Annotated in this window: 63 protein-coding genes (1 of these 63 running past the window's edge); 31 read left to right on the forward strand and 32 right to left on the reverse strand. The window is 67.7% G+C overall.

Annotated features, from left to right (window positions below; all coding sequences use genetic code 11):
* Window positions 1–37 precede the first annotated feature (37 nt).
* The gene (locus tag AX708_RS02545) at window positions 38–955 is read right to left on the reverse strand and encodes an L-threonylcarbamoyladenylate synthase (protein ID WP_066529404.1); all 918 of its coding nucleotides are present in this window, start codon (window positions 953–955) and stop codon (window positions 38–40) included.
* A gap of 70 nt (window positions 956–1,025) precedes the next feature.
* Here AX708_RS02545 and AX708_RS02550 point away from each other — a divergent pair, with 70 nt between their 5' ends.
* Together AX708_RS02550 and AX708_RS02555 are read left to right on the forward strand one after the other, a co-directional pair.
* A complete protein-coding gene (locus AX708_RS02550; protein ID WP_066529480.1) occupies window positions 1,026–2,768 on the forward strand; it encodes an acyl-CoA dehydrogenase family protein in 1,743 nt (580 codons plus the stop codon).
* Window position 2,769: 1 nt separating this feature from the next.
* Entirely contained in the window at window positions 2,770–3,582 is an 813-nt protein-coding gene (locus AX708_RS02555) for a DUF815 domain-containing protein (RefSeq protein WP_066529403.1), read from the forward strand.
* On the opposite strand, the gene AX708_RS02560 is transcribed toward AX708_RS02555, so the two are convergent.
* Entirely contained in the window at window positions 3,579–5,057 is a 1,479-nt protein-coding gene (locus tag AX708_RS02560; RefSeq protein WP_066529398.1) for a sorbosone dehydrogenase family protein, read from the reverse strand. The two genes, AX708_RS02555 and AX708_RS02560, sit on opposite strands and share 4 nt — an antisense overlap.
* 65 nt (window positions 5,058–5,122) lie before the next feature.
* On the opposite strand from AX708_RS02560, the gene AX708_RS02565 reads away from it, so the two are divergent.
* Together AX708_RS02565 and AX708_RS02570 are read left to right on the forward strand one after the other, a co-directional pair.
* Window positions 5,123–5,623, forward strand: a complete 501-nt coding sequence (locus tag AX708_RS02565; RefSeq protein WP_066529396.1) for a GAF domain-containing protein — start codon at window positions 5,123–5,125, stop codon at window positions 5,621–5,623.
* 108 nt (window positions 5,624–5,731) lie between these two features.
* On the forward strand, window positions 5,732–6,634 hold the full coding sequence (locus AX708_RS02570) for a hypothetical protein (RefSeq protein WP_066529392.1): 903 nt from the start codon (window positions 5,732–5,734) through the stop codon (window positions 6,632–6,634).
* A gap of 88 nt (window positions 6,635–6,722) precedes the next feature.
* On the opposite strand, the gene AX708_RS02575 is transcribed toward AX708_RS02570, so the two are convergent.
* The 6 genes from AX708_RS02575 to AX708_RS02600 form a co-directional block, all read right to left on the reverse strand.
* On the reverse strand, window positions 6,723–7,697 hold the full coding sequence (locus AX708_RS02575) for a ParB/RepB/Spo0J family partition protein (protein ID WP_066529390.1): 975 nt from the start codon (window positions 7,695–7,697) through the stop codon (window positions 6,723–6,725).
* Window positions 7,694–8,470 (reverse strand): ParA family protein, encoded by a 777-nt coding sequence (locus tag AX708_RS02580; protein ID WP_066529387.1) that lies wholly within the window; start codon window positions 8,468–8,470, stop codon window positions 7,694–7,696. The genes AX708_RS02575 and AX708_RS02580 overlap by 4 nt, the downstream gene beginning before the upstream one ends.
* A 46-nt stretch (window positions 8,471–8,516) precedes the next feature.
* Window positions 8,517–9,143 (reverse strand): 16S rRNA (guanine(527)-N(7))-methyltransferase RsmG, encoded by a 627-nt coding sequence (rsmG, locus tag AX708_RS02585; RefSeq protein WP_066529383.1) that lies wholly within the window; start codon window positions 9,141–9,143, stop codon window positions 8,517–8,519.
* A complete protein-coding gene (gene mnmG, locus AX708_RS02590) occupies window positions 9,140–10,990 on the reverse strand; it encodes a tRNA uridine-5-carboxymethylaminomethyl(34) synthesis enzyme MnmG (protein WP_066529380.1) in 1,851 nt (616 codons plus the stop codon). Before mnmG ends, rsmG begins: the two co-directional genes overlap by 4 nt.
* A 121-nt stretch (window positions 10,991–11,111) precedes the next feature.
* Window positions 11,112–12,392: a tRNA uridine-5-carboxymethylaminomethyl(34) synthesis GTPase MnmE gene (mnmE, locus tag AX708_RS02595; RefSeq protein WP_066529378.1), complete on the reverse strand. Its 1,281-nt coding sequence runs from the start codon at window positions 12,390–12,392 to the stop codon at window positions 11,112–11,114.
* Window positions 12,393–12,396: 4 nt separating this feature from the next.
* Window positions 12,397–12,660: a DUF6489 family protein gene (locus AX708_RS02600; RefSeq protein WP_196490013.1), complete on the reverse strand. Its 264-nt coding sequence runs from the start codon at window positions 12,658–12,660 to the stop codon at window positions 12,397–12,399.
* Window positions 12,661–12,759: 99 nt separating this feature from the next.
* On the opposite strand from AX708_RS02600, the gene AX708_RS02605 reads away from it, so the two are divergent.
* Genes AX708_RS02605 through AX708_RS02615 form a run of 3 tightly spaced genes read left to right on the forward strand, consistent with a single transcriptional unit; the run spans window position 12,760 to window position 14,500 of the window.
* Window positions 12,760–13,458 (forward strand): dienelactone hydrolase family protein, encoded by a 699-nt coding sequence (locus tag AX708_RS02605; RefSeq protein WP_066529376.1) that lies wholly within the window; start codon window positions 12,760–12,762, stop codon window positions 13,456–13,458.
* Window positions 13,458–14,087, forward strand: a complete 630-nt coding sequence (locus AX708_RS02610; protein ID WP_066529375.1) for a hypothetical protein — start codon at window positions 13,458–13,460, stop codon at window positions 14,085–14,087. Before AX708_RS02605 ends, AX708_RS02610 begins: the two co-directional genes overlap by 1 nt.
* An 8-nt stretch (window positions 14,088–14,095) precedes the next feature.
* Window positions 14,096–14,500: a nuclear transport factor 2 family protein gene (locus tag AX708_RS02615; protein ID WP_082745559.1), complete on the forward strand. Its 405-nt coding sequence runs from the start codon at window positions 14,096–14,098 to the stop codon at window positions 14,498–14,500.
* Here AX708_RS02615 and AX708_RS02620 read toward each other — a convergent pair.
* The 5 genes from AX708_RS02620 to hemE form a co-directional block, all read right to left on the reverse strand.
* Window positions 14,448–14,906: a BLUF domain-containing protein gene (locus tag AX708_RS02620; RefSeq protein ID WP_066529373.1), complete on the reverse strand. Its 459-nt coding sequence runs from the start codon at window positions 14,904–14,906 to the stop codon at window positions 14,448–14,450. The two genes, AX708_RS02615 and AX708_RS02620, sit on opposite strands and share 53 nt — an antisense overlap.
* A 139-nt stretch (window positions 14,907–15,045) precedes the next feature.
* Window positions 15,046–15,438 (reverse strand): BLUF domain-containing protein, encoded by a 393-nt coding sequence (locus tag AX708_RS02625; RefSeq protein ID WP_066529370.1) that lies wholly within the window; start codon window positions 15,436–15,438, stop codon window positions 15,046–15,048.
* 43 nt (window positions 15,439–15,481) lie between these two features.
* The gene (gene rho, locus AX708_RS02630; protein WP_066529365.1) at window positions 15,482–16,747 is read right to left on the reverse strand and encodes a transcription termination factor Rho; all 1,266 of its coding nucleotides are present in this window, start codon (window positions 16,745–16,747) and stop codon (window positions 15,482–15,484) included.
* Window positions 16,748–16,947: 200 nt separating this feature from the next.
* Window positions 16,948–17,391, reverse strand: coding sequence for a CopD family protein (locus AX708_RS02635; protein ID WP_066529363.1), 444 nt, complete (start codon window positions 17,389–17,391; stop codon window positions 16,948–16,950).
* 4 nt (window positions 17,392–17,395) lie between these two features.
* Entirely contained in the window at window positions 17,396–18,412 is a 1,017-nt protein-coding gene (gene hemE, locus AX708_RS02640) for a uroporphyrinogen decarboxylase (RefSeq protein ID WP_066529360.1), read from the reverse strand.
* A 314-nt stretch (window positions 18,413–18,726) separates the two neighbouring features.
* Between hemE and AX708_RS02645 the strand changes: the two genes are divergently transcribed.
* The 10 genes from AX708_RS02645 to AX708_RS02690 all read left to right on the forward strand — a co-directional run bounded on the left by AX708_RS02645 (window position 18,727) and on the right by AX708_RS02690 (window position 25,334).
* Window positions 18,727–19,572, forward strand: a complete 846-nt coding sequence (locus AX708_RS02645) for a pyruvate, water dikinase regulatory protein (RefSeq protein ID WP_066529357.1) — start codon at window positions 18,727–18,729, stop codon at window positions 19,570–19,572.
* Window positions 19,569–20,186 (forward strand): Maf family nucleotide pyrophosphatase, encoded by a 618-nt coding sequence (locus AX708_RS02650; RefSeq protein WP_066529355.1) that lies wholly within the window; start codon window positions 19,569–19,571, stop codon window positions 20,184–20,186. Before AX708_RS02645 ends, AX708_RS02650 begins: the two co-directional genes overlap by 4 nt.
* Window positions 20,183–21,040, forward strand: a complete 858-nt coding sequence (locus AX708_RS02655) for a shikimate dehydrogenase (RefSeq protein ID WP_066529353.1) — start codon at window positions 20,183–20,185, stop codon at window positions 21,038–21,040. The genes AX708_RS02650 and AX708_RS02655 overlap by 4 nt, the downstream gene beginning before the upstream one ends.
* Entirely contained in the window at window positions 21,037–21,621 is a 585-nt protein-coding gene (gene coaE, locus AX708_RS02660; protein ID WP_066529347.1) for a dephospho-CoA kinase, read from the forward strand. The genes AX708_RS02655 and coaE overlap by 4 nt, the downstream gene beginning before the upstream one ends.
* Before the next feature lie 49 nt (window positions 21,622–21,670).
* Window positions 21,671–22,375: a DNA polymerase III subunit epsilon gene (gene dnaQ / locus AX708_RS02665; RefSeq protein WP_066529344.1), complete on the forward strand. Its 705-nt coding sequence runs from the start codon at window positions 21,671–21,673 to the stop codon at window positions 22,373–22,375.
* A 60-nt stretch (window positions 22,376–22,435) separates the two neighbouring features.
* Window positions 22,436–23,008 (forward strand): ribosome hibernation-promoting factor, HPF/YfiA family, encoded by a 573-nt coding sequence (hpf, locus tag AX708_RS02670; RefSeq protein ID WP_066529342.1) that lies wholly within the window; start codon window positions 22,436–22,438, stop codon window positions 23,006–23,008.
* Window positions 23,009–23,176: 168 nt separating this feature from the next.
* Window positions 23,177–23,638, forward strand: coding sequence for a PTS sugar transporter subunit IIA (locus AX708_RS02675; protein ID WP_066529339.1), 462 nt, complete (start codon window positions 23,177–23,179; stop codon window positions 23,636–23,638).
* Window positions 23,639–23,655: 17 nt separating this feature from the next.
* Entirely contained in the window at window positions 23,656–24,144 is a 489-nt protein-coding gene (locus AX708_RS02680; RefSeq protein WP_066529337.1) for a PaaI family thioesterase, read from the forward strand.
* 4 nt (window positions 24,145–24,148) lie between these two features.
* Complete coding sequence (locus tag AX708_RS02685; RefSeq protein ID WP_156443381.1) at window positions 24,149–24,490, forward strand: DUF1491 family protein; 342 nt, start codon at window positions 24,149–24,151, stop codon at window positions 24,488–24,490.
* 193 nt (window positions 24,491–24,683) lie between these two features.
* Complete coding sequence (locus AX708_RS02690; RefSeq protein WP_066529332.1) at window positions 24,684–25,334, forward strand: cell wall hydrolase; 651 nt, start codon at window positions 24,684–24,686, stop codon at window positions 25,332–25,334.
* Window positions 25,335–25,471: 137 nt separating this feature from the next.
* Here the strand turns inward: AX708_RS02690 and xth are convergent, their stop codons facing one another.
* The 3 genes from xth to AX708_RS02705 are packed head-to-tail and all read right to left on the reverse strand — an operon-like array spanning window position 25,472 to window position 27,108.
* Complete coding sequence (gene xth / locus AX708_RS02695; RefSeq protein WP_066529329.1) at window positions 25,472–26,266, reverse strand: exodeoxyribonuclease III; 795 nt, start codon at window positions 26,264–26,266, stop codon at window positions 25,472–25,474.
* A 38-nt stretch (window positions 26,267–26,304) separates the two neighbouring features.
* The gene (locus tag AX708_RS02700) at window positions 26,305–26,637 is read right to left on the reverse strand and encodes an iron-sulfur cluster assembly accessory protein (protein WP_066529323.1); all 333 of its coding nucleotides are present in this window, start codon (window positions 26,635–26,637) and stop codon (window positions 26,305–26,307) included.
* Window positions 26,638–26,676: 39 nt separating this feature from the next.
* Entirely contained in the window at window positions 26,677–27,108 is a 432-nt protein-coding gene (locus AX708_RS02705) for a CBS domain-containing protein (RefSeq protein ID WP_066529319.1), read from the reverse strand.
* Between the two features lie 140 nt (window positions 27,109–27,248).
* Between AX708_RS02705 and AX708_RS02710 the strand changes: the two genes are divergently transcribed.
* Window positions 27,249–27,560 carry a hypothetical protein gene (locus AX708_RS02710; protein WP_066529317.1) on the forward strand — a complete coding sequence of 104 codons (312 nt, stop codon included), beginning with the start codon at window positions 27,249–27,251 and terminating at the stop codon, window positions 27,558–27,560.
* On the opposite strand, the gene AX708_RS02715 is transcribed toward AX708_RS02710, so the two are convergent.
* Genes AX708_RS02715 through AX708_RS02735 form a run of 5 tightly spaced genes read right to left on the reverse strand, consistent with a single transcriptional unit; the run spans window position 27,557 to window position 32,811 of the window.
* A complete protein-coding gene (locus AX708_RS02715; RefSeq protein WP_233999596.1) occupies window positions 27,557–27,967 on the reverse strand; it encodes a ferredoxin in 411 nt (136 codons plus the stop codon). The genes AX708_RS02710 and AX708_RS02715 overlap by 4 nt on opposite strands.
* Window positions 27,964–30,147 (reverse strand): S9 family peptidase, encoded by a 2,184-nt coding sequence (locus AX708_RS02720; RefSeq protein WP_066529313.1) that lies wholly within the window; start codon window positions 30,145–30,147, stop codon window positions 27,964–27,966. The genes AX708_RS02715 and AX708_RS02720 overlap by 4 nt, the downstream gene beginning before the upstream one ends.
* Before the next feature lie 52 nt (window positions 30,148–30,199).
* Window positions 30,200–30,697 (reverse strand): DUF2497 domain-containing protein, encoded by a 498-nt coding sequence (locus AX708_RS02725; protein ID WP_066529473.1) that lies wholly within the window; start codon window positions 30,695–30,697, stop codon window positions 30,200–30,202.
* Window positions 30,698–30,742: 45 nt separating this feature from the next.
* Window positions 30,743–32,212, reverse strand: coding sequence for a TolC family outer membrane protein (locus AX708_RS02730; protein ID WP_067489475.1), 1,470 nt, complete (start codon window positions 32,210–32,212; stop codon window positions 30,743–30,745).
* Window positions 32,209–32,811, reverse strand: a complete 603-nt coding sequence (locus AX708_RS02735) for a protein-L-isoaspartate O-methyltransferase (protein WP_066529306.1) — start codon at window positions 32,809–32,811, stop codon at window positions 32,209–32,211. The genes AX708_RS02730 and AX708_RS02735 overlap by 4 nt, the downstream gene beginning before the upstream one ends.
* A 214-nt stretch (window positions 32,812–33,025) precedes the next feature.
* Here AX708_RS02735 and fumC point away from each other — a divergent pair, with 214 nt between their 5' ends.
* From fumC to AX708_RS02750, 3 genes are all read left to right on the forward strand, one after another.
* Complete coding sequence (fumC, locus tag AX708_RS02740) at window positions 33,026–34,432, forward strand: class II fumarate hydratase (protein WP_066529303.1); 1,407 nt, start codon at window positions 33,026–33,028, stop codon at window positions 34,430–34,432.
* Window positions 34,433–34,551: 119 nt separating this feature from the next.
* On the forward strand, window positions 34,552–35,826 hold the full coding sequence (locus tag AX708_RS02745) for a sensor histidine kinase (protein WP_066529298.1): 1,275 nt from the start codon (window positions 34,552–34,554) through the stop codon (window positions 35,824–35,826).
* A complete protein-coding gene (locus tag AX708_RS02750; RefSeq protein ID WP_066529296.1) occupies window positions 35,819–36,574 on the forward strand; it encodes a LytTR family DNA-binding domain-containing protein in 756 nt (251 codons plus the stop codon). The genes AX708_RS02745 and AX708_RS02750 overlap by 8 nt, the downstream gene beginning before the upstream one ends.
* A gap of 138 nt (window positions 36,575–36,712) precedes the next feature.
* On the opposite strand, the gene AX708_RS02755 is transcribed toward AX708_RS02750, so the two are convergent.
* Window positions 36,713–37,039, reverse strand: a complete 327-nt coding sequence (locus AX708_RS02755) for a UrcA family protein (RefSeq protein WP_066529295.1) — start codon at window positions 37,037–37,039, stop codon at window positions 36,713–36,715.
* A 229-nt stretch (window positions 37,040–37,268) separates the two neighbouring features.
* On the opposite strand from AX708_RS02755, the gene AX708_RS02760 reads away from it, so the two are divergent.
* From AX708_RS02760 to AX708_RS02775, 4 genes are all read left to right on the forward strand, one after another.
* A complete protein-coding gene (locus AX708_RS02760; protein ID WP_066529292.1) occupies window positions 37,269–37,541 on the forward strand; it encodes a hypothetical protein in 273 nt (90 codons plus the stop codon).
* A gap of 27 nt (window positions 37,542–37,568) precedes the next feature.
* A complete protein-coding gene (locus AX708_RS02765; RefSeq protein ID WP_066529290.1) occupies window positions 37,569–38,429 on the forward strand; it encodes a diacylglycerol kinase family protein in 861 nt (286 codons plus the stop codon).
* Window positions 38,419–39,279 carry a metallophosphoesterase gene (locus AX708_RS02770; RefSeq protein WP_066529288.1) on the forward strand — a complete coding sequence of 287 codons (861 nt, stop codon included), beginning with the start codon at window positions 38,419–38,421 and terminating at the stop codon, window positions 39,277–39,279. The genes AX708_RS02765 and AX708_RS02770 overlap by 11 nt, the downstream gene beginning before the upstream one ends.
* A 192-nt stretch (window positions 39,280–39,471) precedes the next feature.
* Window positions 39,472–39,663 carry a hypothetical protein gene (locus AX708_RS02775; RefSeq protein WP_066529470.1) on the forward strand — a complete coding sequence of 64 codons (192 nt, stop codon included), beginning with the start codon at window positions 39,472–39,474 and terminating at the stop codon, window positions 39,661–39,663.
* 76 nt (window positions 39,664–39,739) lie between these two features.
* Here AX708_RS02775 and rpsI read toward each other — a convergent pair whose 3' ends face one another.
* From rpsI to AX708_RS02795, 4 genes are all read right to left on the reverse strand, one after another.
* Entirely contained in the window at window positions 39,740–40,255 is a 516-nt protein-coding gene (gene rpsI, locus AX708_RS02780; RefSeq protein ID WP_066529285.1) for a 30S ribosomal protein S9, read from the reverse strand.
* Complete coding sequence (gene rplM / locus AX708_RS02785) at window positions 40,255–40,734, reverse strand: 50S ribosomal protein L13 (protein WP_066529283.1); 480 nt, start codon at window positions 40,732–40,734, stop codon at window positions 40,255–40,257. The genes rpsI and rplM overlap by 1 nt, the downstream gene beginning before the upstream one ends.
* A 154-nt stretch (window positions 40,735–40,888) precedes the next feature.
* The gene (gene cutA / locus AX708_RS02790) at window positions 40,889–41,206 is read right to left on the reverse strand and encodes a divalent-cation tolerance protein CutA (RefSeq protein WP_066529281.1); all 318 of its coding nucleotides are present in this window, start codon (window positions 41,204–41,206) and stop codon (window positions 40,889–40,891) included.
* Window positions 41,203–42,282, reverse strand: coding sequence for a COX15/CtaA family protein (locus AX708_RS02795; RefSeq protein WP_082745557.1), 1,080 nt, complete (start codon window positions 42,280–42,282; stop codon window positions 41,203–41,205). The genes cutA and AX708_RS02795 overlap by 4 nt, the downstream gene beginning before the upstream one ends.
* A 122-nt stretch (window positions 42,283–42,404) precedes the next feature.
* On the opposite strand from AX708_RS02795, the gene AX708_RS02800 reads away from it, so the two are divergent.
* From AX708_RS02800 to AX708_RS02815, 4 genes are all read left to right on the forward strand, one after another.
* Window positions 42,405–42,794, forward strand: coding sequence for a MerC domain-containing protein (locus AX708_RS02800; RefSeq protein ID WP_066529277.1), 390 nt, complete (start codon window positions 42,405–42,407; stop codon window positions 42,792–42,794).
* A 49-nt stretch (window positions 42,795–42,843) separates the two neighbouring features.
* Entirely contained in the window at window positions 42,844–43,821 is a 978-nt protein-coding gene (gene thiS / locus AX708_RS02805; RefSeq protein WP_066529274.1) for a sulfur carrier protein ThiS, read from the forward strand.
* Window positions 43,822–44,010: 189 nt separating this feature from the next.
* Window positions 44,011–44,523 carry a hypothetical protein gene (locus AX708_RS02810; RefSeq protein ID WP_066529273.1) on the forward strand — a complete coding sequence of 171 codons (513 nt, stop codon included), beginning with the start codon at window positions 44,011–44,013 and terminating at the stop codon, window positions 44,521–44,523.
* A gap of 16 nt (window positions 44,524–44,539) precedes the next feature.
* Window positions 44,540–44,770: a ribbon-helix-helix domain-containing protein gene (locus AX708_RS02815; protein ID WP_066529268.1), complete on the forward strand. Its 231-nt coding sequence runs from the start codon at window positions 44,540–44,542 to the stop codon at window positions 44,768–44,770.
* A gap of 133 nt (window positions 44,771–44,903) precedes the next feature.
* Here AX708_RS02815 and murA read toward each other — a convergent pair whose 3' ends face one another.
* Window positions 44,904–46,184 (reverse strand): UDP-N-acetylglucosamine 1-carboxyvinyltransferase, encoded by a 1,281-nt coding sequence (gene murA, locus AX708_RS02820; protein ID WP_066529266.1) that lies wholly within the window; start codon window positions 46,182–46,184, stop codon window positions 44,904–44,906.
* 150 nt (window positions 46,185–46,334) lie between these two features.
* On the opposite strand from murA, the gene AX708_RS02825 reads away from it, so the two are divergent.
* Complete coding sequence (locus AX708_RS02825; RefSeq protein WP_066529264.1) at window positions 46,335–47,225, forward strand: UTP--glucose-1-phosphate uridylyltransferase; 891 nt, start codon at window positions 46,335–46,337, stop codon at window positions 47,223–47,225.
* A gap of 41 nt (window positions 47,226–47,266) precedes the next feature.
* Here the strand turns inward: AX708_RS02825 and AX708_RS02830 are convergent, their stop codons facing one another.
* Window positions 47,267–48,211, reverse strand: coding sequence for an AraC family transcriptional regulator (locus AX708_RS02830; protein ID WP_066529261.1), 945 nt, complete (start codon window positions 48,209–48,211; stop codon window positions 47,267–47,269).
* 30 nt (window positions 48,212–48,241) lie between these two features.
* On the reverse strand, window positions 48,242–48,796 hold the full coding sequence (locus tag AX708_RS02835; RefSeq protein ID WP_066529258.1) for a hypothetical protein: 555 nt from the start codon (window positions 48,794–48,796) through the stop codon (window positions 48,242–48,244).
* Between AX708_RS02835 and AX708_RS02840 the strand changes: the two genes are divergently transcribed.
* Window positions 48,795–49,244, forward strand: a complete 450-nt coding sequence (locus AX708_RS02840; RefSeq protein WP_066529255.1) for a helix-turn-helix domain-containing protein — start codon at window positions 48,795–48,797, stop codon at window positions 49,242–49,244. The two genes, AX708_RS02835 and AX708_RS02840, sit on opposite strands and share 2 nt — an antisense overlap.
* On the opposite strand, the gene AX708_RS02845 is transcribed toward AX708_RS02840, so the two are convergent.
* From AX708_RS02845 to AX708_RS02855, 3 genes are all read right to left on the reverse strand, one after another.
* Window positions 49,241–50,533, reverse strand: coding sequence for a cytochrome P450 (locus tag AX708_RS02845; RefSeq protein ID WP_066529252.1), 1,293 nt, complete (start codon window positions 50,531–50,533; stop codon window positions 49,241–49,243). The two genes, AX708_RS02840 and AX708_RS02845, sit on opposite strands and share 4 nt — an antisense overlap.
* A complete protein-coding gene (locus tag AX708_RS02850; RefSeq protein WP_197426066.1) occupies window positions 50,530–52,071 on the reverse strand; it encodes an acyl-CoA synthetase in 1,542 nt (513 codons plus the stop codon). Before AX708_RS02850 ends, AX708_RS02845 begins: the two co-directional genes overlap by 4 nt.
* A 272-nt stretch (window positions 52,072–52,343) precedes the next feature.
* Window positions 52,344–52,436 carry the end of a M23 family metallopeptidase gene (locus AX708_RS02855; RefSeq protein WP_066529246.1) on the reverse strand. 651 nt of this gene lie beyond the right edge of the window, so only the last 93 of its 744 coding nucleotides appear in the window; the start codon falls outside the window, past its right edge; the stop codon is at window positions 52,344–52,346.

The following is a 52,436-nucleotide window of genomic DNA, read 5'->3' on the forward strand; positions in this document are numbered from 1 at the left end:
TCCCGCCTTCGGGAGGGGCTGGGGGTGGGCACGAAACCTAAGCCGCCGCCCGCCGCAACCGATCATTGATCGCCCGCCCCACGCCCACCTCGGGCACCGGGGCCACCGCGATGCGCGGCGCAGCCGCGCGAGCGCCCTCGTGCAGAGCGGCGTAGAGGCGCGCGGCAGCCTCGTCGAGATTGCCGCTCACCGACAATGTGATGTCGCCCTCCACCGCACCGAAACCGATCAGGAATTCATCCGGCTCGGCCCACTCGGCATTCAGGCGCACGGGCTTGCCGGGAGCATAGTGGCTGGCGAGCTGGCCCGGCGCTTCGATTCCCCCGCCCCTGCCCTGCGTGCCCAGCGCAATCGGCCCCGGCCGCAATTCCTCGACGCTCCCGTCGGCGCGCACCGCGACGATGGTCGATTCCACCCCCGCGCTTGTTGCCCCTCCATCGAGCACCATGTCGATCCGCGCGTCGAGCGAGGCGAGGACATGCGCGGGCGTCGTCGGGCTGATGAAGCCGCTGCGGTTGGCCGAGGGCGCGGCAAGCGGGAAGCCGCAGCGCTCCAGCAGCGCCTGCATCACCGGATGCGCGGGCGCGCGCAGGGCGATGGTGGGGAGCCCGGCGGTCACCGCCCCGGCCAGCCCCGCATCGGCGCGGCGCGGCAGCACCAGCGTCAGCGGGCCGGGCCAATGGGCGGCGGCCAGCGCGCGGGCCTCGGGCGAGAACTCGGCATAGCGCTCGGCCTGCTCCACCCCCCGCACATGCACGATCAGCGGATTGAAGTCCGGCCGCCCCTTCGCGGCATAGATCCGGGCCACCGCCTCGGCAGAATCCGCCCGCGCCGCCAGCCCGTAGACCGTCTCGGTCGGCACCGCGACCAGCCCGCCCGATTCGAGGATTCGCGCCGCCCGCGCGATCCCCGCAGCGTCCGCCAGCACCACTTCCGTAACGTTCTTGCCGCTCATGCCCCGGCGCTATATTCGTTTGCCCGCCCTGCCAAGAGCGCAGCCCCCCAAGACCCGCAAGGATGCCCCAGTGACCCCCTTCACCCCGCCGACCGCCGACCAGCTGCTCGCCATCCGCGTCAATGCCGGGATCGACGAATTGGCGCAGTCTGAACGCTTCGCCCATGCCGAGCCCGATTTGGTCGAAGCAATCGTGGAAGGCGTCGGCCAGTTCGCAGCCGGAGAATTCGCGCCGCTCAACCGCAAGGGCGATCTGGAGGGCGCGAAGCTCGAAAACGGCGTCGTGCGCCTGCCCGAAGGCTTCGAGCCCGCCTATCACGCCTATGTCGAGCAGGGCTGGAACGCCATCGCCTCGCCCGCTGCCCACGGCGGGCAGGGCCTGCCCTTCACGCTGGCCTGCAACGTGCTCGAAAACCTCGGCGCGGCCAACATGGCCTTCACCCTGCTCCCGATGCTGAGCGTCGGCGCGATCGAGGCGCTGGAGCACCATGGCTCCCCCGCCCAGCAGGCGATGTATCTGCCTAAACTCGTCAGCGGCGAATGGTCGGGCACCATGAACCTCACCGAACCTGCAGCAGGGAGCGATGTCGGCGCGCTGCGCTCCACCGCCGAGCCGATCGAGAACGGCGAACACGCGGGGAAGTACAAGATCACCGGCCAGAAGATCTACATCACCTGGGGCGAGCACGACCTTGCCGAGAACATCATCCACCTGGTGCTGGCCCGCCTCCCCGGCGCGCCCGAAGGCTCGCGCGGGATCAGCCTGTTCGTGGTGCCCAAGTATCATGTGAACGCGGACGGCAGCCTCGGCCCGAGGAACGACCTCAGGTGCGTCAGCCTCGAACACAAGCTTGGCATCAACGCTTCGCCCACCTGCGTCATGTCCTACGGCGACAACGGCGAATGCATCGGCGAGCTGGTCGGCGCGCCCAACAAGGGGCTCGCTGCGATGTTCACGATGATGAACAACGCGCGCATCAATGTCGGCAACCAGGGCGCGCAGATCGCCGAGCGGGCAACCCAGCAGGCGCTCGCCTATGCCCGCGACCGGGTGCAGTCGGCGCGCGCCGGTTCGCCCGACAAGACCCCGGTGGCGATTATCGAGCACCCCGACGTGCGCCGCATGATCCTGCGCATGAAGGCGCTGACCGAAGGGGTGCGCGCGCTGCTCTATTACTGCGCGGGGCAGGTCGACCGCGGCAATCTGGGCGATGAAGCCGCAAAAACCCGTTCGGAAATCCTCGTGCCGCTGCTCAAGGCGTGGGGCACGGATGTGGGCGTGGAAGTCTCCGGCCTCGGCATCCAGATCCACGGGGGCATGGGCTTCGTCGAGGAGACCGGGGCCGCCCAGCACTGGCGCGATTCGCGGATTGCGCCGATCTACGAAGGCACCAACGGCATCCAGGCCGCCGACCTCGTCACCCGCAAGCTGGGGCTCGACGGGGGCGAGGCGCTGGTGGCGCTGTTCGAGGACATCGCGCGCGAGGCGGCCGAGGAATATGCCCTCGCGGCGCTCGCCCGCGACTGCGCCAATGTCGCGCAGTGGATGCGCGACGATGCGAGCCTCGATGACAGGCTGGCGGGCAGCGTCCCCTTCTGCACCATGGCCGCGGTCTGCGTCTCCGGGTGGCAGCTGACGAAGCAGGCGCAGGCCGTCGCGGCAGGGGCCGCTCCGGAGCTGGCCGCGACCAAGCCGGTGACGGTGCGCTTCTTCCTCGACCGGATCGTGCCGGAAGCGGCAGGGCTGAAGGCGGGCGCAGTGGCCGGGGCAGACCTGCTTTACGCGCTCTCTGCCGAAGCGCTGGTCGCCTGACATGGATGAAAGCGCGCTGGAGCGGATCGCCGCCGCTTTGGAGCGCCTCGCGCCTGCGCCGGTGCCGCCGACCGACTGGCTCGCCCACCCCGCCTATGTGTGGGAGGGCGTGGCCGCGCGGCCCGTGCCGGTGCTCGATGCCCTGCCGCTCGATAGCCTCCACGGGATCGACGCCCAAAAGCAAGCGCTGCGCAACAACTGCGCCCGTCTGGCGAGCGGCGCGGCAGCGCATGACGCGCTGCTGTGGGGCGCGCGGGGGATGGGCAAATCGGCGCTGGTGCGCGCCTGCGTCGCCGATGTGCAGCGCGAGACGCAGAACCTCGCGCTCGTCCAGCTTGCCCTCGGCACGCTCCCGACCTTCCCCGCGCTGATCGCGGCGCTGGCGGGAGTGAAGCGCGCCTTCCTCCTTTTCATCGACGACCTCGGCTTCGGTGCAGAGGCGCGGGCGGAGATGCTGGCGCTGCGCAGCCTGCTCGAAGGCGGCATCGCCCCGCGTCCGGCGCATATCCGGCTTGTGGTCACCGCCAACCGTCGCGGAATCGTCGAGCGGCAGGATACCTCGGGGGCGATCCACGAGCGGGACGAGCGCGACGATGCGCTGGCGCTCGCCGACCGCTTCGGGCTGTCGCTGGGCTTCCACCCGGCGGACAAGGACACCTATCTCGCCATTCTGGAGGGCTACACCGCCCCGCTCGGCCTCGCCTTCGATCCCGAGGAGGCGATGGCCTTCGCCATCCAGCGCGGCAACCGCTCGGGCCGCACCGCGCTGCAATTCGCGACCGAGCTGGCGGGGCGGGCGGGACTAAGCCTTTAGTTGATCTTCTGCCCCGCCTGCTGGCGCAGGTAATCCGCCTCGAACTTGGCGCGCGGGTCGGTCAACTCCTGGGGCGGGAGCGGCTTGCCGACCAGCCGGGCGATCGCCGGCGCGGGCGCGGCGGAGGGCGAGCGCACCCGCCAGATGATCCCGGCGGTATCGTCCGACACCAGCAGCGAGCCATCGCCGCCCCACGTCACCCAGGTCGGCCGACCGTGGGTCTTGCCGTCGGCGGTGAGGAAGCCGGTCAGCACCGGCTTGGGCTTGCCGACCGGATTGCCGCGATCGTCGAAGTCGACGAACACCACGTCATAGCCCGAGGCGGGCTTGCGGTTCCACGATCCGTGCCGCGCGATGAAGGCCCCGCCCGAGAACGCCGTCCCCATCCGGTCGCCCTCCTTCGAGAACACCATGCCCAACGCCGCCACGTGGGGCCCGAGCGCATATTCGGGTTTCCGCACATATTCCATCATGAAGCGCGGCATCGGCGCATCGACCCGGCGGTCACGGTTGGTCTTGTAGTAGACCCAGGGCCAGCCGTATTGCGCGCCGATCGGCACATTGGTGAGGTAATCGGGCACCAGGTCGCTGCCGAGCATGTCGCGCTCGTTCACTGTGGTCCACAGCTCCCCGCTCCAGGGCGAGAAATCGAGCCCGTTGGGGTTGCGCAAACCGGCCGCGAACTGGCGCTGGCGCTTGGTCGCGAAATCATACTCCCAGATCAGCGCGCGGCCCTCTTCGAGTTTCATGCCGCTCTCGCCGATATTGCTGACCGAGCCGACCGCGACATAGAGCTGCTTGCCGTCGGGCGAGAGCTTCAAGTTGCGCATCCAGTGCCCGCCGCCGGGGGCGAGGTCCATGATCTTGGTGCCCTTCCCGCTCACCGCATCGGCCCCCAGCGCATAGGGGAAGGCGAGCACGGCATTGTGGTTGGCGATGTAGAGCGTCCCGTCCGCCCAGGCGAGGCCCGAGGGCGAATCGAGGCCGTCCTGCGCGATCACCTTGCGCGTTTCGGCGGTGCCGTTGCCGTCGGCATCGCGCAGCAGCACGATCTGATTTGGCGAAGCGCCGCTCGCCCCGGCCTTGGTCAGCAGGCTGTCGGCGATCCAGTTCTTGATCGAGTCCATGATCCCTTCGCTGGGCGCCTCGACCGCGGGCGCGCGGGTCAGGCTGACCAGCACGTCGCCGTTGGGCAGGGTGTAGAGCGTACGCGGATGTTCAAGCCCCTCGGCAAAGCGCGCGACCTCGAGCCCCTCGGCCGGGGTAGGCGCCTCGCCCGCGGCCCAGCCCACCGGCTCGGCGATCTGGACCGTGGGGAAGGTCTGGGGATCGGCCTTCTGGAGCACCGGATCGGTGCCCGCGACCTCCTCGACACTGAGATCGGCGGTGTCGCCGCGGCTCACGAACCAGAACCCGGCCCCGGCCACCACGATGAAGACGACGAGAGCGATTGCGATTTTGCGGAAGAATGCCATGTGGCACGGGATAAGGCCGCGCGAGGCGCGCGGCAACCGACAAGCGATGAAAGACACGTCCACCGATGTATGATTTCAAGCCCGCCGCGCGGCTCCCCGCCGAAGAGCTCTACCGCGACCTCCTCGCCGCTGCGGGCGCGTTGACCGAGGGCGAGCCGGACGGCGTCGCCAACATGGCCAATGTCGCGGCGCTCCTGTGGGAATTCCTGCCCGATTTGAACTGGGCAGGCTTCTACCGTGTCGCCCCGGCCAAGGCGGGCGGGGGCGAGGAGCTGGTGCTCGGGCCTTTCGTGGGCCGCCCGGCCTGCATCCGCATCCCCTTCGGCAACGGCGTGTGCGGCGCGGCAGCGCAAAGTCGCGCCACGCAACTTGTCGCCGACGTCCACGCCTTCCCCGGCCACATCGCCTGCGACGCCGCCAGCGCGAGCGAGCTGGTGGTGCCGGTGCTGCGTGACGGGACGGTGATCGCGGTGATCGACCTTGACAGCCCCACCCCCGCCCGCTTCACCGAGGACGATGCCCGGGGGATCGAGACGCTCGCCGCGCTGCTCGCGAGCCGCATCTGATTCTTCCCGAAACGGGACAGAACGCACGCCCCGCTTGGGTGCGGGCCCCTGACGGTGTTAGTCTTTCGCTAACCATCAGCTAGTCTGCTGAATCAGGGGGATTCGCCCATGCTCAAGACCATTTCGACCCTTCCTCTCGCCGCGCTGGCGATGGCTGCAGTGCCCGCCGCGGCGCAGGCGCAGGACTACAGCGATGTCCCGCCGCTCGCCCCGATGGGCCAGAACGAACTGCGCGAGCTGCCCGCCGACATGCGCAGCGCTCCCACGCCGGCTCCGGTCACGGCAATCCGCCCGACCGAGACGGTCACGATCGAGAACGGGGTCGAGACGGTCACCCGCACCCGCTACATCAATGCGCCCGGTGCGATGCCTCCGGCCCCGCACGGCTATCAGGGCCAGGGTTATGCGACCCAGTATTACGGCGGTCAGGGCTATGGCTATGCGGCCGCACCCGCCGTGTTCGAGCGCCAGCAGTGGATCGACGAATGCCGCCGCCGCACCCGCGGGCAGAACCGCGACAACACCGGCCTGATCATCGGTGGGCTGCTCGGCGCGATCGGCGGGGGGATTGCCGGTTACGAGATCGCCGGCGCGGGTGACCGCGTGCTCGGCACGGTGCTCGGCGTGGGCGGCGGCGGGCTGCTCGGCGGACTTCTCGGCAGCCTGTTCGATGGCGACAAGAAGAAGAACCTCTACGATTGCGAAGCCGCGCTCGACAGCTACCTGTCGGCCTACGGCGCACCCGCCCCGCGCATTGCCAGCCGCACGATTCCCTATCCGGCCTACGACTATGGCTACGGCTATGGCTACCCACAGGGCTACGCCTACGGCTACACCTATGCCCCACCCCCGCAGGTGGTGCTGGTGCCGGTGCGCACCGAGGTGCAGCAGCAGGTGGTGGTGCGCGAAACCGTCCGCGAGGAGACCTACACCGTCCCCGGCGCGACCCGGATCATCACCGACCCCGCTCCGCGCCCGCGCCCGACCAAGAAGATGCTCCGCCAGCGCTGAATTTCCGTCCCCCGAGGGACCGACACGAGAAAGCCCCGCAAGCTCAGGCGAACTTGCGGGGCTTTTTCATGCCCGCCGGGCGCGTTTCCTAGAATTCCCCGCCAGTCAACCGCTGGCACAGCAGATCGAGCTGGTCGAGCGTCGTGTAGCGGATCGTCATCGTGCCCTTGCGCGGATCGCTCTCGGGCTTGATCTTCACGCTGAGGCCGAGGAACTCCTCGAGATGCTGCTGCACCGCGACGATATCGGCATTGTCAGGGGTGAGGTAAGGCGGCTCGGCCAGGGCCTCGGCGCGCTTGGCCGGCTTTTTGGTGAGCGTTTCGACATCGCGCACCGAAAGCCCCTCGGCCACCGCGATGGCGGCAAGCTCGCGGGCATCCTCACGCCCGATCAACGCGCGCGCGTGACCCGTCGTCAGCTTGCCCTGCTGGATCAGGTCGAGCACATCGTCGGGCAGTGCCATCAGCCGCATCATGTTGGCGACATGGCTGCGCGACTTTTCGACCATCCGGGCGATGTCGGCCTGGATCATCCCCTCCTCCTCGGCGAGGCGGTGATAGGCGCGTGCTTCCTCGACCGGGTTCAAGTCCTCGCGCTGGAGGTTCTCGATCAGCGCAAGCGCCATGACCTCGCGGTCCGAAAGCGCGCGGACCAGCGCCGGGATCTCGTGCAGCCGGGCCTTCTGCGCCGCGCGCCAGCGGCGCTCGCCCGCCACCAGCTGGTAGCCGTCCCCTTCGGGATGGGGGCGGACAATGATCGGCTGGATCACGCCGCGGGTGGCGATCGAGGCGGCGAGTTCCTCGAGCGCGGCCTCGTCGAAAAATTTGCGCGGATTGCCCGGCAGCGGCTTGATGCTGGCGAGCGGCAGCATGCGTAACGGCGATGCGCCCGGCTGCGGGGCCTCGGGAGCAGCAGCGGCGATCTCCTCGCGGCGCACCAGCGGCTCCTCGCGCCGGGTTTCCCCGAGCAGCGCGCCCAGTCCCTTGCCCAAGCGGCGCGGCTTGTCCGCCGCAGCCCGCGAAAGCGCAGCAATTTCAGAAGTTTGATCAATATTCTCGGTCATGCCGCCTGTCTTTCTGCGGGAAATCGCCCGATCAGCTCGCGCGCCAATGCCATATAGGCGCGGCTGCCAGTGCAATGCTGGTCATAGATCAGCGCGGGGAGCCCATGACTCGGCGCTTCGGACAGGCGGACGTTGCGCGGGATCACCGTCTCGAACACCAGCTTGCCGAGACAATCGCGCACGTCGTCCGACACCTGATCGGTCAGCCGGTTGCGCCGGTCATACATGGTCAGCGCGACGCCGATGATGCCGAGCTCGGGATTGAAGCGCTGCTGCACCTGGTCGACGGTCTGGAGCAGCTGCGAAAGCCCCTCGAGCGCGAAGAACTCGCATTGCAGCGGCACCAGCAGCGTATTGGCGGCGCACAGCGCGTTCAGCGTCAGCAGGCCGAGCGAGGGCGGGCAGTCGATGAAGCAGATGTCGTGCCCGGTATAGCCGTTCAAGCCGCGGTGGAGCCGGTGGGTGCGCCCCTCGACCGCGACAAGTTCAACCTCGGCGCCCGACAGATCGACCGTCGCCGGGATGATATCGAGACGCGGGATGGCGGTCGGCACGATCGCCGAGGCCAGCGCAACTTCGTCGACCAACAGGTCATAGCTCGAAATTGCGCGCGCCGCCGCATCGACGCCGAGTCCGGTCGAGGCATTGCCCTGCGGATCGAGGTCGATCAGCAGCGTCCTCCACCCGGTCGCAGCCATGGCGGTGGCGATGTTGATCGCGGTGGTGGTCTTGCCCACTCCGCCCTTCTGGTTGGCAATCGCGATGGTCAGCATGGGAGAATCCTGTCCTGTTCGCGCCGTTTTCGCGCAAGAAGTCGCGTCAGGCCTTTACGATGATCCCCGCCTCGGGATCGGTCAAGGAATGTTTCACGTGAAACATTGTCCGAATCGAAGGTCTCAGTGCCTCCAATTCCTGCGCCGCAGAGCGGCCCTTGGGCAACACGTAAACCGTGGCCCTTGTGGAGAAGGGTGCGGATAGTTCGAGAAGTTTGGGGAGAGGCGCAAAGGCGCGTGCCGAAATGGCGCGGGCCGGGAAAGGCGTGACCCGTTCGAGGCGCTGGCCCTCGACCCGGCATTTGGGGAGAGCGAGCACTTCGATGCAGTGGTTGAGGAACTCGACCCGGCGCGCGCGCGATTCGACAAGCACAACGGGCATGTTGGGATGGAGCGCGGCGATCACCAGGCCCGGGAAGCCGGGACCGCTTCCCAGATCGAGCCAGGGGCCGACCGCGTTCGCTCCGAATGTTTCACGTGAAACATTCTGCGTAAGCTGCGCCGAATCGGCGATATGGCGCTGCCACAGGTGCGCCTCAGTCGCCTTGGCGATCAGGTTCTGGCGCTGGTTCTCTTCCAGCACCAGCGCAGCAAAGGTCTTGAGCCGCGCCATCCCCGCATCGTCGGTCAGTCCGGCGACATAGGCCCGGGCTTCCTCCTCGGTCACGATCATGCCGCTGCCTTGCGCCGCGCATGAACCAGCAGGGCGGAGAGCGCGGCGGGCGTCACCCCCGGCACCCGCCCCGCCGCCGCAAGCGTCCCTGGCGCGGCCTTGGTCAGCCGCTCGACCATCTCGTTGGAGAGCCCCGGCACCTCGGCATAGGGAAAGTCCGAGGGGAGCGGCAAGGCCTCACTGGCGCGCAGGTCGCGAAGCTCGGCATCCTGCCGGGCGAGGTAGGGCGCATAGGCCGCATCCTCGGCCATCTCCTCGGCGAGCAGCGGGTCGAGCGCGGTGATCTCCCCGAGCCAGGGCGCCAGTGCCGCGGGGCTGACCCCATCGTAGCGCAACCATTCGGTAATCGTCTTCTCGCCATGATCGCGCCGGACCGGAAGGCCGAGATCGGCGAGCTCTCGTGCGTGCACCTTCTTGGAATGTTTCACGTGAAACATTTGCCGCACCTCCTCGCGCCGCTCCCACCACGCGCGGCGCTCCTCGCCGATGCATCCGACTTCGATGCCGAGGCCCGTCAGGCGCGTCGCGGCATTGTTGGCGCGCAACCGCAGGCGGTATTCGGCGCGGGCGGTGAGCATGCGATAGGGCTCGGAGACACCCTGCAAGGTGAGGTCGTCGACCATCACCGCTATGTAGCTGTTCGCCCGATCGAGCGCCGGAGCCTGCTTGCCCAGAGCGGCAGCGGCCGCCTCGAGCCCCGCGACCAGCCCCTGCGCAGCCGCCTCCTCATAGCCGGTCGTCCCGTTGATCTGCCCCGCGCAATAGAGGCCCGGGATCGCGCGCACCTGCAAATCGGGGGTCAGCGCACGCGGGTCGATATGGTCGTATTCGACCGCATAGCCCGGCTGCACGATCACCGCGCGCCCGCACCCGGGCATGGTGCGCACCACCTCCTCCTGCACGTCGACAGGAAGCGAGGTGCTTATGCCGTTGGGGTAGACGAGGTGACTGTCCAGCCCCTCGGGCTCGAGGAAAACCTGATGCCCCTCGCGGTCGCCGAAGCGGTGGATCTTGTCCTCGATCGAGGGGCAGTAGCGCGGCCCTGCCGCCGCGATCGCACCGGAGAACAGCGGCGAGCGGTGGAGGTTGGCGCGGATCGCGTCGTGCCCCGCCTGCGTGGTGCGGGTGATGGCGCAGAACACCTGCGGGTTGATCCGGCGCGGCGTCAGCGGCGACATGGTCCACGCCTCGCCATCCGAGGGCTGCTCCTCAAGCACCGCCCAGTCGATGGTGCGTCCGTCGAGCCGCGGCGGCGTGCCGGTCTTGAGGCGGGCTATCGGCAAGTCTGCCCCGCGCAGCTGCTGGGCGAGGCGGTGCGCGGCGTTCTCGCCGATGCGCCCGCCCTCGAAGCGCTCCTCGCCCCGGAACAGGATGCCGCCGAGGAAGGTGCCGGTGCACAGCACGATATGTTTCACGTGAAACATTGTGCCGTCGGCCAACTCGAGGCCAGCGACCGCTCCGCCCTTCAGCACCAGCGCGGCGGCCTCGCCCTGCACCAGCGTGAGATTGGGCTGCGCGCGGACCGCCGCTTGGACCGCCGCCTTGAAGCGCACCCGGTCGGCCTGCACCCGCGGACCCCAGACGGCACTGCCCTTGGAGCGGTTGAGCATCCGGTAGTGGATCGCCCCCGCATCCGCCGCGCGCCCAAGCACTCCGTCGAGCGCATCGACCTCGCGCACCAGATGCCCCTTGCCGAGGCCACCGATTGCGGGATTGCAGCTCATCGCGCCGATCGCGGCGAGATCGAAGCTCACCAGCGCCGTGCGCGCGCCCATGCGGGCCGCCGCGCAGGCAGCCTCCACCCCGGCGTGACCGCCGCCGATGACGAGGACATCGAAGCTTTGCATGATGGGCGGCAGATAGGGTCTGGGGGGCGAATCGTCAAAGCGGATTCGCTGGCCGGCTCGTCAGGAATGTTTCACGTGGAAGCGAAGCTGTGCCGCAGGCACAAACATTGCAGCGAAGCGCTCACTTCCCGATGCAAAACCGCCCGAACAGCGTGTCGAGCATGTCCTCCGTGGTCGCGCGCCCGATCAGCCGATCAAAGGCGAGGCGCGCGCGGCGGAGTTCCTCGGCAATGAGCAGGGGATCGGCGAGGCCCTTGGCGGCGCGCAAGGCCTCCTCTGCATCGGTGAGCCGCGCGTGTTGGCGGGCATTCAATGCCGCTTCTCCCGGCTTGGGCAGAGCGTTGCGCGCGGCTTCGACCAACGCGGTCTTGAGCGCCGCCACACCCTCGCCCGTCACCGCCGAGAGCGTGAAACGGGCGTTCGGCTTCGTGCCGAAGCCTTCGCGGTCGGCCTGGGCGGCGATCTCCCAGGCACCATCCGGCCCCTTGCCTTCCGGCCCCAGCCACAGCACGAGATCAGCGCGCACCAGCTCCGCCTCGGCGCGGGCGATGCCGATGGCCTCGATGGCGTCCGAGGACTCCTCGCGCAAACCCGCCGTGTCGACGAAGGTGAACGGCACGCCGCCGATGGCCACGCTTCGCTCGATAACATCGCGCGTCGTCCCTGCGATGGGCGAGGTGATCGCCGCCTCGCTCTCGACCAGCGCATTGAACAGGGTGGACTTCCCCGCATTGGGCGGCCCCGCGAGCACCACGCGGAACCCCTCCCCCAACCGCTCGGAGCGCGGGCGGGCGAGCCATTCGGCCAGCTCCGCCGCCAGCGCCGCAATGTTCCACGTGAAACATTCGGGGAGATCGGCGCTGTCCTCCTCGTCCGAGAAGTCGAGCACACCCTCCACTTCGGCGGACAAAACCAGCACCCGCTCGCGCCACCCCTCGACCTGCCGCGACAGCGCACCGCCCGCATTCGCCAGTGCGGCAGCGCGCTGCAATTCAGTCTCGGCGGAGAGGAGATCGGCGAGTCCCTCGGCCTCGGCCAGATCGATCCGGCCATTGGCGAAGGCCCGGCGCGTGAATTCCCCCGGATCGGCGCGACGCACCCCGCGAAGCGAAGCGAGCGCCCCCTCGACCGCCGCAATCACCGCGCGGCCCCCGTGACAGTGAAATTCGGCGAGGTCCTCGCCGGTGGCCGTGCGCGGCCCTGGGAACCACAGCACCAGCGCCTCGTCGAGCAGCGCGCCCTCCGCATCGCGCAGCCGCGCCAGCGACGCCCGCCGCGGCTCGGGCACCCGCCCCGCCAAGGCCAGCAAGGCCTCGCGCGCCGCCGGGCCGGAGACGCGGATCACACCCACGCCCGCCGGCGGCGCGCCGCTCGAGAGCGCGAAGATCGTGTCGCTGCTCACGCGATCAATCAGAGGACTTTTTGGACCCCGTGGCGCCGGCAGCCGCCTTCATCGAACCTTCGACGAAATTCTGGAACAACTTCATCCCCATCTGCCCCATCGGCGCGAGCGCGCTCGCATATTGCTGGAGCTGGTCGGGGCTGGAGACGCCCTGCATCGCCTTGGTGAGGTTCTCGACATAGACATTATTGGCCGCGCTCACATCGGGCAGGCCCATGAAGCTGCGCGCCTCCTCCGGGGTGCAGTCGATTTCGATGGTGATCTTCATGGGGCTCGCCCTCCTCCTCCTCGTCATCCGCCTTTCATTTGGGCTTGGCAGGCTGACAAGGCAAGAGATAGACCTGACCGACGAGAAGGAGAGACCCCCATGATCTTCAACGAAACCATCCCCACCCTCGAAGGTGATGCCAGCTTCGGCGCCTATGTCGCCCGGCCCGAGGGCGCCCCGCGCGGGGCGATCATCGTCATCCAGGAAATCTTCGGCGTGAACCCGGGCATCCGCCAGAAGTGCGACAAGCTCGCGGCCGAGGGCTACCTCGCGGTGGCGCCCGATCTGTTCTGGCGGATCGAGCCCGGCATCGAGCTCGATCCCGATGTCGAGCCGGAATTCCAGCGCGCGCTCGGCCTGTTCGGGGAGTTCGACCAGGATGCCGGGATCCGCGATATCGAGGCGACCATCCACCACATCCGCCGCACCCTCGGCGTGGCGAAGGTTGGCTGCGTCGGCTACTGCCTCGGCGGGCGGCTCGCGTTCATGACTGCGGCGCGCACCGATATCGATGCGAGCGTCGGCTATTACGGCGTCGGCATTGATGGACTGCTGGGCGAGAAGCACGCGATCGCCCATCCGCTGATGCTCCACATCCCCACCGAGGACGGCTTTGTTTCACGTGAAACACAGGCCGCCATGCACGAGGGCCTGGACAATCACCCCAAGGTGACGCTCCACGATTACGAGGGCCTCGACCACGGCTTCGCCACCGAACACGGCAAGCGCCGTCAGGAGGAGGCCGCGAACCTCGCCGACGGGCGCACCGCCGCTTTCTTCGCCGAGCATCTCGGGTGATGCGCCCTGCCCTCCTCGCGCTGGCGCTGCTTGCCGCGCCCGCCCCCATGCAGGCAGGCGCGCAGGTCGGCCCGCAGCCGATGTTCGACGCGGGCGAGGAACTCGAGGTCGAACTTCACGCCGACTTCAATGGCGATGGCCATGCGGACGTCGCCTATATCGTGCGCGGCGAGGACAAGCGGGAATTGCGGGTCGCGACGACCTTCGTCACCGAGGTCGAGATCGGCGAAAACCCGCCGCAGGTGCTGGCGCTCGATCCCTACCCGCTCGGGACGGCGCAGCTCTCGGAGAAGGACAGCGCCAGGGGCAAGGTGCTGGTGCTGGAGGACCTGACCGGCGGGACCACCGCGGTTGCCTCCACCCACCGCTTCCGCTGGGACGCCAAGCTGCAAGCGATGCGGCTGATCGGGCTCGATGCCACGCTCTACAGCCGCACCTATGCGCATGATGGCGAGGAAGCGAGCTGGAACCTGCTGACGGGCGATCTCGTCACCCGGAAGTTGAAGCTCAACAAGGAGCGCGGCTACGACAAGGTCGGCGAGACGACGGGCAAGAAGCCCAGCCCGCCGCTCAAGCTGGAGAACGCGCCGAGCGGCGACGATCTGCTCGGGTGGCCGGGCGCCAAGTGAGGGAGGGAATGATGGGACACGCACACGCAGGGCTCGCCAAGTGGCACGCCTATATGGAGCACGGCAGCGACCCTGCGTTGCTCTCCGATCTGCTGGCCGATGATGCGGTGTTCCACTCGCCGGTGGTGCACACCCCGCAGGTCGGCAAACCCATCGTCATGGCCTATCTCATCGCCGCCAGCCACACACTCGGGAACGACAGCTTCCACTATGTCCGCGAGCTTGTGGACGGGGACGAGATGATGCTCGAATTCGTCACCGTGATGGATGGAATCACCGTCAACGGGGTTGATATCATACGCTTCAACGCGGAAGGAAAGATCAGCGATTTCAAGGTTATGGTGCGGCCCCTGAAGGCGATCAACAAGGTCTGGGAAATGATGGCCGCGCAGCTTGAGGCAGCGAAGGCCTGATCGTTTCGTGCGCGGCAAAGCCCGCGACGAAGAAATCGCGCACCGCATCCTCGATCGCAGGGCACATCCGCTCTCCCGCCTCCTCGTGCATCTGCGCAAGCGCCTTGCCGATGTGGTGGTCGTCGAAATAGCGCATCGGCCAGTGCGGGAAAGTGGCCGCGGGGATCGAGCGTTCGGACAGCACCTCAACCGCAGTGTGGCGGATATCGCTGCGGATCAGCTCGAAAGTCGCGAACAGCTTCCAGGTTTCGCCTTCGAGGATCTGAAGGAGGTGCTCGTCGCTCTGGAGCAGCACGCCCGACAGCCCCTTCGCCTCGTTCGCGACGCGCGCATGGTAGACCAAACGGAACATCTCCGCCCGATCGAGCCCGGGGGCGGCGGTGCTGCGGTAGATGATGCGGCGCATGATGCTTCCCCTGTGGTCCGGGGGAAATCATGCCATGTCGAGGTCTGCCAGCGGGTTGCCGCCGGCTAGGGATTGGCCCCTAAAGCATGACGACGTTTCGCTGAAACGCCCTCATGCTGCGGGCCTTTGTCATCGCGCTTTAGTTCAGCACCGCGAAGTTGACGATCATCTTGCGCACCTCGGGGTCGAGGCCGCGCGGCAGATCGCGCTCGAGCATGTCGCGGCGCGCCTCGATGCTCTCGGCGATCATCACCCGCTTCATCGCCCAGTCGGGGCAGGTACGCCCCTCGATCGCGCGGCGGTCGAGCACCGAAACGCCCGAATGGCGCGGGTCGGCGGTGATGGTGTCCATCAGCGCGGCGACCTCGCCCTCCTCCCCCTCGAGCAGCTGGAGGAAGTTGCGGCCGTTGAACAGCAAGAGCCCGGTGATTCCGCGCGCCGGATTGTTGCGCGCGCTGGCGGCGAGGATGGCGTCCACCTCCTCGCGCGGCAGGGTCGGCGCGGTGCTGATGTAGAGATACTGGCTGAGCACTGTTCCCGTCCGTCTGCGGCCCGACCCCCAGGCCTTTCTTCCCTTACTGGTTCATCGTCGCGAAGAAATCTTCGTTGGTCTTGGAATCCTTCATCTTGTCGAGCAGGAATTCCATCGCGTCTACGGTGCCCATCTGCATCAGGATGCGGCGCAGGACCCACATCTTGGAGAGATTGTCCTTGGCGACCAGCAGCTCTTCCTTGCGGGTGCCGGACTTGCCGACATCGAGGGCGGGGAAGATGCGCTTGTCGGAGACCTTGCGGTCGAGCACGATTTCCGAGTTGCCGGTGCCCTTGAACTCTTCGAAGATGACTTCGTCCATGCGACTGCCGGTATCGATCAGCGCAGTGGCGATGATCGAGAGGCTGCCGCCTTCCTCGATGTTACGCGCGGCGCCGAAGAAGCGCTTGGGACGCTGGAGCGCGTTGGCATCGACACCGCCGGTCAGCACCTTGCCCGAGGAGGGCACCACGGTGTTGTAGGCGCGGCCCAGGCGCGTGATCGAGTCGAGCAGGATGACGACGTCATGCTTGTGCTCGACCAGGCGCTTGGCCTTTTCGATCACCATTTCAGCAACTTGCACGTGGCGGCCCGCGGGCTCGTCGAAGGTCGAGGAGATGACCTCGCCCTTCACAGAGCGCTGCATGTCGGTGACTTCCTCGGGGCGCTCGTCGACCAGCAGGACGATCAGGAACACCTCGGGGTGGTTGTCGGTGATCGCCTTGGCGATGTTCTGGAGGAGAACCGTCTTACCCGTGCGCGGCGGGGCGACGATCAGCGCGCGCTGGCCCTTGCCCTGGGGCGCGATGATGTCGATCACCCGCGCGCTCTTGTCCTTCACCGTCGGATCGAGCGTGTCGAGCGTCAGCTTCTGGTCCGGGTAGAGCGGCGTCAGGTTGTCGAAATTGGTGCGCAGGCGGACCGCGTCGGGATCGTCGAAATTGACCTTGGCGAGGCTGGTCAGCGCGAAATAGCGCTCGCCATCGCGGGGCGCGCGGATCTCGCCTTCCACGGTGTCGCCGGTGCGCAGGCCCCAGCGGCGGACCTGATTGGGCGAGACGTAGATGTCGTCCGGCCCGGCGAGGTAATTCGCCTCGGGGCTGCGCAGGAAGCCGAAGCCGTCCTGCAGCACCTCGATGGTGCCGATCCCCATGATCTTCTCTTCATATTCCTCGTCCTCGGCAAGCTCGCGCAGGATCGAGAAGAGCAGATCCTGCCGGCGCATGGTCGAGGCGCCCTCGACGCCCAGTTCCTCCGCCATCGCGACCAGTTCGGCCGGGGTCTTTCGCTTGAGGTCTTTCAAATGCATTTTCGTAGGTTCCGAAAGTCTTGGAGTGGCCGGTGGGTCAGTGCCGCCTGTGGCAGGCGGTGCCCCTTGGTTGGAGGGGGCTGGGCTTGGAGAAAGCAGACCTTGCGGGAGCGGGTTTGCGCTCCGGTACCGGATAGGTGGGTTGGAAATAGGACCCCGCGCCCGCGAGGTCAATCGGCGATTGCGCGGGCGCCCCAGCCTCAGAAGGGCTTGAGGTAGACCAGCAGGACGATGAGGATCAGCAGCACGCCCGGCACCTCGCCGATCATGCGCAGGGTCTTTTCGCTCAGAGGCCGCTCGCCGCGCGCCATCTTCTTCGTCTGGCCGACCAGCCAGCCGTGATAGCCGGTCATCGCCACCACCAGCGTCAGCTTGGCGTGGAGCCAACCCGAGGTGAGCCAGCCGCCGCCATAGGCCATCGACAGGCCGAGCACCCAGACGATGATCAGCGAGGGCGTGAGGATGATCTTGCGGAGCTTCCCCATCCGCTCGGCCCACTTGGCCTCCCCCTCCGAACCGGGCGCGTGGTCGAGCATGTAGATGCACTGGCGCGGCAGCATGAACAGGCCGGCCATCCAGAACACCATGAAGATCACGTGCCCCGACTTGAGGAACAGATAGATCGAGGAAATCGCTTCCTGCATTCGGTCAGCCTCTCAGAGCGTCGAGAAGTTCCTCGACGTGCGAAATCGGGGTGAACTGCCCGATTCCGTGGCCGAGGTTGAAGATGTGGGGACGATCCTCGAAGGCGGCGATGATGGTCTTCACCCGGGCCGCCAAAGCCGGGCCGCCCGCCTCGAGCAACAGCGGATCGAAATTGCCCTGCACCGGCATGCCTTCGGGGAGGCTCTGGTGCGCCCAGACCGGATCGAGCGTCTCGTCGAGGCCCACCGCGTCCACCCCCGTCTCACGCGCATAGGCAGGCAGCTTCGCGCCCGCGCCCTTGGGAAAGCCGATCACCGGGGTATCGGGGTGCGATTCCTTCAGCTTCGCGGTGATCGCGGCGTTGGGAGCAATCACCCATTTCTCGAACTGGTCGGGGGCGAGGCTGCCCGCCCACGAATCGAACAGCTGCACCGCTTCCGCGCCCGCATCGATCTGGCCGCGCAGGTAAGTCACCGAAACCTCGACGATAGCATCGATAATCGCCTGCATCCGGCCTGCATCGCGATAGGCGAGCAGCCGGGCCGGGCCGTGATCCTTGGAGCCTTCGCCCGCGATCATGTAGGTCGCGACTGTCCAGGGGCTCCCCGCAAAGCCGAGCATGGTCACCGCGGGGCCGATTTGCTGGCGGGTGAGGCGCACGGTCTCGTACACCGGTTCGAACCGCTCGAAGGCGGGGGTGAAGCTGTCGAGCTCCACCTCAAGCAGCGTCGGTGACAGGTGCGGGCCCTCGCCGGCGGCGAAGGTTAGCCCCTGCCCCATCGCATGCGGCACGATCAGGATGTCGGAGAACAGGATCGCCCCGTCGAACCCGAAGCGCCGGATCGGCTGCACCGTGATCTCGGCTGCGGCCGCGCTGTCATAGACCAGTTCGAGGAAGCCACCCTTCTCCGCACGCAACTCCCTGTATTCCGGCAGATAACGCCCCGCCTGACGCATGAGCCAGACGGGGGCGACCGGCTGGCGGTGACCTTTGAGCGTTTCGAGAAGCGGACCGGGCATAGGGTTCCTTAGAGCAAATCAATTCAATTTTAAAAAGGATGGATGGAGTCGGTTGGCCCTGTGGAAAGCGGGAATTACCGGTTCCTGCCCGGTTACCCCCGTCTGGCCCCTTAGCCCCTGCCCCCATCGAATCCGCACGGATTGGACGTCAAGCCAGCTTTATCCTCACTCTTCACAGCCTGTCGACAAAACTTGTCCCGTGTGCGCAAATCGCCAGAGGAAAGGGCTGCGAGCGGGCATGAAATTCCCTCCCCAGCTTGTCCGCCCGCGCCTCCCGTGGTTTATGCGGCGTTCTGTCCACAGGGCCCTGGCTGATGAACCGACTCAATCTCCACCTCGTCTCGGATTCGACCGGCGAGACCCTGGAAATGATCGCCAAGGCGGCCCTCGCCCAGTTCGACAACCCGAGCGTGAACCGCCATTTCTGGCCAATGGTCCGCTCATTGCAGCACATGGACCGCATCGTCCCCGATCTCGCCGCGCATCCCGGCCTTGTGCTCTACACGCTGGTGAACCCCGAGACGAGGAAGCGGCTCGAGGAGCATTGCCGCCATCTCGGCCTCCCTGCGGTGCCGGTGCTCGATCAAGTGACGGCAGCGCTGGAATCGCAGCTCGGCCAGGAAGCGCATGGCCGCCCGGGCCGCCAGCACATGATGGACGAGAACTACTTCAAGCGCGTCGAGGCGATCCAGTACACCATCGCCCATGACGACGGGATCGGCCACGAGGAGTGGGAGCAAGCCGATATCGTGCTGGTGGGCGTGTCGCGTTCCTCCAAGACCCCGACCAGCATCTACCTCGCCAATCGCGGCTACAAGGTCGCCAATATTCCGCTGGTGGTCGAGAGCCCCCCGCCGCAGACGCTCTACCGCCTGCGCCACCCGCTGGTGGTGGGGCTGACGACCTCGCCGGAGCGCCTGATCCAGATCCGCCGCAATCGGCTGCTCTCGCTGAACGAGGCGACCGAGACGGCCTATGTCGACAACGACCGCGTCAAGGCCGAGCTGCAATTCGCCCGCCGGATGTTCGGCGACAATGGCTGGCCGGTGATCGACGTCACCCGCCGCTCGATCGAGGAGACCGCCGCGGCGATCATCCGGCTGGTGCAGGAGCGTGATCGCAAGCCCGCGAGCGAGGGCGGGGTGGGCAAGCCGATATGATTTTGTCGGATGCGGTTGGCGCGCCCCCGCGACTGATATTGGCGAGCAAGAGCGCCTCGCGCCAGGCGATGCTCGATGCGGCGGGCGTCGCTTACGAGAGCATCCCCGCCGATATCGACGAGCGCGCTGTCGAGGCGGGGCTCGCAGGCGCGGCGCCCGCCGAGGTGGCCGAAGCGCTGGCGGTGGCGAAGGCCGCGGCGGTGGCGGCGCTGCACCCGGGAGCGCTGGTGCTGGGGAGCGACTCGCTGGTGGTCTGCAAGGGCCGCCGCTTCGACAAGCCCCGCTCGCGCGACGAGGCCGCCGAGCATCTGCGGTTCTTCTCGGGCGCGGTGATGGAGCTGCACTCCGCCGCGGCTTTGGTGCGGGACGGCGGGTGCGAATGGAGCCACGCCAGCCTTGCCCGCCTGCATGTGCGCGATCTCTCGGACGAGTTTATCGATCATTATCTCGGCCTCGAATGGCCCGCGATCGGCCACACGGTCGGCGCTTTCCGGATCGAGGGGCCGGGGGTGCAGCTGTTCGAGGAAATCGAGGGCGACCAGTTCACCGTCCTCGGAATGCCGCTGCTGCCCCTGCTGGCTGCGCTGCGCGAGGAAGGGGTGCTGATCGCATGACCCGGCCTTATGCCGAGGTGATCGGCGATCCCATCGGGCAGTCCAAGTCCCCCGCGATCCACGGCTTCTGGCTCGGCAAGCTCGGGATCAAAGCCGAGTATCGCGCCTGCCACGTGACGCCCGATGCCCTGCCCGGCTATCTGGCGGCCCGGCGCGAAGACCCCCTGTGGCGCGGGTGCAATGTCACCATGCCGCACAAGCAGGCGGTGATGCCTCTGCTGGGCCGCATCGATTCCCCCGCCGATGCCATCGGAGCGGTCAATACGATCCTGCCGCTGGGCGAGGGCGCGCTGGCTGGCACCAACACCGATGCGGCCGGCTTCCTCGAACCGCTGGCGAAGGACCTTGCCGAGACCCACTACTTCCGCATGGCCCGCATCATTGGCACCGGCGGCGCGGCACGGGCGATCATTGCGGCGCTGGCTGGGCACGGTTTCACGCTGGTCGTCGCCGGGCGCGATCCGGGCAAGGCGCGCGCGCTGCTCGACGAGCTGGCGCCGGGGGGCGAGCATCACGCCATCGACCTCGCGCACTTCTCGGACCCCACCGATTTCGCCTTCGACGACCGCGAGGGGTGCCTCGACCTCGTCGTCAACGCCTCCAGCCTCGGGATGCAGGGCCAGCCCCCCCTCCCCTTCGACTGGAGCCACGCCCCGCCGCGCAGCATCGCCTACGATATCGTAACGGCGCCGCGCGACACCCCCTTGCTCCAGACCGCGCGGGCCAGCGGCCACCGCACCATCGATGGCCTGTCGATGCTGATCGGCCAGGCGGCGGTCGCCTTCGAGAAGTTTTTCGGCGCGAAACCGCCGCGCGAATACGATGCCGAATTGCGAGCGATCCTCACCGCATGATCAGGCAAAAGATCATCGGCCTCACCGGCTCCATCGGCATGGGCAAGTCGACCGTCGCGGCGATGTTCGCCGAGGCCGGCATCCCGGTGTTCGACGCCGATGCCGAGGTGCGCGCGATGCAGGGGCCGGGGGGCGAACTCCTCGCCCCCATCGAGGCCGCCTTCCCCGGCTCGACCGGCCCCGCGGGCGTCGACCGCGACCGGCTGGGCCATCAGGTTTTTGCGGACAAGGCCGCCCTCGCCCGGCTCGAAGCCATCGTCCACCCCGCCGTCGCCGCCAGGCGCGCCGCCTTCCTCGAAGCCCACAAGGACAAGCCCGCCGTCGTCTTCGACATCCCGCTGCTGTTCGAACGCGGCGGGCACGAGAGCGTCGACCTCGTGGTGGTCGTCTCCGCACCCGAGGCCGTCCAGCGCGCCCGCGTGCTCGCCCGGCCGGGGATGACGCCCGAGAAATTCGACCACATCTTCGGCCTGCAACTCCACGACAGCGAGAAGCGCGCCCGCGCCGATCATGTGATCGACACCGGCACCAGCCTCGAAGAAACCCGCGCGCAGGTGACAAGCCTGATTGCTTCACTTTGACGACAAAGCGCGCTTGCAAGACTCGGATTGAGGGAGGATAGTCCCGCAAATGCGCGAAATCATTTTCGACACCGAAACCACCGGGCTCGATCCCAAGACCGGGGACCGCATGGTGGAAATCGGCTGCGTCGAAATGGTCGGCCGGGTCGAAACCGGGCGCACCTTCCACGCCTATTTCAACCCCGAACGCGACATGCCGGCCGAAGCCGAGCGGGTCCATGGCCTCAGCGCCGCCTTCCTCAGCGCCAAGCCGCGGTTCGCCGAAAGCGTGGACGAACTCCTCGAATTTCTCGGCGACTCCAATCTCGTTGCGCACAATGCCGGGTTCGATTTCGGCTTCCTCAACAACGAGCTGGAACTGGCGGGGCGCGAGCCCATCAGCCTCGACCGGATGGTCGACACCGTTGCCATCGCCCGCAAGAAGCACCCCGGCGCCAAGCTCAGCCTCGATGCGCTGTGCACCCGCTACGGGATCGACCGCTCACACCGCGTCAAGCACGGCGCGCTGCTCGATGCCGAGCTGCTCGCGCAGGTCTATGTCGAGCTCACCGGCGGGCGGCAGATCGTGCTCGGGCTTGCGGACAGCGCGCCCGAAACCCCCGCTCACACCGAACTCACCCCCAATGCGCCCTGGCACCGCCCCCCCGCGGACAAGCCCCGGCGCGAACCCCGGCCCCATGTTGCCAGCCCGGAGGAGCTGGAGCGGCACGCCGCGTTCATCGCGGAGATCAAGGGCGCGATCTGGGTTAGTTAAGCCCTGACGCGTTCCGGCTACCTACTGGGATCCTCACTCTTGGACGGAGGACTACACTTCATGGACATTCGGATTTCCGGCCACCAGATGGACACCGGCAGCGCGTTGCAGACGCATGCCTCGGACCGGCTCGGCGCGATCGTCGACAAGTATTTCGACCGCGCGATCTCGAGCCAGGTGACCTTCGGCAAGGCCCCTGCGGGCGCCTTTACCTGCGACATCGTCACACATGTGATGCAGGGTCTGATCCTCAAGGCGCAAGGCAGCGCGCATGACGTCCACGTCGCCTTCGACGATGCGGTCGGCAAGATCGAGAAGCAGCTCAGACGCTACAAGCGCCGCCTCACCGACCGACACGAGCAGGCCGATCACGCCCGCGGCGAGGAAGAGGCCGCCTACACCATCTTCATGGTCGAGGAGGTCGAGGAGGAGGACGAGGTCGTCGTCGCCGATGCTCCGCTGGTGATCGCCGAGACCCGCGTCGACATCCCCACCGCCAGCGTCGCGGATGCGGTGATGATGCTCGATCTCAGGAACACCGGGGCGCTGTTCTTCAAAAACGCTGGCACCGGCGCGCATAATATGGTCTACAGGCGCGCCGATGGCTCGATTGGATGGGTCGAGCCGAGATAGGGCCATAGCCCGCCTTGCCGCTACGGAATCGTGATGGCGGGGCCCGCTTTTCGAAGGTCCAGGCGGTCGCAGGAGGGGGCACCGCCCCGGCCCGTCAATCCCCCCGCGGGGCTGGACGGACCGGACCTTCGCCAGTGAAGGCGCACAGTTTTCGGGATCATTCGTATCATGGACGTCAACCTCGCACTCTCCCCCCAGGCCATTGCTTTTGCCCGGCTCGACACCAAGCCCAAGATCCTCGCCCGCGCCGCGCAGCTGCTGAGCGCGGCCTATGGTCTGGAAGAAAGCGAAGTGCTGGAAAACCTCGAGGCGCGCGAGGCGCTGGGGAGCACCGGCTTCGGGCGCGGCGTGGCGATCCCGCATTGCCGCTCCAAGGACATCCGCCGGCCCAGCCTCGCGCTGATCCGGCTCGAGGCGCCGGTCGATTTCGGCGCGGTCGACGCCCGGCCTGTCACGCTGGTGTGCGGCCTGGTCTCGCCCGAGAATGCCGGAGCGACCCACCTCCACGCCCTCGCCGCGATCTCGCGCCTCACCCGCGACGAAATGACGCTGCAGATGCTCGCCGACGCCCCCGATACCGAAGCGGTCTATGCGCTGCTGACCAACCAGTTCTTGCGCGACGCGGCCTGATCCGCTCCCGATTGCCGATGCCGCCCGGTGACGAACCCCTGCCCGCGAGCGGTGCCGATCAGCACTACCGCGCGCTGGAGCGGCTCTATGGTTCCGCGCCGGTCAACGCCAAGTTCGCCTCGAAGCTGCATATCCCGGGCGAGGGCCGCTCGCAGCTGACCTTCACCGTCAGCCCTGAGGATTACCACGCGGCCGGCGCAGCGCACGGGACGATCTACTTCAAGATGCTCGACGATGCGGCCTTCTACGCCTGCAATTCGCTGGTGACCGACCGCTTCCTGCTCACCACCAGCTTCAACCTGTTCTTCTCCAAGCCCGTGCGCGCCGGGCAGGTCACCGCCGAGGGCCACTGGGTCAGCGGCCGCCGGCGCGTGTTCGTGGCCGAGGCGCGGCTGGTCGATGAAGAGGGCGAGGAGATCGGCCGCGGTACCGGCACCTTCATGAAGAGCCGCATCCCGCTTTCCAGCCTGCCGGGCTATGCCGCGGGCGGCCCCTCGGGGCTCTGAACGGGTGTCCGACCGCCTGCCTGCGCACCTCGAAGCGGGTGCGATCCTGCGGCTTGCCGAGACCGAGGGGGGATTCGGCACGGTGCTCGCCCGCGGCGAGCGGGACGCCGGGACCATCCTGCTGGTAACCCTGTGTCGCGGCAGGGACGGTGTGCTTTACGAAAGGATGCCCCAGCTCGACGGATCGCGCAAATTTCTTGCGGTGAAACGGGAAGACCCTGAAAATCAGCAAGAATTTTCCGATTATCTGGCGCGCAGACGGCGGCAGGACTGCGATATGTGGCTGATCGAGGTGGATATCGCGGATCGGGAACGGTTCGTCGCCCGTATCGACGAATTGAGTTGACGTTAACGGGAAGCGGGCTAGTGGCGCCCGACTTCCTGAGCGCAGGCTGGCACGCCGCGGCAATTCGGCCGCACCGCCAGCACGCAGACGGGGAGCGGCCGGCAGGCTTCTTCGAACTCTCCACATCGGCAACGATCTGGATCACGGTTCCCGTCTGCGCCAGAGCGCGCTCACCGCCGAATTAGTAGAGTACATGAGTCGCAAGACTGCCGCGATTGCTGCGGTTGCGGGTATCGCGATCGCAACCACGATGTTCCCCGGCGGCCGGAATGCCGCCGCTCTGGCGCAAGCCGCCAGCGAACAGCTCGCCGCTCCCGCCCCGGTCGAAGCGCCCGAGCTGGTTCCCGAACCCATCGAATTTGTCGCCGAGCCGGTGGTGCAGCCCCTTCCGGCGCCTGCGGAGGCCGCCCCTGTTGAAACCGAGGCCGGTTCGCTTCACGAGCTGGTCGGCATGATCGACACCGCGGCCCCGATGTCGCAGCAGATGCGCTGCCTGGTCGGCGCGGTCTATTTCGAGGCGCGCGGCGAGCAATTGGCAGGTCAGCTCGCGGTCGCGCAGGTGATCGTCAACCGCACCGAGGACGGTCGCTTCCCGCGCTCCTATTGCGGCGTCGTCGCCCAGCCCGGGCAATTCTCCTTCATGCGCGGTAGCCGCATGCCGGCGGTGCGCGAAGGCTCGGCTGCATGGGAGCGCGCCGTGGCGATCGCCCACATCGCCGACAAGGGCCTGTGGGAGAGCGAGGCCGAGGGCGCGGTGTTCTTCCACGCGCGCTACGTGAAGCCCGGCTGGACCCGTAGCAAGACGCGCCTCGCGCAGATCGACACGCATATTTTTTATCGCTGATCGCTGATCCTCGCCGCTGTTTCGCCCTTCGGGCGAGCGGCGGCGGGCGGCCTTGCAGGTGTGCTTCGCACGTCTGCGCCTTTGGCTTCGACTCCGCCCTTGCGGCGCTGCGCGCCGATCACCGCCTTCTGTCTGGCTCAGGACGTGAGCTTGACCCAGACTGGCGTGTGGTCGCTTGCCTTCTCGCGGCCGCGGTATTCCTTGTCGACGCCGCAGCTCTCCATCCGGTCGGCGCATTCGGGCGAGAGCAGGATGTGGTCGATCCGGAAGCCGTGGTCGCGTTGCCAGGCGCCCGCCTGATAGTCCCAGTATGTCCACACCCCGCCGCGCGGGTTGTGGGTGCGGATCGCGTCGGTCCAGCCATCGGCGAGGAGGCGCGCATAGGCGGCGCGGCTCTCGGGCTGCATCAGTGCGTCGTCCTGCATCGCTTTCACCGACCAGACGTCGTCGTCATGCGGAATGACGTTGAAATCGCCGAGCACCACCGCGGGGACTTCCTCGGCCCAGATCTGCGCCATGCGTTCGCGCAGCCGCGCCATCCACGCGAGCTTGTAGGTGAATTTGGGCCCCGGATGGGGGTTGCCGTTGGGGAGGTAGAGGCAGGCGATGCGCACGCCGTTCACATCCGCCTCGAGATAGCGCGCCTGCTCCGCGTCGCCCTCGTTCGGCCCGGGAATGCCGAGGCCGCGCTGGACCTCGGTCAGGGTGTAGCCCGCGCGGGTGTCGGCGAGGATCGCCACACCATTGAAACTCTTCTGTCCGTGCCAGATCGCGCTGTAGCCGATCGCTTCGAAATCGGCGGCCGGGAAGCCATCGTCCTGCGTCTTGATCTCCTGCAGACAGGCGACCGCGGGGCGGGTTTCCTCGAGCCATTCGATGAGACGCGGGCCCCGCGCCTTGATGCCGTTGATGTTGAAGGTGGCGATTTTCATGCGCGCGCTTGTGCCGCAAACCGCCGCGCTGGTCTAACCTAAATCCCGAAGCTCGCCCCGCAGCCGCAGCCGGCGGCGGCCTGGGGATTTTCGACCTTGAAGGCCGCGCCGCCCAGCGATTCGACGAAATCCACGGTGCTCCCCGCGATCAGATCGAGGCTGACGGGATCGACCACCAGCTTGACGCCATCGGTCTCCGACACGGAATCCTCGGCATCGGGCGCGTCCGCAAGATCGAACTTGTACTGGAAGCCCGAACACCCCCCACCCTCGACCGCGAGGCGCAGGATCGCCGGGCGCGATTGCTTGCTGGCAATCAGCGAAACCCGCTTGGCAGCGGAAGGGGTGAGGATCAGGGGCGCGGCGGTCATGCTGCCAATCTAGGGCGCGCGCCCGCGACTCTCAAGGCGTCAGACGGCCTGAATGTAGTTGCGCAGCGCATCGGCCTCGCCCTGCACCGCGTCCATCTTGTGCTTCACGAGATCGCCGATCGAGATGAAGGCGACCAGTTCGCCGTTCTCGACCACCGGGAAGTGGCGGAAGCGGCGGCGGGTCATCATGCCCAGCGCCTCGTCAACAGTGGTGCCGGGTTCGACCGTGACCGCAGGCGAGGTCATGATCTCCTCGACCGCGACATCGAGGCAGTCCTTCCCCTTGTCGGCGAGGCGGTAGATCACGTCGCGCTCGGACACGATGCCGACGACACGCCCCTCACGCAGCACCGGCAGCGCGCCGATGCGTTTGCTGGCGAGGGTCTGAACCACTTCGGCAACCGGGGTGGTGCAATCGCAGGCGATGATGTCGGATGAGCCCCGATTGGCGATGATGCGGGCAATGGTCATGGCGAGTCTCCCTCTCTACCGGGCAAGGAAAGTGCCATGCATCGGGTGAAAAAGCGAATCCTGCCGATTGCACCCCGCGCGAAAGGCCTTGCAGCTTTCGCGCGTTGCAATGCGGCAGGGGGCGGGCCATGTCGGGAGACATGAACCGCAAGTCCCCGCTCGACGATCCCGTGAACGCTGCCCACGCCTGGGCGCGCTACCGGCAGATCATGAAATGGCTGCTCGCCGCGACGGTGCTGGTGGTGGCGACCGCGATGGGCTTGCTGTTTGCCTATAATGGCATGATTTCGGTGCATTTCTATATCGCAGTGGCGCTCGGGATCAGCCTCACCATGCTGCTCGGCGGGGGGCTGATGGGGCTGGTGTTCCTGTCCAACGGCACCGGCCACGACGAATCGGTCGACAACCAGATGCCGAGCAAGGACGAATTCTGGAGTCCGAGGGAGGACTAGTCCGCAGTGAGCCGGAAGTCTTCGACCGGAACGCCGCCGATCAGGTGCTCCTGGATGATCCGCTCGAGCACCTTGGGGCTGCATGAGTGATACCACACCCCGTCCGGCCACACGACCGCGACGGGCCCCGCGGCGCAGATCTGGAGGCAATCGGCCTTGGTGCGCTGCACCCCGCCGCCCGCGCCGCGTTTGCTCTCGTCTTTGCGCACCGGCCCGACCAGCCCCAGCTCCTTCAGCCGCGACTTGAGGAAGCCCCACGCCTCCTCCCCCGCCTCGCGCGAGCAGCATTTCTGCTTTTCGGACAGCGCGCACAGCATGATGTGGCGCGTGATCGCGGTGCCCTGCGCCGGATCGCCGAAATGCTTGGCGAGCGAATGGCGCGCGGATTCGAGTTCCTTGCGACTCACTTGCTCCCGCCTTCCTGGGCCTTGCCCTGCCCGAGCCAGCGATGGAGCCATGCGAACACCGTCCGGTGCCATTGCAGCGAGTTCTTCGCGCCCAGCACCCAGTGGTTCTCGTCGGGGAAGACCAGCAGCTGCGCGGGGATGCCGCGTTCCTGCAGGGCGGTGAAGCTCATCAGGCCCTGGCTGTAGGGCACGCGATAATCCTTCTGGCCGGTGACGACCAGCATCGGCGTCTTCCACTTGTCGACGTGATTGGCCGGGTTCCACTTCTCGTAGACCTCGCGCGCGGCCTCGTAGCTGCCGCCGTTGTCCCAGCGGGGAAACCAGATCTCCTCGGTCGAATAATACATCGAGCGGTTGTCGAAGATGCCGTCGTGCTGGACGATGCAATCGAAGCGGTCGGGCCACTGCCCTGCGATCCAGTTGACCATGTAGCCGCCGTAGCTCGCGCCCATCGCGCAGGCGCGCTCCCCGTCGATTTGCGGGTCGAGCGCGATGCCGGCGGCAAAACCCTTCTGCAGGTCCTCGAGCGGCCATCCGCCCCAGTTCTTGTTGATCGCGTCGGTGAAGGCCTGCCCGTAACCGGTGCTCCCGTGGAAATCGACCGAGATGACGGCGTAGCCCTGGCTGGCGAGGAGGCGGGGGTTCCAGCGGTTCGACCACGAGTCGTTGAAGCTCCCCTGCGGCCCGCCGTGGATGTAGAGGATCGCCGGGATCGGCCCGGTCTGGTCGGCAAGGCGGGTGAGCTGGCCCCACACGGTGTCGCCATTCGCGCCCACAAAGCTGAAGCGGCGGGTGACGATGCTCGCCATGGTGCCCATGCGGGTGGTGGCGACATCGGTGAGCGGGCGGGCCTGCCCCATGTCGCCCGAAAGGTAGAGCTCTGCCGGCTGACCGATCGAATCGCGGGTAAACAGCGCGCGTCCGCCCGGCAGCGGCACGATGTTCGCGATATGCGCCTCGCTCCCCGCCATCAGGTTGAGTTCGGTCACCTTGCCGGTGGCGATGTCGATGCGGAAGGCGGGGGTATCGAGCACCTTCTGCGCGGTGGCGATCAGGCTCTTGCTGCCTGCTTCCCATGCGAGGCTGCCGAAGGAGAGGTCGACCGCCTCGGTCAGGTTGCGCACCTGCCCGGTCTTCAGATCCATCAGCCGCACCGAAAGCCGGTCGGCCTCGTAGGTCGGGCGGTCCATCGCGAGCCAGGCGAGGTATTTCCCGTCGGGCGAAACCGTCGGCGTGGTGTCGGTGGCTTTGTTGCCGCCGGTCAGCAGCTCGGGCGCCGCGCCGTCGGGCTTGGCGCGGTAGATGTCGAGATTGGTCGAATAGGGCTCCTCGGCATTGGAAAGCCGCGCAGTGAAATAGAGAGCGCTGCCATCGGGCGAGAAGGCGATCTCCTCGCCGCCGCCGAAGGGCATCGTCGGCGTGTCGGCGGTGATGCCGGTCGCGGGGTCCTTGCCGTCGGCGGGCGCGCCCTCGCCCTGTGCCACGCCGCCCGCCAGCGGGTAGACGAAGATGCGGTTGTGGAAGCCCGGGGTCGCCCACCGGTCCCAGTGGCGTACGAAGCCGTCCCTGGCGTCATAGAGGCGGCCGGTGCCGGGGCCGGGGGTGTAGGGCGTTGCCGCGTCGGCGCAGCCGAAACTCGGGCAGTCGCGCGGGACTTCGCCCCAGACGGCAATCGCCGCGCCATTGGGGGCGAGCTTGAAGCCGGCAATATCGCGCATCGTCGTGGGGGTGACGAGTTGGGGCGCGCCTGCCGTTCCGTCCTTCGCCAGAGTCACCCGCCACACGCGCGACAGCGTGGGCGCGGCGGAATCGGTGTTCTCGGCGCTGAGGAAATAGAGCGCCCCGTCCGGTCCGAAAGCGAGGTCCGAGGCCTTGAGCGGCAGGGCCAGCGCGACCGGCGCCGCGCCCGGCTTCGTCAGGTCGATCAGGTAATGCGCAGGCGCGCGCTTGAGGCTCGCCGGGTCGGTTACGGTAACGCTGTAGACCGCCAGCGTGCCCTCGCGGTTGACGGCAGGAGCCCCGAGGCGCGGGAGGGTGACAAGATCCTCGGCGCGCATCGGCGGGGCGGTGACGCCGGGGCCGATCGGGGCGGCCTCGGCGCGGGGCATATCTTCGGCCGCAAGCGGAGCCGAAAGGGCGGAAGCGGCGACCAGCGCGCCGAAAGCTGTGAGATGACGCATGACCGGAGGCGTTAGACCTCCCGCGCGCCCTAAGCTAGTCCCGCGCTTGCCCTCAGCGGCGCTTGCCGACGATCCGGGCGATTTCCGCCTGCACCAGGCTTTCGACCATCGCGGGCAGGTTCGCCTCGAGCCATTCGGCGAGCATCGGGCGCAGCAGCTCGCGGGTCAGACCTTCCAGCGATGTCTCCCCCGAACGCACGATCTGCGGGCGCGCCGGCGGCTCGGCCAGCATAGCGAGCGCGGCGAGGTTTTCCTGCATCGCGTCCCGCACCTGATCGGCGATCAGCGGGGTTTCCTCGGGCGCCTGCATGGGCATGGCAGACGGCTCGGCGGGAGTGGAAAGCTCCATATCCGACAGGTCGAGCACCTCCTCGGCATCGCGGACCTTGTGGGTGCGGGCGAGCGGGGCGGGCTGGGCGGCGTCGTCTTCGGAGACGAGCATCCGCCGCCGCCGTGCTTCGAGCGCGCCCGCGCGGTTGTCACGCGCGATGACCTTCTTGATCGATTCGAGGATTTCCTCGACCGACGCTTCCCCGTTTTCCTGGCCCATCATTCGCCCCGACTGGCTGCCTCAAGTCCCGAATCGGGACGCCGATCAATCGCCGGGCAGCAATTGCGGGCCGATTGTTGCCGTGGCGGGCGGAATGTCAACGGTTCTGGTCGATTTCGCAGCAGCTTCCGGGTCGCGGTCCCAGTCGTTCATCTTGCTGCTGACCCGCTCGGAATTGATGGTCGGGTCGTAGAGCGGCCCGCCGGTATCGAGGTTGAGGTCACGCGCCTCGGCCTTGCCCATCAGCACCAGCAGGTTGAACCCGGCGACATAGGCGTTGCGCCGCGCGGTCACCAGCTGGGCGCGGGCCTGCACCAGTTCCTGCTCGCCGTTGAGCACGTCGAGGATCTGGCGGTTGCCGATCGAGTTTTCCGCGCGCAGCCCTTCGAGGCTGAGCTCCGCCGCCTCGACCGCGGCCTGCGCGCTCTTGATGACCCCATTCGCAGCCTGCCACGCGGCATAGGTCGCGCGGGTATCGGCGATCACCTGGCGTTCGTTGAGGATCACGTCCTCGAGCGCCGCGCTCTCGCGGGCGCCGGCCTGGCGCTGGCGCGCAGCGGGCAGACCGCCCTGGAAGATCGGGATGGTGACCCGCACCCCGGCATTGGCGGTGGTCTCTGCCTGCCGGAACTGGGCTGCGACCGGACCGCCGAGCGTGCCGTAGAAATCGCTGTACTGGCCATTGCTGAACAGGCTGACGGTCGGCCACCGACCGGCGCCGGCCGCCTTGGTATCGAAGCCCGCTGCCTCGGCGCGCTGCCTGGCGGCATCGAGGACGGGGTTGTTTTCGAGCGCCGTGACGATCGCCTGACCCACCGTGTCGGGCAGGCCCGGCAGCGGCGGCGGCGCTTCCAGCTCGCCCGGGGCTTGCCCGACGAGCCGGATGTAGGTCTCGCGCGCATTGATGAGGTTGGACTCGGCCGTCTGCAGATCGCCCTCCGCCAGCGCGAGGCGCGAGCGCGACTGGGCGACGTCGGTGATGGTCAGGTCGCCGATCTGGAAGCGGTCGCTGGTCGCCTCGAGATTGGTGCGCAGCACCTGCACCTGGTTGGTCGCCAGCGCCACCAGCGCCTCGGTCCGCAGCACGTCCATGTAGGCGGCGACGACATTGGCGAAAAGCGTGCTTTCGACATTGCGCAGGTCGGCCTCGTTGGCCTCGACCCGCTCCTTGGCGGCGGCGATGCTGTTGCGCACCGCGCCGCCCGAATAGATCGGCACCACCAGCGCCGCGGTCACCCCGAGGTTGCGTTCGGGCGCGGTGAAGGAGTTGGCCGACTGGCGCAGGAACTCGATATGGGTCGCGGTGATATCGGCCGTGGGCAGGCCCTGCGCGCGGGCGATCGGCACGTTCTCGTCATTGGCGCGCTTGGTCGCCCGCGCGTTTTCGAGCGAGGGGTTGGTGTTGTAGGCCGCCGCGAGCGCCTCGCGCAGGGAGTCGGCCTGTGCCGGGCCGGCGGCGAGCGCCAGCAGGCTCGCCGCTCCCGCGAGCCGAAGCGCGGGGCTGCGGCGGGTCATGCGAAGGTCCAGCGCCTGGGCGCAGCGAAGGCGGGGAGCACCGGGATCCCGAGATCCTCGAGCGGCTGGAGGCTGACGCTGCCGGCGACCTTGCGCCCGCTCGCAAGCCGGGTGACTCCGCGCAGCACGAGGCCGGTGACGATCCGGCCGTTGTCGGCCAGCGCGGCGGCAAGGCCCTCGGGCAGCTGCTCGATCGCGCCGTCGATGACGACGAGGTCATATTCGCCTGCGCCTTGCAAAGCGGCGGCCTCGGCGGCGGTGACTTCGGTGACGCTCGCTGCCAGCGGGGTGATCAGCGCGGCGAGGTAGCCGGTGCCGCCGCCCACCACCAGAACGCGGGTCTCCGGCAACGGCGCGGCTTCGAGCAGCAGCTTGCCATAGAACAGCGGGGCGGCGAGGTGGCCGGCTTCCCCGAGCATCACCGCGCGGTCGATATAGGCCTGCGCGGATTTCTCCGCGGGGAGGAAATCCTCGCGCGGGACGGCAAGCATCCGGGCAAGCACATATTCCTCGTTCACGCCGCTGGTGCGCAGCTGGCTGTCGATCATCGCGCGGCGGGCGACTGCGGTGTCCGGAATAGTCGTGGTCATGGTGCTCATCGTTTCTCGGGTTACTGTATTAGTATCGCAATACAGCTGGTCAACCCTCTCCTTAAACGGGCGTGCCCGTGCTTCCAAGGCTTTTGCCCGCAATCCGCGCGCGCCGGGCCTGATGATTTTACGCCTTTGACCTCGCCGCGCGCCGGTGCTTAGGGGAGCGCGTAACCCGGTGGGGTCCAATTCGATTGAGTGAGGGATGGCTTCGATGAGTGACATGACGGCGAACAGCGGTGAGGTGCGGATCGAGACCGATTCGCTGGGCGAGGTGGCGGTTCCGGCGAACATGCACTGGGGCGCGCAGACCCAGCGCTCGATCGTCAACTTCCCGATCGGCGGCGAAAGGATGCCCCCCGCCCTCGTCCGTGCGCTGGGCGTGCAGAAGCTTTCGGCGGCGAAGGCGAACATGAAGCTCGGCGTGCTCGATGCGGGCATCGGCGAGGCAATCGTCCAAGCCGCGCGCGAGGTGATCGACGGCACGCTCGCCGACCAGTTCCCGCTGGTGGTGTGGCAGACGGGGAGCGGCACCCAGTCGAACATGAACGCCAACGAGGTGATCGCGAGCCGTGCGAACGAGATCCTCACGGGGAAGAAGGGCGGCAAGACCCCAGTCCACCCCAACGACCACTGCAACATGGGCCAGTCGTCGAACGACACTTTCCCCACCTGCATGCACATCGCCGCGGCGAGCGAGGCGCTCGATCACCTGCTCCCGGCATTGAAGAAGCTGCACGGCGCATTGGATGCCAAGGCGCAGGAGTTTGCGGACATCGTCAAGATCGGCCGCACCCACTTGCAGGATGCGACCCCGATGACGCTGGGGCAGGAGTTCTCGGGCTACGCGCAGCAGGTCGCCTATGGGATTGCGCGGGTCGAGGCAGCGCTGCCGCGCGTGCTTGAGCTGGCGCAGGGCGGCACGGCGGTGGGCACCGGGATCAACGCCAAGGTCGGCTTCGACACCGCCTTCGCCGCCGAAGTCGCCGCCGAGACCGGCCACCCCTTCGTCACCGCGCCGAACAAGTTCGAGGCGCTCGCCGCGCATGACGCGATGGTGGAGATTTCGGGGGCATTGAACGTGCTGGCGGTCAGCCTGATGAAGATCGCCAACGACATCCGCCTCCTCGGCTCGGGCCCCCGCTCGGGTCTCGGCGAGCTCTCGCTCCCCGCCAACGAGCCGGGCTCCTCGATCATGCCGGGCAAGGTCAACCCGACCCAGTGCGAGGCGATGACGATGGTCTGCGCGCAGGTGATGGGGAACAATGTCGCGGTGACGGTCGCCGGATCGCACGGGCATCTTGAATTGAACGTCTTCAAGCCCGTCATCATCTACAACGTGCTCCAGTCGATGAAGCTGATCGGCGATGCGTCCCACGCCTTCACCGACAATTGCGTGGTGGGGATCGAGGCCAACACCACCCGCATCACCCAGCTTCTCAACGAAAGCCTGATGCTGGTGACCGCGCTCAATCCGCACATCGGCTACGACAACGCCGCGAAGATCGCCAAGAAGGCCCACGCGGAAGGGACGACGCTGAAGGAGTCCGCACTGGCACTCGGCCTGCTCACCGAAGAGCAGTTTGCCCAGTGGGTGGTGCCTTCGGACATGATCCGCCCCCGGGACTAAGTGCCGTTGGTCGATGATGAACAGCCGTTCATCTTTCGACCAAGGCGAGTCTGCGCCCGACAACCTTCGCCCTGCCCGGTTCCCATCCCCGGGCAGGCGCGGTATCGCTCTGCGGCATAATGTCGACATATCCGCTCAGCGATACCGCCCCCGGTGAACCCGCCGCCACCGTGTCCTTCCGCACGGTGCTGTTCTCGATGGTCGTGCTGTGGGCGACCTATTTCGCGCTCACCACCTTCCGCTCGAGCCTGGTGCTCGATCTGTCGCTCCAGTTCGAACTCGGCTGGCGCCGGCTGATGATCACCGCGCTGGGAATTGGGCTGACGATCGTGCTTTGGCTGCTGCTGCGGCTGTTCGACACCCGTCCCCTGTGGCTCAAGATCGCTGCGGCAATCGCGCTGGCCTTCCCGATCGCGCTGGCGATCGGGCAAGTCAATCAGTGGATTTTCAAGGACATCGAGCTGGCGCAGGAGCAGCTCTACGCCAAGAAATACAACATCAACCTGCGCCGTGACGAGAGCGGGAACCTGCTGGTCGATGTCCCCGTGCGGCGCGTCAGCCCGGCGGGCCAGCCGCAGGCGGACTCCGATGTGGTCGATTCGCAGGCGGTGATGATCGCGCCGGCCGAGACCTATTCCGATTTCTGGCGCAAGCTGCTCGATGTCGCGCTCGGGCGATACTTCCTGCTGCTCGCCTGGGCCTCGACCTATTTCGCGCTGCTCGCCGGGGTGCAGGCGCGCGCGTCGCAGCAGCGCGAGGAGCAGTTCCGCTCCGCCGCCAAGGCCGCCGAATTGCGCTCCCTGCGCTATCAGGTGAACCCGCATTTCCTGTTCAACACGCTGAATTCGCTCTCCGCACTGGTGATGACCGGCAAGGCCGACAGCGCCGAGCGGATGATCCAGACGATCAGCCGTTTCTACCGCCACAGCCTCGCCACCGAACCGACCGCCGATGTTTCCCTGCGCGACGAATTCGACTTGCAGAAGCTCTACCTCGATATCGAGGCGGTGCGCTTTCCCACCCGGCTGGTGACCAGGTTCGATCTGCCCGCCGAGCTCGAGGAATGCCGCGTGCCGGGAATGATCCTGCAGCCGCTGGTCGAGAATTCGGTGAAATACGCGGTTTCTCCCGTTTCGCGCCCGGTGACCATCACTGTGGCCGCGCGCGAGGAATTCGACCGGCTCGTCATCACCGTCGGCGACGATGGCCCCGGCGTGCCGCAGGGCACCACCCACGGCTTCGGCATCGGGCTGGCGAACGTGCGCGACCGGCTGGAGGCGCGCTTCGGCCCCGACATCGGCTTCTCCTCCGCCCCCGTGCCGGGCGGCTATTGCACCGAAATCCGCATCCCCCTGTCGAGGCCAGTAACCCGAGAGGCCCACCGCCATGCCTGAGACCGAAACCGAAAATGCCGCCCTTCGCACCCTGATCGTCGATGACGAACCGCTCGCCGTCGAACGGGTGCAGGTGATCTGCGCCGAGATCCCCGCCGTGCGCGTGGTCGGCACCGCGAGCGACGGCGCCGCGGCGCTGCGCCTCGCCGAGAAGCTCGAGCCCGATCTGGTGCTGCTCGACATGACCATGCCCGAACTGGACGGCCTCGGCGTGGCGCGCCACTTCGCCGCGCAGCCGCAGGCGCCGGTGGTGATCTTCGTGACCGCGCATGATCATTTCGCGGTCGAGGCCTTCGATCTGGAAGCGGTCGATTACGTGCTGAAGCCGGTCTCCGCCGACCGGCTGGAGCGTGCGATCGAGCGCGCCGTCGCCCGCCGCGGCCAGCGCCGCAACAAGGCAAGCCGCTATCTCGACGAGCTGTGGGTGCCCCACCGTTCCGAGCTGCTGCGGATCGCGGTGAGCGAAGTCCACCAGATCGATGCCGAGCGCGATTACGTGCGCCTGCATGTGGGGAGCGCCGACAATGCCCGCTCCTACCTGCTGCTCCAGACCATCGCGGGGCTTGAGGAGCGGCTCGATCCCGAACAGTTCATCCGCATCCACCGCTCGACGATCCTGCGCCGTGACCATATCCGCGGATTGCGGCACGATGGCCTCGGCGTGTGGTCGGCGGAGCTGGTCAATGGCGAGGCGCTGCGGATCGGGCGCACCTACCTCGCGCGCGTCAAGGCGATGGCGGGAAGGTAAGGGAGCGCGGGGCCGGGTGTCTCGGTCCGGGTGCGAGCTTCACTCCACAAAAAAACGGCCCGAACCCCAGGGACTGGGAGGGTTCGGGCCGTATGCCACGCGCGCACCGGGCCGGCGCGGGGGCTACTCGTGCGCGGTTCAACCGCCGCGCTGGGTACGGTCCAGCAGGGCAGCGACCTGGCTCTTGGCCTCGGCGCGGGCACGCGCTTTGCACTCCTGCACGTTCTGATCGAGAATCCGCGTGCCGGTGCGGGGGCTGGTCTGACGGCACACCTGGCGGATGGCGGCCTCGACCCGGTCGTCGAGCTTGCGCTGGCCGGCTTCGGTGGCGAGGTCGAGATCGGCCGTGCGGACGGTGAAGGTGGGACGCGGGCCGGCGTCCTCGAACGGGTTGTCCGCGAGGGCCGGGGTGACGAGCGCCGCCGACAGGCCGGCTGCAATCATCAGATTCGCAAGGGTTTTCATGACTATATCCTCCATCTCTCACAGGGGCCTGAGATCGGGCGGGGGTCCGATCCGGGGGGTGCCAGGCGTCCTGCTGATCCCTTGATACGCCTCGCCCGGACGGGCCGCACGGCAAGGTCGATCAACCCCGGTCAGCCGCTCGACCGGCGCGGCGGCGTCGTGACCAACGGACCGAAACGGGCGACAAATGGCGGTTTCCAATCGACGGGCGTGCGGCCATAGTGACGCCATGGGTCCGGCCACCGCGATCATCTTCCTGCTCGGAGTCGCCAATTTCGCGATCTTCGGCGCGGTTTTCGCGCGCGGGCACCCCTTGCTCGCGCGCCTGCCGGGGCCGAGCCAGACCATCGGCCGGCGCGCGGCGATGCTGAGTGAGTTCGCGGTGCTGTTCTTCGCGCTGCTGCTGTCGGTCAAGGGCTGGCCGGGCTACGCCTGGGCCTATGCGATCTACACTTCGGTCAATGCCGGCGCGGCGTGGCTGATCCTGACCGGCCGGCTCTAGCGCACGCTCTTCCACAAGGACCCTGTCATGCCCGATCCTGCGCGCTCCCCCTGCTGGCTCGTCGTCAATCCGGCAAGCGGGAGCAACGATTCGAACTCGGCAGAGAAGGTCACCGCCGCGATCGAGACGCGCGGGTGGGAGGTGGCGCGGGTGATCGCCTTTCCCGACGATGCCCTGCCCGATCCCGCCGCGCTCGATGCCGCCGGGGTGGGAATGGTCGCGGTCTATACCGGGGACGGGACGATCAACGCGCTGGTCAATCATCTGGCGGGCTGGGGCGGCAAGGTGCTGGTGCTGCCGGGCGGGACGATGAACCTCCTGCCGCTGCGTCTCCACCGCACCACCGATCTCGACACGATCCTCGATATCGTCGCGGCCGGCGGCGCGCTCGCCCGCAGGCCCCTGTGCCTGCGGTGCCCGGGCGGGGTGGCGCTTGCCGGGCTGCTGGTCGGCCCCGGCACGGCCTGGAACCGGGTGCGCGAATCGATGCGCAGCGGGGCCATCACCGAAGTCGCCAAGGAGGCCATCGCCGCGCTGCGCGAGACCACCACCGGCCCCGGCATCCGCGTCGCCGATCGCCGCGCGAGCCGCGAGGGGGGCTATCCGCTGGTCGAGCTCACCCCCGGCGAGCACGGGGTGCAGATCCTCGGCTACTACGCCGACGCCGCGCTCGATTACACCGCGCAGGCCTGGGCGACGCTGCGCCACCGTTTTCGCGAAGGGCCGCACGACAAGCTGGGCCTCGCCGAGGCGATCGTCCTAGAAAGTGTCGACGGCGGGCCGCTCGCCTGCCTGATCGACGGCGAACCGGCTGAATGCCCGCCCGGTTCAACCTTTGCGGTGGAGCCCTGCGGGGTCGATCTGCTAGCGACCGCGCATGACATCTAGCCCCCTCACCCTGTTCCACCTCTCCGACATCCACTTCGGGCTGGAGGACAAGCGCGCGCTCGCCTGGGTGCGCGACGAGATCGCGACACGGCGCCCGGATGCGGTGGTCATCACCGGCGATCACACGATGCGCGCCCGCCACCACGAATTCGCTGCCGCGACGCGCTGGATCAACGCGCTCGAGGTGCCGGTGACGATCGCCATCGGCAACCACGACATGCCCTATTTCAACCTCTTCGAGCGCTTCACGACGCCCTACAAGCGGTTCGAGGGAATGAAGGCGCTGGTCGAGCGCGAGATCGACCTTCCCGGCCTCGCCATCGTGCCGCTGAAATCAGTGCGCCGCTGGCAGCCGCGCACCAACTGGTCGAAGGGCTGGGTCACCGAGCCGGCGCTCGAGCGCTGCCTTGCCGCAATCGACCGGCTGCCGGCGGGCACGGCCACGCTGATCTCGGTCCACCACCCGCTGCGCGAGGTCGGCACGCATGGCACCGCGCTCACCCACGGGGGCGAGAAGGCGCTCGCCGAACTGGCGAAGCGCGGTGTGATCGGGGTGCTGTCGGGCCATGTCCACGACGCCTTCGACATCGCCGAGCCCACGGCAGAGGGGCCGGTGCGGATGATCGGCGCAGGCACACTCTCGCAGCGCACCCGCTCGACCCCGCCGAGCTTCAACGAGCTGGTGTGGGACGGGGCGAGCCTGAGCGTCACGGTCCGCAATCTCGAGCATGTGCCGACCGAGGACATGCTGATCGAGGATGTACCCGCCGATGCCATGCCCCCGCGCTCGCCGGGCGAGCCGGTGGCTCCGGTGGCGCAGGTTCCGGCCATCGACCCGCCGGTGCACTGAGCGGGGACTCGGTAAACATACTGGGTCGGCGCTTAACCTTTCCTCTATCGCCCGCGTTAGGACTTTATTCGGGATATGATCGGTGCAGGCACGCGGGGGCGGCATACACCCGATTGTCGTTCACGCGTGTCTGCACCCCTTCACACCACTGCGCCGCCAGCCGGGGCGCGGTTCACGGGAAAGGCGATGGGCATGATCAAATCGGTGATCTTCGGCGCGATCGTTTCAGCGGTGATTGCGGTGGTGATCGGATCGCAGGGCACCAGCGGGGGACCCCTGGCGATTCACATGGTGTCGCTGGGCGATGTGCGGATGTTCTGGTCCTGGCCGATGTTCCTGTCGGGCACTGGGCTGTTTTTCGCGCTGTCCTTGCTGCAACGCTAGTCTCCGAGGCGCTGCAAACGAAAAAGGGCGGCTCCCTTGCGGGGGCCGCCCTTTCTGTATTCGAAAAGGCCGGGCCTTAGCGCTTCGAGAACTGGAAGCTGCGGCGGGCCTTGGCCTTGCCGTACTTCTTGCGCTCGACCACGCGGCTGTCGCGGGTGAGGAAGCCTTCGGCCTTCACCGCGCTGCGCAGCTCGGGCTCGTACTTGGAGAGCGCCTGGGCGATCCCGTGCTTCACCGCGCCCGCCTGGCCCGACAGACCGCCGCCGCGCACGGTGGCGATCACGTCGTACTGGCCGGCACGGTCGGTGACGGTGAAGGGCTGGTTGATCACTAGACGCAGGGTCGGACGCGCGAAATAGGTTTCCTGATCGCGGCCGTTGATGGTGATCTTGCCGGTGCCGGGCTTGACCCACACGCGGGCGACCGCGTCCTTGCGGCGGCCGGTGGCGTAGGAGCGGCCCTGCGCGTCGATCTCGCGCTCGCGCAGCGGCGCGGTGACGCGGGCGATTTCGGCAGCGTCACCCTGCGGGACGCCGGCGGCGATGTCCTTCAGATCGGCGAGATCCGAGACGGTTGCGGTTTCGTCAGCCATTATGCGGCCACCTTGTTCTTGCGGTTCATGGAAGCGACGTCGAGCACCTGCGGCTTCTGGCCGTCATGCGGGTGCTCGGTGCCGGCATAGAGGTGCAGCGCCTTCATCTGCTTGCGGCCGAGGGGGCCGCGCGGAATCATGCGCTCGACAGCCTTTTCGAGCACGCGCTCGGGGAAACGACCGCCCAGCACCTTGGCGGGGGTGGTTTCCTTGATGCCGCCGGGGTGGCCGGTGTGCTTGTAATAGACCTTGTCGCCCATCTTGTTGCCGGTGAACTTCACCTTGTCGACATTGATGACGATCACGTGATCGCCGCAATCGACGTGCGGGGTGTAGCTCGGCTTGGTCTTGCCGCGCAGGATGTTGGCGATGATCGAGGCCAGACGACCGACGACGAGACCGTCGGCGTCGATGATGTGCCAGTTCTTTTCGACCTCGGCCGGTTTGATCGACCGGGTCTGCTTGGTGAGCGCCTTCATGGCATGTGTCCTTGGTTCGAATGCTCTGCCGGGAGGTGTCCGGGAGAATCACCCCCGCGGGCCGGGCCCCGGGAGCGAAGTGGCGCGCAAATGTCGTTTGGGGCGCGCGAAGTCAAGCAAAAGCGCCGTTTTTGGATGCGGTAAAATAATACCGCTAGCCCGGAACGCTCCCCGCGAGCCATGCGAAAGTGGCCGGATGGACCGCGTCGGCGTGCCAGCCGATGATCGCGGGGGTGTCGTAGGGGTGAAGCTCGCCGAGGCGTTCGACGACGTCCTCGAGCCGTTCGGCGGTGGTCTTGAACAGCACGGCGACCTCGGAGCCGGTGGCGCGGGCGCCCTCCCAGACGAAGCGGCTCTCGATGGCGCCGAGGATGTTGGCGCAGGCGATCAACTGGTCATCGAGCAGCGCGTCGGCTGCGGCGCGGGCGCTGTCGGCGTCGGGGAAGGGGCACCAGACGAGCGCGGCGCTCACTGGCCAGCCCGCCCGTAGGAATGCATCGCCCGCACGGTCGCGACGACGGTCAGCGCGCCGACCAGCTGGTGCGCGGCGGCGATCCAGAGGGAGACGCCACTCATCACCGTCGCGATGCCGAGCAGCACCATCGTCCCGAAGGCGGAGTGGACCAGGACGCTGTCGAGCCGCGACGTCTTGCGCACAGCGCGCGCCAGCCACACCAGCGCCGCGACCGCGAACCACGCCCACCAGCGGTGCATGAAGTGCAGGACGAAGGGATCGTTGAAGAGGGTCGCCAGCACACCGGCCGACCAGTCGGCCTCCGGCACCAGCCGCCCGTTCATCAGCGGCCAGTCGCTCGCCGCGTGCCCGGCGTTGAGGCCCGCGACGAAAGCGCCGAGCAGCAGCTGGACGAACAGCACCCCCGCCACCAGCGCTGCCCCCGCCTTCAAAGGCGCAGGGCGCGCAGCCGGGTCGCTCGCCAGCAGCCGCAGGTCGCGCGCGGTCCACACCAGCCCCGCCAGCAGAAACAGCGCGGTCAGCAGGTGCGCGGCGAGGCGGAAGTGGCTCACGTCGGTGAGGCTCGTCGCGCCCATGCCCGAGGACACCATGTACCACCCCAGCGCCCCCTGCCCGCAGATCAGCGCGAACATCGCGGCCAGCCGCCAGCCGTAACCTTTCGGGATCGCCCGGCGGAGAGCGAAGACGAGCAGCGGCAGCAGGAAGGCGAGCCCGATCAGGCGTCCGAGAATGCGGTGGAACCACTCCCAGAAGAAGATGAACTGGAACGCGGCGAGGTCCATCCCGGCCGGGCCACTTTCCATCCGGTATTCGGCGGTCGCGCGGTACTTGGCGAATTCGGCCTGCCATGCCGTGTCGCTCAGCGGCGGTAGGATGCCGCTGACGACATTCCATTCGGTGATCGACAGCCCGCTCTCGGTCAGTCGGGTGATCCCGCCGACGACGACGATCGTCACCACCAGCACTGCCACCAGCTCGAGCCAGCGCGCCACCGCCAGCGGACGAGCGCGGGCCCCGGCGGCGGGCGCGAACAGGTCCGATACGTCGTTCGGCAGGGGGGCGGAGGCGGCCATGATCCTCGCGCCTTTGTCTCCGCGCGCGCCGCGAGGCAAGCCCGTTCGCCGCAAAGCCGGGTGCACCGGGCGCAACTGCGCCTTGCCAAATGTAACAACATAACATACATGCCGCTCCAGACATGACCCCTGACACCCTGCCCCCTGCGAGTCGCAGCTCGCTGCGCCGCCGACTCGATCATCTGGGCATCGGGCTCGCCGGCCTGTGTGCGCTGCATTGCCTCGCCACGCTGGTGGTGGTCTCGGCGCTGGGGCTGGGCGGGCACTTCCTGCTTGACGAGAACATCCACCGCATCGGCCTCCTGCTGGCGCTGATCGTCGCCGCGCTGGCGATCGGGCGGGGGATGCTGCGGAGCGGGCGGCGCGAGCCGTTCCTCGTGGCGCTGGCTGGTCTCGCGCTGATGGGCTTCGCGCTGCTGGTGCCGCACGGGACCAACGAATTCCTGCTGACGCTGGTCGGTGTCGCCATCGTCTCCGTCGCCCACTGGATGAACCTGCGCCGCGCGGACTGATCAAAACGCGCGGGTTGCGCGGGGGCTGCGAGGGACTATGTCACCGCGCATGACCAAGACCATTACCCTGAACGGCGCCCCCCACCGCTCGGCCGCCGCCACGATTGCCGATCTGGTGCGCGAGCTCGATCTCGTCCCCGAGAAGGTCGCGGTCGAGCGCAACGGCGAAATCGTCCCGCGCTCGACGCTGGCCGAGGCGGCGCTGGCAGAGGGGGACACGCTCGAGATCGTGCATTTCGTCGGCGGGGGCGATCATGCGGCGGATACCTGGACCGTAGCGGGCCGCACCTTCCGCTCGCGGCTGATCGTCGGCACGGGCAAGTACAAGAGCTTCGAACAGAACGCCGCCGCGGTGGAAGCCTCCGGCGCGGAGATCGTCACGGTCGCGGTGCGGCGCGTGAATGTCAGCGATCCCAAGGCGCCGATGCTGACCGATTTCATCGACCCCAAGAAAATCACCTACCTCCCCAACACCGCCGGATGCTTCACCGGCGAGGAAGCCGTGCGCACGCTGCGGCTCGCGCGCGAGGCGGGGGGCTGGGACCTCGTCAAGCTCGAGGTGCTGGGCGAGGCGCGCACGCTCTACCCCGACATGCGCGAGACCCTGAAGGCAACCGAAGTGCTGGCCAAGGAGGGCTTCCTGCCCATGGTCTACTGCGCCGACGATCCGATTGCGGCCAAGCAGCTGGAAGACGCGGGCGCGGTGGCGATCATGCCGCTGGGCGCGCCGATCGGCTCGGGCCTCGGCATCCAGAACCGCGTGACGATCCGGCTCATTGTGGAGGGCGCCAAGGTGCCGGTGCTCGTGGACGCGGGCGTGGGCACGGCCTCGGACGCGGCGGTCGGCATGGAGCTGGGCTGCGACGGCATCCTGATGAACACCGCCATCGCGGAGGCGAAAGATCCGATCCGCATGGCCCGCGCGATGAAGCTGGCGGTCGAGGCCGGACGCGAGGCCTACCTTGCGGGCCGCATGGCGCGGCGGATGTATGCCGATCCTAGCAGTCCCTTGGCGGGGCTTATTTGATCTGGCCTCAAGCGCCGGCGCGCGCGTCCGCGCGCTTGGCTTTCCTCCGGGGGCCCGGCCCTGCGGGCCACCCCTCCGGGCGCGCGTTCGCGCTTAGGTCCCGTCCGTTGGCGGGCCGATTTGTTCCTTCTACCTAACGCTTAATTAACCATCTTCAGCGACGTTCTCCCTGTCCGAAGGAGACGCGCCATGATGATGCCGATTGCCGAGATGCGGGAATTCGCCGGGTTCGCCCCTGCCGAGCAGCGTTACATCAAGCGCAGCCTCGACATCGGCCTCGCCCGCACCGATGCCTTCCGGCGCTGGGGCCGCTCCGAGGCGGAGAACACCGCGATCCGCCGGCAATATGTCGCCTATCAGGATTTGAAGGCGCTGCGCGGCCTGATCCCGCAGGATGATACGCCTTACGAGGTCGAACGCTTCCTCGGCAAGCTGGTGCGCCTTGCCGCCTTCGATCTGGAACAGGAGCGGCTGGCGTGCTTTTCGGCCTTCCGCTTCCTCTACGAACGCCTGCTCGGCGCGGCGGTGCGCCCCTACCTCCCGGCCGCCTTCTGCGCCGCGAGCGCGCTTCCGGTCATCCGCCCGGAGCGCCGCAAGCTGCTGCTCCAATCCTTGAGCGAAGCCGCCGCTACCGCCCCCGGCTGGTCCGAGCGCGAGCCCGTGTTCCTTCCCGAATATGTGGACGACTTCGAAGCGGCTTAAGTGTTAGTTGGGGAGCATGGACTCCCCCTACCACCCCCCGGTCAAGCGCTCGCTCGCCATCGCGGGCCACCAGACCTCGATCAGCCTCGAACCGCTGTTCTGGGAGATGCTGAAGGCCGCCGCGTCGCGCGAGGGGCTGGCGGTTGCCGCCCTTGTCGCCCGCATCGATGCCGAACGGATCAAATCGCCCACGCCACCGGGGCTCGCCAGCGCGATCCGGGTGTGGCTGGTGGTCAATCAACCCTAAAACGCAACGCAGCTTGGGCTTGGGCTTCGCCGAAAATCGTGCCAGCGCGGCACCCGGCGCGCAGCGACCTTCAGGGTCGTGAGCACCGGTAGGTCGTGCTGGAGCGATTTGCAGGCCAGCACAAGGCCAAGCGTCAGTCGTCCACCCGCTCGATATCGGCACCCACCAGCTGGAGCTTCTCCTCCAGCCGCTCATAGCCGCGGTCGAGGTGGTAGAGACGGCGCACCGTCGTCGCGCCCTCGGCGGCAAGGCCCGCGATCACGAGGCTCATCGAGGCGCGCAGGTCGGTCGCCATCACCTCGGCGCCAGTCAGGCCCTCGACCCCCTTGACCACCGCCGTGCGCCCCTCGGTGGTGATGTTGGCGCCCATGCGGGCGAGTTCGGGCACGTGCATGAAGCGGTTCTCGAAGATCGTCTCCTTGAGCACGCTCGCCCCGTCCGCCTTGCACAAGAGCGCCATCAGCTGGGCCTGCATGTCGGTGGCAAGCCCGGGATAGGGTGCGGTGGTGAGGTCGGTCGCCTTCAAGTGGCCGTTCGCCTTGACCGTGACGCTCTTGGCGTCCCACGTCACTTCGACCCCGATCGCCTGGAGCGCGTGGATCGTGGCCATCATGTCCTCGGCCTTGGCGCCTTCCAGACGCACCTCGCCCCCGGTGATCGCGGCGGCGCAGGCATAGGAGCCCGCCTCGATCCGGTCGGGCATGACGCGGTAGGTCGCGCCGTGGAGGCGCTTGACGCCGTGGATGGTGAGGTTGGAGGTGCCGATCCCCTCGATCTCCGCGCCCATCGCCACGAGCATGTTGCACAGGTCGACGATCTCGGGCTCGCGCGCGGCGTTGAACAGGCGGCTGGTGCCGTTCGCCAGCACTGCCGCCATCAGTGCATTCTCGGTCGCGCCGACGCTGACCACCGGGAAGTCGAAGTCCCCGCCCGGCATCCCGCCATCGGGCTGCACCGCCTTCACATAGCCTGCCGCGAGCTCGATCTTCGCCCCGAAGGCCTCGAGCGCTTTCAGGTGGAGGTCGATCGGGCGGTTGCCGATCGCGCAGCCGCCGGGCATCGAGACGGTCGCCTCGCCCGCGCGGGCCAGCATCGGGCCGAGCACGAGGATCGAGGCGCGCATCTTGCGCACCAGATCATAGGGCGCGACGGTGGAGGTGATGCGGGTCGCCTCCATGCTCATCACCCGCCCGAAATCCTCGGGCCGCGTGCCCTGGATAACCGTGGTGACGCCGAACTGGTTCATCAGGTGCTGGAACCCGTCGATATCCGCAAGGCGCGGCAGGTTGCGCAGCGTCAGCGGCTCCTCGGTCAGCAGCGCGCAGGGAATGAGCGTCAGCGCCGCATTCTTGGCGCCGGAGATGGGGATGGTGCCCTGGAGGCGATTGCCGCCCTTGATGATCAGTTTGTCCATCCCGCCAGCCTTAGCGAAAAGTGCCTTTCGTGCAACTCGCGCGCGCGGGTGGCTGGTGACGATTCCGAACAATCATTGACCTTGTTTATGGCGCAAGGCACGGGGGCATCGGACGCGCCAGCAAGCGTCCACCCAACAAGAGAGCCTTCGATGTCTCCCAAGCCCATCAAGAAAGCCGTGTTCCCCGTCGCGGGGCTCGGCACGCGCTTCCTCCCAGCCACCAAGGTGGTTCCCAAGGAACTGCTGCCGGTGGTGGACCGCCCGCTGATCCAGTACGCGGTCGACGAGGCGCGCGAGGCGGGGATCGAGCAGATGATCTTCGTCACCGGGCGCGGCAAGACCGGGATCGTCGAGCATTTCGACATCGCTTTCGAGCTCGAGCAGACCATGACCGAGCGCGGCAAGGACCTCTCGGTGCTCGAACCGACCCGCGCGACCCCGGGCGACGTCATCGCGGTGCGCCAGCAGGTGCCGCTGGGCCTCGGACACGCGATCTGGTGCGCCCGCGCCATCGTCGGCAACGAACCCTTCGCGATCTTCCTGCCCGACGAGCTGATGGTGGCCCGGCAAGGCGGCACCGGCTGCATGAAGCAGATGGTCGAGGCTTACCAGGAGGTCGGCGGCAATCTCATCTCGGTGCTCGAGGTGCCGATGGAACAGGTCTCGTCCTACGGCGTGATCGACCCGGGCGAGGTGTTGGAAGGCTTTGGCGGCAACCTCACCGAGGTCAAGGGCCTTGTCGAGAAGCCCAAGCAGGCCGATGCCCCCTCGAACAAGATCGTCTCGGGCCGTTATATCCTCCAGCCCGAAGTGATGCGCGTGCTCGAGACCCAGGGCAAGGGCGCGGGCGGCGAGATCCAGCTGACCGACGCAATGGCCAAGATGATCGGCACCCAGCCGTTCCACGCGGTGACCTTCGACGGCGCGCGGTATGACTGCGGGAGCAAGACCGGCTTCGTGCAGGCGACCCTCGCGATCGCGCTCGCCCGCCCCGACATGGGCGCCGAAGTGCGCGCGATCGCGCTGGATCTGCTGAAGTAGCGCGCCCCTCGCCCGCTCCGGACGCGGCGCCCGGCAGCCCGTCAGTTCGCCCGGGCCGGACCGAAGCTCTGCCCGCTCAGCAGCCGCGGGCGCACGACGCGGCGGAACTGGAGCGGAGAGATGCCAGCAGCGCGCTGGAATGCGCTACTGAAATGGGCGGCGCTGGCAAAGCCGGTCGAGGCGGAGATCTCCGCGATCTTGAGCTCCGAACGCGCGATCAGCGCGGTGCTGCGGGTGATCCGCCGCCAGCGCACGTGATCGTAAGGCGAGCGCCCGGTCGCCTGCTTGAACACCCGCGCGAAATGGTAGGGCGAAAGCTGCGCGAGATCGGCGAGCTCCTTGAGAGTGATCGGGCAGTTGAGACGGGCCTCGATATGCGCGAGCACGCGGCGCAGCTTGTGCGGCGGCAGCGCGATGCGCGGGTCGGCGCGCTCGGCCCGTTCCGGCCGACTCTCGACGAGGCCGGCTGCGAGCCGGGCAGTGGCCTCTTCGAGCGCGGGGTTGTCAGCCTCGCTCCGGCGGAGCACCAGCCGGAAGGCGGCATGCGCGAGGCCGGCGAGCGCGGCGTCGTCGCGCAGGGCGAAGGGCGCGGGGCACGGGCCGGAGCCCATCATCGCCAGCCGTCCCGCAGGCAGGATCAGCGCGCACAGCATCGAGCTGTCGCGGGTATGCTCGATCACCATGCGGGTTCCCGCCGGCACGAAAGTCACCCGGTCGTTCGAATGCGGACCGCATTCGCTCCGCCGGCCATCGAGCGTGACCGCCATCGGGAAGACGCTGCCGCAGGTGACGATCACCACGTCTCGCGCCGGATCATGCAGCGTCACGCTTTGCCGCGTGCCGTCATGATCGAACACCGCAACGATCAGCGCGAGGCCGGTCGAGGGATGGGTGACGAAGACGATCTCCTCGGCGAGCCCCGCGACCTTGCCTTTCGCACCGCGGTCCGGGCCGCCGGTGAAGTGCCAGTTCTGGTGTATCGGCATGCCCGCGTTCCCCCTGTAGCGACCGCTTCATCAGACCCTGTATACCTTATGTAGCACTCGCAACAATCCCCCTGTGCGATTGCCGTGGTTGAGATCGCCCGCGAGCCGCATCAGCGTGTCGGGAAAGCCGTGGGCGGGGAGGGCGGCGTTGACGGCGGCGATCTGCGCCCGGGTGAGGCCCTTGCGCAGCAGGCCCTGGCTCGCGTCGACCCAGTCGGCCTTGCGCAAGGCGTTGACCGCCGCCGCATTGGCCCCGCGAAAGGGCGTCAGCTTGTGGTGCCAGACGATCAGGTCATGGATCAGCGCCCCGTCGAGATCGGGCGCATGATCGCGCCGCGCGGCCTCGGCCCGCGCGGCGGAGGGCTCGAGATAGGCGAGCTCGCGGTGGGTCCACATCCCCACGTCGTGATAGGCCAGCGCAAAGGCGAAGGGCCGCCGCCAGCGCGCCTCGCCGCCCATGAAGTGCATCGCATAGGTCAGCACGCGGTAGATGTGGTTGCGGTAGCCCGGCAGGTCCGCGCCGATGCACGGGGCAAGAAGCGCCAGCTCGCTTTCGACCACGGTGTCCAATTGGATGATGTGCATGGAAGCAGGATCGCTCTATGCTGCACTGCATCGCAAGACACAGAAAGTTCTGACCATGCCCGCGAGCTACGAACCCAAGCGCCCGGCGATGGATGCCTGCCCGATCGAGCATGTCGTCGGCCTGGTCGGCGGCAAGTGGAAGGCGCGCGCGCTCTACCTGCTGTCGGTCCGCCCCTTCGCCTTTGCCGCGCTGCGCCGCGCGCTGGGCGCGGTGAGCCAGCAGGTGCTCTCGACCCAGCTCAAGGCGATGCTGCGCGACGGGCTGGTGAGCACCGTGATCAGCGATGACGAGGCGGCAACGCTCTATGTCGCGACGCCCAAGGGCTGCGATCTGGTCAAGGTGCTGATGCCCGTCGCCGAGTGGGGTACGGCCGAGCTGCGCAGCCTTGGGGAGGATTGGCAGCCGCCGCTCGCTCCGCTCAGCCCTGCCCCGCCTTCGGTCAGTTAGGCAGGCGTCACCCTGAGCGGCAGGGTCTTCAATCCGCCGACGAAGGTGCTGGTCGCGCGCGCCGCCTCGCCGGCCGGTTCGACCGCCGCGACCCGGTCGAGGATCGCTTCGAACAGGATTCTCATTTCCAGCCGCGCAAGGTGCAGGCCGAGGCATTGGTGCGCCCCCGCCCCGAAGGCCAGGTGGCGGTTGGGCGAGCGCGCGGCGTCGAAGCGGCGCGGGTCGGGGAACTGCGCGGGGTCGTGGTTGGCGGCGACGTAGTTGATCATCAGCCAGTCGCCCTTCTTCACCTGCTGGCCGCCGAGCTCGCAATCCTCGGCCGCGGTGCGCATGAAGTGCTGGACCGGGCTGGTCCAGCGGATCGCTTCCTCGACGATGCCGGGGAGCAGCGAGCGGTCGGCGCGCACGCGGGCATATTGTTGGGGATCGTTCGCGAGCGCCTGCATCGCGCCCGCCGTGCTCGCGCTGGTGGTGTCGTGCCCGGCGGTGGCGACGATGATGTAGTAACCTGCCATGTCGCGCGCGGGCAGCGGCTTGCCGTCCACCAGCGCATTGGCGATGACGCTGGCGACATCCTCGGTCGGGTGCTTGCGGCGGTCCTCGGCGAGGGCGGCGAAGTAATCCTCGAAGGTCTTCACCGCCCCGGCGACGATCTGCACCACCTGTTCGGGCGTTATCTGGTCCATGCCGCTGCCCGAGAGGTCTTTGTCCTGCCCGCCGAACAGCTGCTGGGTGAGCATCTGCATCCGGAACTCGTCTTGCGGCGGCACGCCGAGGATCTGCATGACGACCCGCAAGGGGTAGGGGCCGGAGACCTCCTTCACGAAGTCCACCTCGGGCCCGGCCGCGATCATCCGGTCGACCGTCGCCGCCGCCAGCGTCCGCAGCTCGCCCTCCAGCCGGGCGAGGTTCCTCGGCATGAACCAGTCCTGGGTGAGCCTGCGGTACTTGGGATGCACCGGCGCGTCGAACACCACCAGCGAATCGACCAGCATGTTGGAGCCTGTGGCCGCGCGCGAAAACTCGATCGCCTGATTGAAGCTGAACACCACGGGCCGCGGATTGTTGAGGAAGGCGGCGTTGTCCTTCGATATCCGCATCACGTCGTCATAGCGGGTGACGAGCCAGAAGGGGTCGAACAGCCCGGGCGTGTCGGGCTGCACCTTCGCCACCGGGGTGGTGGCGCGGATGTGGTCGAAGGTGTCGAGCAGCCCGTTCCATTCGGCATAGGCGTGGGGGTCGATGACCTTGCGGGCGATGTCGCCCGGCAGCACCGCCGGAGCGGTCATTCCGCCGCTTCCCTGGCCTTCGCCGCATATTCGTCCCGCAGCTCGCGCTTGTAGAGCTTGCCATTGGCCTCGCGCGGCAGCTCGGGGCGGAAGTCGAACAGCTTGGGCATCTTGATCTTGGAGAGGCTGGGGGCGAGGAATTCGCGCAGTTCCGCCTCCAGTGCCTCGCCCGCATCGGCCATGTCCTTGGGCTGCACCACCGCGACGACCTTCTCGCCAAGGTCGGGGCAGGGCGCGCCGATCACGCCGGCGTCCACCACCTTGGGGTGGGTGACCAGCAGGTTCTCGATCTCCTGCGGGTAGATGTTGACCCCGCCCGAGATGATCATGTGGCTCTTGCGGTCGGTCAGATAGAGGAAGCCGTCGGCATCGACATGGCCGATGTCGCCCAGCGTCATCCAGCCCTTGGGATGCATCGCCTCGCGGGTCTTCTCGGGATCATTGTGATAGGTGGGGAGTAGGGCGTTCTCGAAATAGATGAGCCCGTCCTCGCCAGGTCCGACTTCCTCGCCATCCGGCCCGCAGACGTGGAGCGTGCCGTAGATCGAGCGGCCGACAGAGCCGGGATGCGCAAGCCAGTCGGCCGAACCGATCATCGTCATCCCGATGCCTTCCGAGCCCGCGTAATACTCGTTCACGATCGGGCCCCACCAGTCGATCATCTCGCGCTTGATCGGCACCGGGCAAGGCGCGGCGGCGTGGAGCGCGCGCTTGTGGCTGGAAAGGTCATACTTTGCGCGCACCGCGGGATCGAGCTTGAGGAAGCGCACGAAATGGGTCGGCACCCACTGGCTGTCGGTGATTCGGTACGTCTCGATCGCCGCGAGCGCGGCCTCGGGCTCGAACTTCTCCATCACCACCAGCGTGCCGCCGAGGCGCTGCGCGGCCGAACACCACGCCAAGGGCGCCGCGTGATAGAGCGGGGCGGGGGAGAGGTAGATCATCGAGCCGTCGGTCGGCATCCCCGCGCCCATCGTGGCAAGGCCGATGAAGGGGATCATCGCCTGCGGATCGGGATCGGCGGGCGGCGCGGGGCGGATGCCCTTGGGCCGCCCGGTGGTGCCTGACGAATAGAGCATGGTGAGGCCAGCGCGCTGATCCGGGATCGGGGTCGCGGGGTGCTGGGCAAGCGCTGCGGCGAAATCCTCTGCCCCGCCGCCGCCGGTGACCAGCACGTCCAGATCGGGGCACGCGCGCCGGATATCGCCCATCACGCCGTTGAAATAGGGTGAGGTGATCAGCAGCTTCGCGTTGCTGTCCTTGAGAATGTAGGTGATCTCCGGCGCGGTCAGGCGCGAGGAGATCGGCACCAGCAGCGTGCCGGCGCGCTGCGAGCCCCAGATCAGGGTGAAATACTCGATCCGGTTTTCGAGCAGCACCGCGAAGGCATCGTCCGGCTGCAGCCCGCGCGCGCGCAGCAGCTGGGCAAAGCGGTTCGCGGCCTCGTCCATCGCGCGATAGGTCATCTGCTGGCCCGATCCGGCCATGATGACAGCCGGATGATCGGGCTTGGCCGCGGCGTGCGCGATCGGGTGCATCGACATGTTCTCTCTCCCTCGCGGCGGTGCCCCTTGCGGAGACTGCCGACATTTCCTCTCAGGAGGAAAATCTAGCGGGCGCGGGAACGCTCGCAAGGGAAAAGAGTATTCGAAGTGCTACCCAACAGGCGCGTCATCCCCTCGGCGGGCGGTGGCGGGGTGGCAAGACGCAAAAAAAGGCGGCGGGATAACCCGCCGCCCATGTTCGGACACCCTCTCCAATGTCCGGCCCGCTTACACGGGCAATCTCGAAGGCCGTAAAGCCCGAGCGGTTATTCGCCGCCCTGGCCGGTCAGGCGTGCATCGCGGGCATAGGCCAGCTGTGCGTCGCTCTCTACCATATACGGAATCGGATTGACTGCAAG

This window comes from Erythrobacter sp. CCH5-A1 (assembly GCF_001557115.1).
Classification (GTDB): domain Bacteria; phylum Pseudomonadota; class Alphaproteobacteria; order Sphingomonadales; family Sphingomonadaceae; genus Erythrobacter.

What these genes read in the sequence shown, in the direction of transcription:
- AX708_RS02545 (WP_066529404.1), bottom strand. Translation starts at nt 955, where the DNA reads ATGAGCGGCAAGAACGTTACGGAAGTGGTGCTGGCGGACGCTGCGGGG.
- AX708_RS02555 (WP_066529403.1), top strand. Translation starts at nt 2,770, where the DNA reads ATGGATGAAAGCGCGCTGGAGCGGATCGCCGCCGCTTTGGAGCGCCTC.
- AX708_RS02560 (WP_066529398.1), bottom strand. Translation starts at nt 5,057, where the DNA reads ATGGCATTCTTCCGCAAAATCGCAATCGCTCTCGTCGTCTTCATCGTG.
- AX708_RS02565 (WP_066529396.1), top strand. Translation starts at nt 5,123, where the DNA reads ATGTATGATTTCAAGCCCGCCGCGCGGCTCCCCGCCGAAGAGCTCTAC.
- AX708_RS02570 (WP_066529392.1), top strand. Translation starts at nt 5,732, where the DNA reads ATGCTCAAGACCATTTCGACCCTTCCTCTCGCCGCGCTGGCGATGGCT.
- AX708_RS02575 (WP_066529390.1), bottom strand. Translation starts at nt 7,697, where the DNA reads ATGACCGAGAATATTGATCAAACTTCTGAAATTGCTGCGCTTTCGCGG.
- AX708_RS02580 (WP_066529387.1), bottom strand. Translation starts at nt 8,470, where the DNA reads ATGCTGACCATCGCGATTGCCAACCAGAAGGGCGGAGTGGGCAAGACC.
- rsmG (WP_066529383.1), bottom strand. Translation starts at nt 9,143, where the DNA reads ATGATCGTGACCGAGGAGGAAGCCCGGGCCTATGTCGCCGGACTGACC.
- mnmG (WP_066529380.1), bottom strand. Translation starts at nt 10,990, where the DNA reads ATGCAAAGCTTCGATGTCCTCGTCATCGGCGGCGGTCACGCCGGGGTG.
- AX708_RS02600 (WP_196490013.1), bottom strand. Translation starts at nt 12,660, where the DNA reads ATGAAGATCACCATCGAAATCGACTGCACCCCGGAGGAGGCGCGCAGC.
- AX708_RS02605 (WP_066529376.1), top strand. Translation starts at nt 12,760, where the DNA reads ATGATCTTCAACGAAACCATCCCCACCCTCGAAGGTGATGCCAGCTTC.
- AX708_RS02610 (WP_066529375.1), top strand. Translation starts at nt 13,458, where the DNA reads ATGCGCCCTGCCCTCCTCGCGCTGGCGCTGCTTGCCGCGCCCGCCCCC.
- AX708_RS02615 (WP_082745559.1), top strand. Translation starts at nt 14,096, where the DNA reads ATGATGGGACACGCACACGCAGGGCTCGCCAAGTGGCACGCCTATATG.
- AX708_RS02620 (WP_066529373.1), bottom strand. Translation starts at nt 14,906, where the DNA reads ATGCGCCGCATCATCTACCGCAGCACCGCCGCCCCCGGGCTCGATCGG.
- rho (WP_066529365.1), bottom strand. Translation starts at nt 16,747, where the DNA reads ATGCATTTGAAAGACCTCAAGCGAAAGACCCCGGCCGAACTGGTCGCG.
- AX708_RS02635 (WP_066529363.1), bottom strand. Translation starts at nt 17,391, where the DNA reads ATGCAGGAAGCGATTTCCTCGATCTATCTGTTCCTCAAGTCGGGGCAC.
- hemE (WP_066529360.1), bottom strand. Translation starts at nt 18,412, where the DNA reads ATGCCCGGTCCGCTTCTCGAAACGCTCAAAGGTCACCGCCAGCCGGTC.
- AX708_RS02645 (WP_066529357.1), top strand. Translation starts at nt 18,727, where the DNA reads ATGAACCGACTCAATCTCCACCTCGTCTCGGATTCGACCGGCGAGACC.
- AX708_RS02650 (WP_066529355.1), top strand. Translation starts at nt 19,569, where the DNA reads ATGATTTTGTCGGATGCGGTTGGCGCGCCCCCGCGACTGATATTGGCG.
- AX708_RS02655 (WP_066529353.1), top strand. Translation starts at nt 20,183, where the DNA reads ATGACCCGGCCTTATGCCGAGGTGATCGGCGATCCCATCGGGCAGTCC.
- coaE (WP_066529347.1), top strand. Translation starts at nt 21,037, where the DNA reads ATGATCAGGCAAAAGATCATCGGCCTCACCGGCTCCATCGGCATGGGC.
- dnaQ (WP_066529344.1), top strand. Translation starts at nt 21,671, where the DNA reads ATGCGCGAAATCATTTTCGACACCGAAACCACCGGGCTCGATCCCAAG.
- hpf (WP_066529342.1), top strand. Translation starts at nt 22,436, where the DNA reads ATGGACATTCGGATTTCCGGCCACCAGATGGACACCGGCAGCGCGTTG.
- AX708_RS02675 (WP_066529339.1), top strand. Translation starts at nt 23,177, where the DNA reads ATGGACGTCAACCTCGCACTCTCCCCCCAGGCCATTGCTTTTGCCCGG.
- AX708_RS02680 (WP_066529337.1), top strand. Translation starts at nt 23,656, where the DNA reads ATGCCGCCCGGTGACGAACCCCTGCCCGCGAGCGGTGCCGATCAGCAC.
- AX708_RS02690 (WP_066529332.1), top strand. Translation starts at nt 24,684, where the DNA reads ATGAGTCGCAAGACTGCCGCGATTGCTGCGGTTGCGGGTATCGCGATC.
- xth (WP_066529329.1), bottom strand. Translation starts at nt 26,266, where the DNA reads ATGAAAATCGCCACCTTCAACATCAACGGCATCAAGGCGCGGGGCCCG.
- AX708_RS02700 (WP_066529323.1), bottom strand. Translation starts at nt 26,637, where the DNA reads ATGACCGCCGCGCCCCTGATCCTCACCCCTTCCGCTGCCAAGCGGGTT.
- AX708_RS02705 (WP_066529319.1), bottom strand. Translation starts at nt 27,108, where the DNA reads ATGACCATTGCCCGCATCATCGCCAATCGGGGCTCATCCGACATCATC.
- AX708_RS02710 (WP_066529317.1), top strand. Translation starts at nt 27,249, where the DNA reads ATGAACCGCAAGTCCCCGCTCGACGATCCCGTGAACGCTGCCCACGCC.
- AX708_RS02720 (WP_066529313.1), bottom strand. Translation starts at nt 30,147, where the DNA reads ATGCGTCATCTCACAGCTTTCGGCGCGCTGGTCGCCGCTTCCGCCCTT.
- AX708_RS02725 (WP_066529473.1), bottom strand. Translation starts at nt 30,697, where the DNA reads ATGGGCCAGGAAAACGGGGAAGCGTCGGTCGAGGAAATCCTCGAATCG.
- AX708_RS02730 (WP_067489475.1), bottom strand. Translation starts at nt 32,212, where the DNA reads ATGACCCGCCGCAGCCCCGCGCTTCGGCTCGCGGGAGCGGCGAGCCTG.
- AX708_RS02735 (WP_066529306.1), bottom strand. Translation starts at nt 32,811, where the DNA reads ATGAGCACCATGACCACGACTATTCCGGACACCGCAGTCGCCCGCCGC.
- fumC (WP_066529303.1), top strand. Translation starts at nt 33,026, where the DNA reads ATGACGGCGAACAGCGGTGAGGTGCGGATCGAGACCGATTCGCTGGGC.
- AX708_RS02745 (WP_066529298.1), top strand. Translation starts at nt 34,552, where the DNA reads ATGTCGACATATCCGCTCAGCGATACCGCCCCCGGTGAACCCGCCGCC.
- AX708_RS02750 (WP_066529296.1), top strand. Translation starts at nt 35,819, where the DNA reads ATGCCTGAGACCGAAACCGAAAATGCCGCCCTTCGCACCCTGATCGTC.
- AX708_RS02755 (WP_066529295.1), bottom strand. Translation starts at nt 37,039, where the DNA reads ATGAAAACCCTTGCGAATCTGATGATTGCAGCCGGCCTGTCGGCGGCG.
- AX708_RS02760 (WP_066529292.1), top strand. Translation starts at nt 37,269, where the DNA reads ATGGGTCCGGCCACCGCGATCATCTTCCTGCTCGGAGTCGCCAATTTC.
- AX708_RS02765 (WP_066529290.1), top strand. Translation starts at nt 37,569, where the DNA reads ATGCCCGATCCTGCGCGCTCCCCCTGCTGGCTCGTCGTCAATCCGGCA.
- AX708_RS02770 (WP_066529288.1), top strand. Translation starts at nt 38,419, where the DNA reads ATGACATCTAGCCCCCTCACCCTGTTCCACCTCTCCGACATCCACTTC.
- AX708_RS02775 (WP_066529470.1), top strand. Translation starts at nt 39,472, where the DNA reads ATGATCAAATCGGTGATCTTCGGCGCGATCGTTTCAGCGGTGATTGCG.
- rpsI (WP_066529285.1), bottom strand. Translation starts at nt 40,255, where the DNA reads ATGGCTGACGAAACCGCAACCGTCTCGGATCTCGCCGATCTGAAGGAC.
- rplM (WP_066529283.1), bottom strand. Translation starts at nt 40,734, where the DNA reads ATGAAGGCGCTCACCAAGCAGACCCGGTCGATCAAACCGGCCGAGGTC.
- AX708_RS02795 (WP_082745557.1), bottom strand. Translation starts at nt 42,282, where the DNA reads ATGGCCGCCTCCGCCCCCCTGCCGAACGACGTATCGGACCTGTTCGCG.
- AX708_RS02800 (WP_066529277.1), top strand. Translation starts at nt 42,405, where the DNA reads ATGACCCCTGACACCCTGCCCCCTGCGAGTCGCAGCTCGCTGCGCCGC.
- thiS (WP_066529274.1), top strand. Translation starts at nt 42,844, where the DNA reads ATGACCAAGACCATTACCCTGAACGGCGCCCCCCACCGCTCGGCCGCC.
- AX708_RS02810 (WP_066529273.1), top strand. Translation starts at nt 44,011, where the DNA reads ATGATGATGCCGATTGCCGAGATGCGGGAATTCGCCGGGTTCGCCCCT.
- AX708_RS02815 (WP_066529268.1), top strand. Translation starts at nt 44,540, where the DNA reads ATGGACTCCCCCTACCACCCCCCGGTCAAGCGCTCGCTCGCCATCGCG.
- murA (WP_066529266.1), bottom strand. Translation starts at nt 46,184, where the DNA reads ATGGACAAACTGATCATCAAGGGCGGCAATCGCCTCCAGGGCACCATC.
- AX708_RS02825 (WP_066529264.1), top strand. Translation starts at nt 46,335, where the DNA reads ATGTCTCCCAAGCCCATCAAGAAAGCCGTGTTCCCCGTCGCGGGGCTC.
- AX708_RS02830 (WP_066529261.1), bottom strand. Translation starts at nt 48,211, where the DNA reads ATGCCGATACACCAGAACTGGCACTTCACCGGCGGCCCGGACCGCGGT.
- AX708_RS02840 (WP_066529255.1), top strand. Translation starts at nt 48,795, where the DNA reads ATGGAAGCAGGATCGCTCTATGCTGCACTGCATCGCAAGACACAGAAA.
- AX708_RS02835 (WP_066529258.1), bottom strand. Translation starts at nt 48,796, where the DNA reads ATGCACATCATCCAATTGGACACCGTGGTCGAAAGCGAGCTGGCGCTT.
- AX708_RS02845 (WP_066529252.1), bottom strand. Translation starts at nt 50,533, where the DNA reads ATGACCGCTCCGGCGGTGCTGCCGGGCGACATCGCCCGCAAGGTCATC.
- AX708_RS02850 (WP_197426066.1), bottom strand. Translation starts at nt 52,071, where the DNA reads ATGCACCCGATCGCGCACGCCGCGGCCAAGCCCGATCATCCGGCTGTC.